Source organism: Microbacterium longlingense (genome assembly GCF_058349825.2).
Map to the genome: position 1 here is coordinate 1 of NZ_JBYRJA020000007.1, position 55,414 is coordinate 55,414.

Below are 55,414 nucleotides of genomic sequence, written 5' to 3' on the forward strand. Positions count from 1 at the left end.
CAAGACCCCAAGTCAGTCAGGCGCAGAGTCAGGACGACCGCTGCGGGACTCCCACCACCATCATCACTGTCAGGCGCGGAACCGCGCCCGCAGCGCTGTCAGCTCGTCCGCGGTCAGGCCATGCGCCAGCAGATACGCCCATGCACTGCCGTGGTCACGGCGGACAAGGGCCAGCACGTCCTCGATGAAGTGCGCCGGCGATGACAGCATGTGCTCCTCCATCTCGTGCGGGATGAGCGCACCGCCGAAGTGCGCGCGGACCTCGGCCGCGAACGGCTCGCCCAGCCGCTCCGCCGACTCGGCGAAGGTGCGCACCACGTCGTCATCGCACACCCCGACCGCCGACAGCACGAGCGCGACGAAGACGCCCGTGCGGTCCTTGCCTGCCGTGCAGTGCACCAGCACAGCACCATCCGGGGCCGCCAGGATCTCCCGGACGCCCGCAACGATCCGATCGCCCCGCTCTGTCACGATCTCGCGATACACCTCGGGCAGGGTCGGCACGGGGTCCCCGGTCTCCATCGCCGGCTCATGCAGCGGGAGGTGCACGAGCCGCGCACCGAAGTCGGGGTCTGGCGCCGCTGCCGCCTCCGCGCCACCGCGCAGATCGATCACCGTGCGCACGCCGTAGTCGACGAGCGCACGGCTGCCGTCCGCGGTGAGCCCGTGGAGTCCCGCAGAGCGCAGCAGCACGCCGTCGCGCACCACCCCGCCCTCGGTGAAGCGCAGGCCGCCGACCCCGCGCGCGTTGCGCACGCCGGCGACGTCGAGCCCGACGTGGTCTCCCGCCGCGGTCGGCTCCGGCTGAGGCGGCACCGTGTTGGTGGTGGTGAGCTCCCGGTACCACCCGAAGGAGTCCTTCGGCGTGCGCACGAGCGTGTCCTGGTCGACGTGGACGAGCCCGAAGCGGTGCGTGAAGCCGGCGCCCCACTGGAAGTTGTCGAGGCTCGACCACACGTGATAGCCGCGCACCCGCGCGCCGGCCTCGATGGCGTCGTGGAGCTCCGCGATCGCCCACGCCAGGTAAGCGATGCGCTCGGCGTCGTGCACCACGCCGTCGGCATCGGGGGTGTCATCCGAGCTGCCGACGCCGTTCTCGGTGATCACGATGTCGGGGTGGTCAGGGTACGTCTGAGCGAACCAGTCCAGCGCCCGGCGGAAACCCCCCGGCGTCAGCTGCCGGTGCGCACCGCCCCAGCGAGCTCCGGGGGTGGGCACGATCGCGAAGCCCAGCGGCGCGGTGGCCTCGGCGAGCCGCATGATCATCGCGCCGCGCTCGGGAACGCCCAGCCGGTGCGGATCGGCGCGCTCCGGGTCTGCCGCGCTGTACTGCGAGTACCAGTTGACACCGAGGACATCCATCGGCTGCCCGATGATCTCGGCGTCCCCGTCGCGCAGCGCATCCCCGAGCACGCCGGCGACCTCCGGCAGGTGCCCGCGCCCCAGCATCGGGTCGAGGAACAGCCGCCCCTCGAAGTACTCTGCACGCTCGGCGGCGCGCTGATCGTCGGGGTGGTCCGTGGCAGCGGAGACGCCGCCGATGCTGACGACCGTGCCGATCTCGCCGGTGACGCCCGCTGCGCGCAGCGCCTGGATCGACATGCCGTGGGCGAGGAGCAGGTGGTGTCCGGCGACGAGTCCGTCACGCACGCCGCCGCGATGGTAGGGCGGCAGCGCGCCGGCGAGGTAGCCGCCGAGGGTGGGGTTGACCGGCTCGTTGAGCGTGAACCATTGCGCCACCCGATCGCCCACCCGGCCGGCGAGGGCCGCCGCGTACTCGGCGAAGCGGGCAGCGAAGTCCCGGTTCAGCATGCCGCCGGCATCCTCGGCCCACTGCGGGGTGTCCCAGTGGAACAGGCACAGCGCCGGAGCGATGTCGCGGGCGAGGAGCGCGTCGACCACCCGCTCATAGTGGTCCAGTCCGGCGGGATTGATGGTCCCGGCGGCGTCGGTGACGATACGCGGCCACGACGTGGAGAAGCGGTGCGCGCCGCCGCCGTGCAGGTCGCGCAGCAGATCGAAGTCCTCCTCGTAGCGGTGGTACTGGTCGATCGCGGTGTCGCCGCTCGTACCGTCCGGTGTGCGTGCGGCGCCGGTGCGCGCGGCGGTGTCCCAGATCGACGGCACCTTGCCGTCGGCGTCCCACGCCCCTTCGACCTGGTAGGCGGAGGTGGCGGATCCCCAGACGAATCCGGGCGGGAAGGTACGGGTCATGATGGTCCTTTCACGGGGATGGCTCGTGCTGTGCCCGCACGCGGGCGGCACGCGCGGGGCGTCAGACGACGGGGAGCCGGGGAGCGGCGTCGAGCAGCTCCCTGGTGTACGGATGCTGCGGGTCGGCGATCACGGCCTCGGTCGGCCCGTGCTCGACGATGCGTCCGTCGTTGAGCACGCACACCTCGTCGGAGATCATGCGCACCACCGCGAGGTCGTGGGTGATGAAGAGCATGCTGAGGCCGACCTCGTCGCGCAGATCGGCGAACAGGTTGAGCACGCGCGCCTGCACGGACACGTCGAGCGAGGACACCGGCTCATCGCACAGGAGAAGCGCCGGCTCCGCCATGAGAGCGCGCGCGATCGCGACGCGCTGCGCCTGACCGCCGGAGAGAGTGCCCGGCTTGACCCCGCCGAAGCGGTGCGGGTCGAGGCCGACACGGTCGAGGAGATCGCGCGCGGCCGCGCGACGCTGGGCGGCGGTGCCGGTGCCGGTGATGGTGCGCGGCTCTGCGACGATGTCGACCACCTGACGGTGCGGGTTGAGCGAGGAGACCGGGTCCTGGAAGACCATCTGCACGGGGTGCACGACACCCTCTTCCGGGATGGCGACCGAGCCGGAACGCGGCTTCTGCAGGCCCATCACGGTACGTGCGAGGGTGGATTTGCCCGAGCCGGACTCGCCCACCAGTCCCACGCACCCGCCCCGGGGAACCGTGAGGTCGATGCCGTGCAGCACGATGCGGTCGCCGTAGCCGACGACGAGGTCGCGGACGACGAGCGCGGCGGGGCCGGCCTGGTGCGGGTCTGTCACGAGAGGGATCCTTCGGCGAGGGTGCGCAGGCGCCGCGGGCGCGGTCCGTCCAGGCGCGGGATGGCGTCGATGAGCGCCCGGGTGTAGGCATGGGCGGGGGCGGTGAGCAGCTGCCGCGCAGGCCCTGCTTCCACCACGCGACCGGCTCTCATCACGATGAGGTCGTCGCAGCGCTCTGCCGCGACGCCGAGGTCGTGCGTGACGAGGAGGAGACTGGCTCCGGTGCGCTCGCGCATGGCGTCCATGAGGTCGAGCACGCGTTTCTGCACCGTCACGTCGAGGGCCGTGGTCGGCTCGTCGCCGATGAGCAGTACGGGGTCGGTGAGCGTCGCCGCAGCGATGCCGATGCGCTGCCGCTGACCACCGGAGAGCTCGTGCGGGTATCGTCGCGCCTCCCGCTCCGGGTCGCGGAAGCCGACGTCGCTCATCGCCCCGACCGCACGTCTGCGCAGCGCGGCACGCGACGGCCGCCCCGATCCGAACGTGAGCACCTCGGTCAGCTGCGTCCCGACCCGGTAGACGGGGTTCAGCGAGCGCAGCGGATCCTGGTGGATCATGCCGACGTTCTCGGCGAGGATCCGGCGCCGGCGCGACCGGCTCGCCGAGACCATGTCCGCCCCGGCGAGGCGGACCGCACCCGTCACGCGCGCATCGACGCCGGGCGGGTGGATGCCGAGGAGCGAGCGGATGAGCATCGATTTGCCCGCGCCGGACTCCCCCACCACGGCCAGCGAGCGACCAGGGAGCAGGGTGAAGGAGACGTCGTCGACGACGGTCGTCTCGGTGTCACGACGGCGGATGCGGGTGGTCAGGCCGCGCACGTCCAGAACCGGCAGCCGCTCGGGCGCCTGCTGCGAGGGGGTCATCGTCGGGCCTCCCGGAAGTGCTCGCCGAGCACGTTGACGGACAGGATGGTCAGGCAGATCATGAGGGCGGGGAAGAGCGTCAGCCACGGCGCGGTGGTCAGCTCCGCCCGCCCCTGGGAGATCAGCGATCCCCAGGAGGGCTCCGGCGGGCGCAGGCCGAAGCCGAGGAAGCTCAGCGCGCCCTCCGCGACGATCGCCCCCGCGATGGTGGTCATGAGCACCGGCATCATCATCGGCAGGACCCCCGGCAGCACCTCGCGGGTGAGGATCCGCCATCCGCTCGCGCCCAGGGTGCGGGCGACGATGACGTGGTTCTCCGTGGCGACGGAGAGCGTGGCCGCGCGGGAGAGCCGGGCGAACACGGGGATCGTGAACAGCGAGATGATGAGCGCGATCGTGAGCAGGTTGGGTCCGGCCAGGGTGACGACGGTGGAGACGATGATCAGCGACGGGAGTGCGATCGTCACGTCGGTGAGGAAGCCGACAGCGGCCTCGACGACGCCGCGCACGAGCCCGGCGAGGACGCCGAGCAGGATGCCGACGCCGCCGCCGATGATCACGGTCATGAGCGCGACGAACCCGGAGGCGGCCGCGCCGTGCAGTGAGCGGGCGAGCACGTCGCGGCCCAGGCTGTCGGTGCCGAACGGATGGGAGAGGCTCGGGGCGGCGTTGATCGCGGCGTAGTCGTTGGCGAGCGGATCTGCGCCGGCGCCGAGCGCCGAGGCGATGGCGCAGACGGCGAGGAGTGCGAGCCAGGTGATCGCGAGCACGATGCCGATGCGCGGCAGGCGGCTGGCGGTGCGCCGCGGCGGGCGGGCGGGGGCGAGGGCCATCTCAGGCGCGGCCACGGGAGCTCCTTCGGTCGATGAGCGAGAGGGCGATGTCGGTGAGGATGCCCGCGATCACGACGATGATCGCGGCGAACAGCACGACACCCTGGATCAGGGGCAGGTCTCGGGCGCCCAGCGCGCCGACCGTGAGCCGGCCGAGCCCCGGCAGGGCGAACAGCTGCTCCACCAGGAGCGAGCCGCCCAGCGCCGTGGCGATGTTGATGCCGAGGAGCGCCACGAGCGTGGGCGAGGACGGGCGGAGGATGCGCCCCCACAAGAGCCTGCCGTCGCTCGCGCCGCGCACCATGGTGGCGTAGGCATAGGGTGAGCGGATCGCCTCGATCGCCGAGCCGCGCAGCGCCCGGGTGTAGACCGCCGCCTCGGCGATGCCCAGCGTGAGCACCGGCAGGATCATCCGCCGGAGGTTCTCGGCCGGGTTCTCCACGAACGGCACGTAGCCGGTGGCCGGCAGCCAGCCCAGCTGCACCGCGAAGACGTAGATGAGCAGCACCCCGACGACGAAGGACGGGATCGCCAGCGTCACGAACGTGGCCGTGGAGACCACGCGATCGACGGGGCCGTCCACGCGGCGGGCACTGTAGAGGGCGAGCGGGATGACCACGGCGAGCGCGACGACCTGGCTCAGCAGCACGAGCTCGAAGGTCACCGGGATGCGCTCGACGATCTCGGTGAGCACCGGGCGGCCCGAGGTGAACGAGGTGCCCCAGTCTCCAGTGAGCACCCCGCCGAGCCAGCCGAAGAACCGGCCGAAGAAGTCCTGATCCAGGCCCAGCGCGTGACGGAGCTCCGCGCGCTGGGCCGGGGTGGACTCCTCGCCGAGGAGGATGAGCGCCGGGTCGCCGGGCATCAGGAAGGCCAGCTGGCAGGTCAGCGCGGCGATGACGAGCAGCACCCCCACCGATCGTGCGGTGCGCGACAACCCGGCGCGGATCACTTCTGCGCCTCGCCCTGGCCGTCGGCCCAGCCGATCTGGGCCGGGTTGACCGAGACCAGCGTGATGCCGGTGAGGTCGGGCATGCCGGCCACGTCGGCGCCCGCGATGAAGCCCGCGTTGCTGGCGGTCAGCCACAGGATCGGCATGCCGGCGACGAGTTCCTCTGCGACGATCTTCAGCTCAGCGGAGCGCTGGGCCTGGTCGGTGGTCGCTGCTGCCGCGTCGAGGGCGGCGTCGGCGGCGTCGCTCGCGAACCCGGTGAAGTTGTAAGGCGATCCGGAGCGGGCCACCAGACGCCCCCCGGCGGGGTCGGCGAACAGCGAGGTGACGAAGTCGGCGGCCTCGAAGTCGCGGCTCGTGAGGATCGTGGTGTAGCTCGCCGGCTCGACCGGCTTGAGGGAGACCTCGACGCCGACCGTGGCGAGCATGTCCTTCAGGGCGGTGGCGCGCTGCACGGTGTCTGTGCGGTTGGTGACAGACAGCTCGAAGGACAGCCCGGCGTCCGCGAGGACCTTCTGGGCGGCCTCCGGGTCGTATGCCGGGTAGTCCACCGCGGGCGACAGGTCGCCCAGCAGCGCGTACGGGCTGTCGACGAGCGTGCCCTCACCGAGGTTGACCACGGCGTTGACGGCCTCCCGGTCGATCGCCTGCGCGAGGGCGGTGCGCACCTCGACGTCGGAGAACTTCGGGTTGTCCAGGTTCAGCACGATCGAGCTGACGGCGGCCGGGGCGGCGTGCACGGCGAGGTTCGCATCGGAGCGCGCCTGCTGGAACTGACTGGTGACCTCGGTCCACATCATGTCGATGTCGCCGGCCTGCAGGCTCTGCAGCCGGGTCTCGGCGTCCGGCATCATCGTGAAGACGATCTCGTCGAGGTAGGCCGGCTGCTCGCCGGTGTACTCGTCGTTGCGCACCACGGTGATCGCGTCGCCGCCGACGAACTTCTCGACGCGGTAGGCGCCGGCGCCGAGGGGGAAGCCGAACGCATCGGTCGCGGTGGTCGACGCGATCATGCCGAGGGCACGGGCGAACTGGGCGTCGAAGTCGGCATTGGGCGCGGCGAGGCTGATCACGAGGACGGTGTCGCTCTCGACGTCCATCGCGGCGATCTGCGACGCCTGGCCGACCGATGCGGACCCGGTCGTCGGGTCGGCGAGGTGCTCGATGTAGAGCTTCACGGACTCGGCGGTGAGGGGAGAGCCGTCGGAGAAGGTCAGCCCGGCGGGAAGGGTGAGGGTCCACTTCTGACCCGCCTCATCGGCGACGAGCGATTCGGCGAGCCCTGGCTCGACGGCGCCACCGGGCGCCGGCTTCATGAGGGGCTCGTAGACGGCGTTGGCGAAGACGAAGAGCGGCTGCTGGCCGATGGCGCCCACGGCGGGGTCGAGGCTCGGGACCTCGCGGTCCAGGCCGATGGTCAGGCTGCCTCCGGCGACGGGGGTCCCGGAGCTCGCACCGGTGTCGGGGGTCGAGGGGTCCTCACCGGCGGCGGGGGCGCCGCTGCATCCGGTGAGGGCGAGCGCGCCCGCGAGAGCGAGTGCGGCGAGGCCGCGAACGGGCCGGCTGTGAGACATGAGTCCTCCTGGTTCGGGTGGTGGCCCTGCGACGGCCACGTCAGGAAGCTACGGAGGATTCATGAATTGTGGCACCCGTGCCACTTTCCAGCTCGGGAACACCGGGTGAACAAAAGGTGGCACAGGTGCCAGATTTGCGGGTTTCTGTTGTTCCCGTGACAGGATCGAGGCCAGGCCGCGGGCGCGGATGCCGGCCGCCGGGGAGTCGACGAACATGACGGATGCCGCAGCGAACGGGGAGCGCCTGAGCCGCGAGGAGCAGAAGGCGCGCACCAGGGAGAACATCCGCGCGGTCGCGATCGACCTCTTCGAGCGACTCGGTTACGACGGCACCACCGTCGACGCCATCGCGGAGGCCGCCGGCATCGGGCGCCGCACGTTCTTCCGCTACTACCCGAGCAAGGAGGCCGTGCTGTTCGGCGAATGGCTCCTGCCCGGAGTCCCGGAGAACATCGACAGGGCGCTCGCAGACGGCATGCCCCCCCTCGACGCCGCCCTCTCACTGCTGCGCGACAGCGTGGCGTATCCCGACCCGCCCTCCGAGGTCGACATGCGACGCCGGCGCCTGCGCGCCGAGCTGCTCACCGAGCAGGCGGTGAGCGCTTACTACCGCAACAGCATCGCCGTCCTCGCCCGAACCATCTCCGCCGTCGTGCGAAGACACCCCGAGCACGCCGCCGTGCCGCTGCTGCCGGAGCTGGTCGGCGGCATCGTGCAGACCATCCTGCTCGAACACGTCGACAGCGGGGAGATCACCCACCTCAACGTCGACGCCGACGCCTGGCGGAACGCCCTGGAGACCCTGCTCGCTCGGTGACGAGCACGCAAACGCAACGCGCCCCCTCCGAGGCCGGAGAGGGCGCGTCGTGCTCAGCGGATCACTCGGTGATCAGCCAGTCGATCTTGTCGCCGTACTCGGCGATCCACGCGTCGACCGCTGCGGCCGGGTCGTCCTTGTACTCGTCGCCGGTCACCAGCGACTCGAGGGCGGCGTACTGCTCGTCGGTCAGCGTGACGTCGCCGATGAACGCGGCCGCCTCGGGGAACTCTTCCGCGAAGCCGAGCTTGCCCAGGAAGTGCAGCGACTCCGGCTCGCCCATCGCGCCCTTCGGGTCGGCGAGGTCCTTCATGTCCCACGAGCCGTAGGCCCAGAACGGACGCCACAGCGTCACGACGATGTCCTCCTTCGCCGCGTACGCCGTGTCGAGGGTCGCGAGCATGCCCGGCGTCGACGAGGTGGCCACGTCGTACTCGCCCTCCAGCTTGTAGGCCGGCAGCATCGCCTCGGTCGCCGTGGTCAGACCGGCGCCCGGCTCGATGCCGACGATCTGGCCGCCGAAGCGGTCGGCCTGGCCCTTGAGGTCCTCGATCGAGTCGATGCCCTCCACGTAGGTCGGCACGGCGATCGTGAGCACCGCCCCGCCGTAGTACGAGCCGAGGTCCTCGACGCTGTCGCCGAACTCGCGCATGTATTCGGCGTGGGTCACCTCGGACCACGCCGAGGGGTACATGTCGATGTCACCGCGCGAGAGCCCGCTGTAGAGCATGCCGGCGTCGACGACCTCTTCGAGATCGATGTCGTAACCGAGCTTCTCCAGCTGGTTCGCGAGCAGGTACGCCGTGCTCAGGCCGTCGGTCCACGCCGGGAGGAAACCCATCGTGATCGTCTGGCGGTCCTCGGCGGAGGAGCCCGCGGCTGGGCCCTCGGCGGCGTCGTCGTTGCTCGCGCAGCCGGCCAGCACCAGGGATGCCGCGGCGCCCAGGGCGATGAGGGCGGAGAGTCGCTTCGTGTTCATGATGTCCGTTCCTTTACTGATGTATTCGTGCGTTTCGTATGGGTCATGAGAGGGATTCCGCGGGGGCCGCGGCCGCCGCTCCCCCGGCGGGGGCTCCGGTGGCCGCCCGCTCCTGGGACGCGGCACGACGGGCCGCGGTCCGCCGCCGCCCGATCATGGCGATCAGCGACGAGCGGTGCTCATGCGGGTTGCCCATCGCTGCCGTCACCCTGTCGAGGAAGACCGCGATGAAGACCACGCCGAGACCGGCCTCGACGCCCTTGGCCACGTTGATGGTCGCCAGCGCCGAGACCACCTCCTTGCCGAGACCGGGTCCGTTGGCCATGCCGGCGATCACCGACATCGACAGCGCGAGCATGATCACCTGGTTGATGCCGGCCATGATCGTCGGCGTCGCCAGCGGCAGCTGGATGCCGAAGAGGATCTGCGCCGGCCGGGCGCCGAACGCCTGGCCCGCCTCGACCTTCTCCGGGTCGACGCCGCGGATGCCGAGCTCGGTGAAGCGCACGCCAGGGGGAAGGGCGAAGATCACCGTCGCGATCACGCCGGGGACGAATCCCAGGCCGAAGAAGACGATCACCGGGATGAGGTACACCAGCGACGGCATCGTCTGCATCAGGTCGAGGATCGGCTTGAGCACCGCGCTGACGGTGTCGTTGCGCGCCGCCCAGATGCCCAGCGGCACCGCGATCACGATCGTCACGACAGCAGCCAGCAGCACCAGCGCGAGGGTCTGCATGGCGTTGTCCCACTGCGCGACGCCCACGATCACGGTGAACATCGCGACCGTGCCGAGCGCGAGCTGCCACGATCGCACCAACCAGGCGATCAGCGCGAACAGGAGGATCATCACCGGCGCCGGCGCCGCCAGCAGGATGTCCGACAGCCCCTCTGCGAGGAAGCCGACGCCGTCCGAGATCGCCCCGGTGAGCCATTTGAGGTTGTCGCGGACCCAGTCGACGAGGAACTTCACCCAGGCCCCGATGGGAATGCGGAAGTCGTCCATCAGCGCGCCTCCTCCCCGGTGATGCCCGCGGTCGGTCCGGGGCCTTCCGCGGCGGAGGCCGGGAAGGCCTCCAGAACCGCATCCACCTCCGCCTGCGGCAGCGGCAGCACCGGCAGCGTGATCTCCTCCGTCGCGCCGGGCCCTGGGCCGAGAGCGGCGAGCAGGGTGATGCGCGGGATGACGCCGAGCAGCCGGTCCTCGGCATCGGTGACCGCCAGCGGCAGCGGCGACTCGACGGCCGGCACGAACAGGTTGATGAGCACGCTGTCGATGTCGACGACCTGCGGCGCGGGCCGCAGGATCGTCCGCAGGTCGGATTCTCCGCGCCTGAGCAGCTTCACGGCGTCGCGGTCGGTCACGATGCCCAGCAGACGCCGGTCGCGGTCGACGACATACGTGGCCGACATGAAGGCGTCCCGCATCTGGCGTAGCGCGGTGCGCGGGCCGGCCCCCACCGTGATCACCGGGCGGGGGCGCTCCATCACGTTGCCCGCGGTGAGCACGCGTGCGCGGTCGACGTCCTGCACGAACTGCTCGACATAGTCGTTGGCCGGGTCGGTGAGGATGTCCTCCGGCGTGCCGATCTGCACGATCCGGCCATCGCGCATGACCGCGATGCGGTCGCCGAGGAACATCGCCTCGTTCAGGTCGTGCGTGATGAAGACGATCGTCTTCTGCAGCTTCTGCTGCAGCTCGACCAGCTGTTCCTGCATCTCGCGGCGGATAAGCGGATCGAGCGCGCTGAAGGCCTCGTCCATGAGCAGGATCTCCGTGTCGGCGGCGAGCGCGCGGGCGATGCCCACACGCTGCTGCATGCCCCCGGACAGCTCGGCGGGGTACTTGCCGCCCCAGCCGTCCAGTCCCACCATCGCGAGGATCTCCTCGGCGCGCGCCCGGCGCTCCGCTGTGCCCACCCCGCGCAGCTCGAGCGGATAGGCGACGTTGTCCGCAACGGTGCGGTGCGGCAGCAGCGCGAAGTGCTGGAACACCATCGAGATGCGTTCCCGGCGGATCTCACGCAGTTCGGCGGGAGACGCCTGCGCGATATCGGCGCCGCCGACGATGACCGCGCCGTCCGTGATGTCGTGCAGGCCGTTGAGCATGCGGATGATGGTCGATTTGCCGGAGCCGGACAGGCCCATGATCACGAAGATCTCGCCGCGGTTGACGGCGAAGCTCGCGTCGATCACGGCGGCGGTCTCCGCGTCGGCCAGTGATTCGCGGGACTGCCCTGCCTTCAGCCGTCGCACCGCCTGCTGCGGATTGCGGCCGAAGACCTTGTACAAATGGCGCGCTTCGAGAGCGATGTCGGACACGTTTCCCCTGCCGCGTCTTCCGAGCTCGGGCTCGGCGGCGGCTTCGGTCACGTCCGGGTGATGATCGCACGGCCGCCTCGACAGGCCTGGCGCCTGCGGCACTGGCTCGGACATCGGAATCCGGGCAAGATCACCGACCGTACGCCCGCGTCCTCCTCTGGCGCTGTGTCGAAGGAGACGCGATCGCGGACTGGTCTTGAGGGCTTTTGACCCTCTTTCGACGCTAACGAATGCCTGCTCAAGAGCCAAACTGCCGTCGGCTGAACCGCTCCGCCCTGAGGTATCGGCGTGGGGGGTGACCTGGGGTTTTCACCGTTGCGGAACCGTTATGTTTCGTTCACACGAATGGGCTTCTGCGGGTCGCTCACGGCGCAGAGCTCGCCCGATTCAGCCGCGGCGGACGCTGCGCGTGACGGTGAACTTGGCGTTCCGGGCGACCTGCTCCGTCTCCCCGACCGCCGCGGTGAGGATGCGCCGGTGGTCGAGGTGGGAGTTGAAGACGGTCCACACCTCCCCGCCGGGCCTGACCAGACGGGCGGCGGCGCGGATGAGCCGGCGAGCCGCCTCGGAGTGCACGCTCGCCCCGAGGTGGAACGGCGGATTGAGCAGCACGAGGTCGGCCTGCCCTGTGACCAGCTCAGAGCCGGCATCGTCGAGGGCGACCTGGACCCGCCCCTGCAGTCCGTTCGCCGCGACGCTCGCCCGCGCAGACCGCACAGCAGCGGCAGACCGGTCCGTGGCCACCACGTGCGCCTGCTTGTGCCGCTTGGCATAGGCGATCGCCAGCACGCCGTTGCCGCACCCGAGGTCGATCACCGACGCCGCATCCGGCATCCGGTCGCGCTGGTCGAGCAGCGCGCGCGTGCCGATGTCCAGCCGTTCCCCGGCGAACACCCCGCCGTGTGCGCACAGCACCAGGTCGAGCTCGCTGTTGCGGGCGCACACCGGGAACGGGAGGGCTTCGGGAACCGGCCGCGGCTCGGCGGCGACGATCAGACGCGACTTCCTCTCCCCGCGCTGCGGCTGCACCACGGCGAAGCGCTCGGCCAGCACATCATTCATCGCGACCGTCATGTGCTTCACACGCCCGCCCGCGACCACCACGACGTCCGGCGCCGCCCACCGGGCGACCGCGTCCGCGATCTCGGCGAGCTCTGCGAGAGACCGCGGCAGCTGCAGCAGCACCAGCCCGGCATCGCGCAGCAGGTCGGCGTCCAGGCCGTGCGAGGAGAACGCCCCATCGGCTCCCAGCCGTCGCGCGTTGGCCGCCAGGGCACGGCGGCCCGTCACCAGGTCCTGGTGCACCCGGATGCCACGCCACCCCTCGGCGGCGAGACGCAGCGTCACCGCGCCGTAGCCGTCGCCGATCACCACCGTCCTGGTGGGATCGACATCCGCGCGGAGCGCATGCTCGGCGAGGAGGACATCGGTGGCGTCCCACGCGCGCAGGCCATCGGCCTCGACGTCGGGGAAGCGCCGCAGCGCCTCGTAGCGGAACTCCACCATCCTCCAACGGTAGCGGTCGCCGACGACACGACCGTCTGCCGACTCGCGCGTTCAGCGCCGCGGGAAGGGCAACGGGAGGTGCCAGATCGTCATCGTCGGCGTGGCGCCCTGCGTGCGCTCCCGGTAGAGAGCGACGGCCTCGGCCCGCGTGTCGACGCCCTCCGCCAGGCGGGCGATGATCGGGCGCAGCCACACCGCATCCGGCTCCCTGAGGCGGTCGTGCCATGCGAAGAGGAACTCGTCGGCGTGCCAGATGCCGGCCGCCCAGTCTCGGCCGTCGAACTCACCGGTCGCGACGAGGCCCTCGTCGAAGCTCACCGCGATGAACACCCGGGGCGGGAATCGCACCCTGGCCCACTCGGCGAGCTCGAAGAAGGCCACCGGCTCCGATGCGCCGCCGCCCGCCATCGCCGCGTCCTCCATCGTCCCATTGTGCGCACGGGCGTCCCGGTGCTGTCCACCCCCTGGCCGGCGCAGGGCTCGCGATCGGTGAGCCCCGAAGCCGCGCAACACCTACACCGCTCCGCGCACCAAGCGAACGACGAGTTCGTCATACGCCACCCCGGCGGCTCGAAGCATGCGGGGCGCCTGCGATGCGGCGGTCAGACCCGGCATCGTGTTGATCTCGTTGAACACCGGGCCGCTCGCGGTCAGGAAGAAGTCGATGCGCGCGAGACCCGCGCACCCGAACGCGTCGAACGCCGCGAGAGCCGCTCCCTCGATGGCTTGCGCAACATCGGGCGGGATGCGCGCCGGAACGGTGAACGTCGCCGACCCGTCGTACTTCGTCGCCGTGTCGAAGAGCCCGCGCGCGTGGATCTCGAGCGGAGGCGCGGCCCAGCGGGTGCCGTCTGGCTCGCGCAGCACCGCGACGTCGATCTCGCGGCCCCGGACGACGGGTTCGACGAGCGCCCGCCCGCCACCCACCGAGGCGTCGGCCGTCCAGGCGGCAGCCAGCGCGCCGGGCAGCTCCGCCGCCGTGCGCACGAGGCTCACGCCGTGGCTCGACCCGGCACACACGGGCTTGACCACCACCGGCGCGGCGAACCGCATCCGCTCGCCGCGCACGAGTACCCGCCCCGGAACGGTACGCAGACCCACAGCCCGGGCGACGAGCTTCGCGAGATGCTTGTCCATACTCACTGCCCCCGCACTCACCCCTGACCCGACCACGCGTACGCCCGCGAGCACGCACAGCGCGGCGAGCGCGCCGTCTTCGCCCGGCGCCCCGTGCACGGCGGGAAACACCACATCGACATCGGCCAGCGTCCGCAGCACCCCGGCGAGGCTGCTCGCGGGGGTCGTGCCCAGTGGCGCACCGGTACCGGAGCGCCACACCCCGTCCCGGCCGATCGTGAGCCGATCCACCACGTGTCCGCGGCGTTCGAGGGCATCGGCGACCCCGGCCGCAGACGCCAGCGACACGGCGTGCTCGACACCGGTGCCACCGCCGATCACCGCCACGCGCTCGGTCATGCGACGACCTGCCTGGCCACGCGTGCTCCCACCCGGGTGACGATCTCGTGCGGGATCGTTCCCGCCCACCACGCCCAATCGTGGATGGTCGGCGCCGAGGAACCGGCCGGCGCCCACACCGTCGCGAGCGCGCCGCGCGGCACGCGCCGGTCCCGCGTGTCGATCACGATCTGGTCCATCGAAACGCCGCCGACGATGCGGAACCGCTCGCCGGCCACCGCGACGGAGGCATCCGGGGCGATGCCACGGGGAATGCCGTCCGCATAGCCGATGCCCAGCACCGCGAGGCGCGTGGCCGTGCGGGTGACGTACGCGCCGCCGTAGCCGACCGTCGTTCCGGCCGGCACGCCGGCCGTGTGCACGACCGGCGCCGTCAGCCGCGACGCCCCCCGCAGCAGCACGCTGCCCGAGGGGTCAATGCCGAAGAGCCCCGCTCCGACGCGCACGATATCGCGATGGACAGCGGGGTCGGTCATCGTGGCGGCGGTCGCGGCGAGGTGCGACAGAAGTCCGTCGAGTCCCGCGTCGCGCGCCACCCGCACGGCGCGCTCGAGGGCGTCGGACCCGGCCCTGTTGCGCTCCGGAACGCCATCGGCGGCCAGCGGTAGATGCCCCATCACACCGACGACGCGCACCGCCGTCGCCGTCGCGACACGCACGAGAGCCGGCCAGTCGCTCTCCGGAGCTCCGCCGCGGGCCATCCCCGTATCGACATTCAGGTGCACGCGCAGCGGCCGGGCGTCCGTCGCCGCAGGCGGCAGCCCCGCCACAAGCTCGGCCAGCTCTGCGGACGACGAGACCGCGACGTCGATGCGTCCGCGCAGCGCCGCCGCAGCGTCGATCCCGCCCGGATGCAGCCACGCCAGGATCGGAACGGTCACCCCGGCGGCGCGCAGCCGCAATCCATCGGCGACATCGGTCACGCCGAGCCACGACGCGCCGGCCAGGATCGCGGTGCGCGCGACGTCGATCATGCCGTGCCCGAAGCCGTCCGCCTTCACCACGGCCATGACCGCGGCATTCGTCCGGCTCTGGATCGTACGGACGTTCGCCGCGACCGCAGCCAGGTCGACCTGCAGTGTCGGCCGCGTACGCACCGCGGACGTCCGCGGCATGAGGGGGAGCATCGCCGTCATCACTGCACCCCGTCGGCCTCGGTCGCGTCGGCCAGCAGTTCAGGGCAGCCGGCGCCGGCTGCATCGGGACGCAGCTCGAAGTGCCAGATCTCATTGGCGTAGATCTGGCACAGGCCGAAGGCGCTGCCGTGCTGCGACAGCCAGTCGGCGGCCCCGAGCGGACCGACATCGACCGCCTCGCCGGTCACGTGTTTCGAGGTCTCGGAGGTCAGCGCCCACCGCGCCGCCTCCTCGGCAGACCCGTGCGTACGCTCTGCCTCCGCGCGCAGCCACTCCTGGTAGTCCCGCGAGCGCCAACCGCCCGCGATCCGTAACGTCACGTCGTCGTCGCGGGCGGCGGATGCCACATCACGCAGCGCGTCGAGCAGGTCAGGGTCGAGACCGGTGACCGCGGCAGACGAGCCGTCGAAAAGGCCCACCGTGTCGCTGTCGGCGATGAATCCGTCACCATCTGACGGGAGGTATCCGCCGGCCGGTTGCGGCAGCTCGGCGTCACTGAGAGCAGCCGCCGGACGGAGGTCGTTGATGATGCCGACGGTCGCGACGACCGCACCCGAGAGGAGCAGGACGGCGATGAGGGATGCGACGGCGCGACGGCGTCGCATTCGTGCGGAGAAAGGGGAGGGGATGTGCGTTGCCATGTCACCAGCCCAGCGGGCAGGCCGTTGCCGGGCTGTATGCGATTTCCGATACACCGGCGATACATCCAGATGCCTAGGCTCATAGCCATGCGCGTGCTGATCGTGGAGGACGAACCGGCCCTGGCCGACGCCGTGCATCGCGGCCTCCGGCTTGCGGCCATCGCGGCCGATGTGGCTTTAGACGGACATGCCGCACTCGAACTGCTCGACCTCAATCCCTACGACGTCGCCGTGCTCGACCGCGACGTTCCCGGCCCGTCGGGCGACGAGGTCGCACAGGCGATCGTGGCCTCCGGCTCCGGCCTGCCGATCCTCATGCTCACCGCGGCCGACCGCATCGACGACAAGGCCACCGGGTTCGAACTCGGAGCAGACGACTACCTCACCAAGCCGTTCGACATGCGCGAGCTCGTGCTCCGCATCCGCGCCCTGGCTCGTCGTGGCACGCGGGCCGCTCCCCCTGTGCACGAGGTCGCCGGGATCCGCCTCGACCCCTTCCGTCGTGAGGTCTTCCGCGACGGGCGTTACGTGCCGCTCACCCGCAAGCAGTTCGCCGTGCTGCAGGTGCTCGTCGAGGCCGACGGCGGTGTCATCAGCGCCGAAGCCCTGCTCGAGCGCGCGTGGGACGAGAATGCCGACCCGTTCACCAACGCGGTGCGCATCACGGTGTCAGCGCTGCGGAAGAGACTCGGGGACCCGTGGGTGATCGCGACCGTGCCGGGCGTCGGCTATCGCATCGATGCGGGCGATGCGGCCGCAGAACAGCACGCGGGCCGAGTCTCGGATGCCTGAGCGGGGGAACCGGATGCCGGGGGCCGCCGGATCCCGGGGGCCGGACGAGCCGACGGCGTCGGCCCACCGCTCGCTCGCCCCGGGATCCTGGCGGCCGCGCGGCACGTCGCTGCGGATGCGGCTCACCCTCTCCTTCGCACTGCTCGTGCTGGTCGCCGGCGCGGTGCTGCTCGGCGCCGTGGCGCTGTTCCTCCTGCGGTACGTGCCGGAGGGCGCACTGTTCGCGAACGGCGGCGACGACTTCGCTCCCAACCGCTCTGACCTCATCCGCGCCTTCGTGCCGGCGGCGAGCTGGTCCCTCGTCGCTCTCCTCGCGATCGGCGTCGGCGGGGGATGGGTGCTGGCTGGCCGGATGCTGCGTCCCCTTGACGAGATCGGCGAAGCGGCCCGGCGTGCGGCCGCAGGCTCGCTGTCCCACCGAATCGCGATGACCGGCCCCGGCGATGAGCTGCGCGACCTGGCGGACGTCTTCGACACCATGCTTGCCCGCATCGAGGACGACCTCGAACGTCAGCGCCGCTTCGCGGCGAATGCCTCGCACGAGCTGCGCACCCCGCTGTCCATCACGCGCGCGGTGCTCGACGTGGCCGCCGCCGACCCCGATCGCGACGTCGACGAGGTCATCGCCCGGCTCCGCACCGCCAACGACCGCGCGGTCGACCTCACCGAGGCACTTCTCCTCCTCGCCCGCATCGAGGCCCGCCCGCCCCAGCGCGCGCCGGTCGACCTGTCGCTCGCCGTGGACGAGGCCGTCGAGCTGCTGCATCCACTCGCCGCGGCCCGCCGCGTGCGGATCACGGTGGCGACCGAGCCGGTGATCGTCTCTGGCGACGCGGCGCTGCTGCGCCAGCTCGCGCTGAACCTGCTGCAGAACGCCGTTGTGCACAACACCCCGGGCGGGGGCACGGCCCGGGTGCGCACCGTCTCTGTCGCAGATCGCGGCGCTCTGATCGTGGAGAACACCGGCCCCGTCGTCGACCCGGGCACCGTGGGTGCCCTCGCCGAACCGTTCCAACGCGGAAACGCACGCACGCGCGACACGTCCCACGTCGGCTCGGGCCTTGGCCTCGCGATCGCCGCCTCGATCACCGAGGCGCTCGACGGCACGCTCCGTCTCACCGCGCCGTCGGAGGGCGGTTTGCGCGTCGAGGCGGCATTCCTGTCAGCGCACTGACGTCCGTCACCCCGGCGCCGGCGTCTTGACGTCGCCGCGCCTCTGTGGTTACCTACTCAAGTAATGAACCAACATGCAAGGAGGCGGACGTGATCGAAGAGGGACGCGCACTGTTCCTGCAGATCGCCGAGGCGATCGAGGACTCGATCCTCGACGGCTCGCTCACGGAGGACACCCAGGCGCCCTCCACCAACGAGCTCGCCGCTTTCTACCGCATCAACCCCGCAACCGCCGCGAAGGGAGTGGCCATGCTCGTCGACAAGGGCGTGCTGAACAAGCGTCGCGGCATCGGGATGTTCGTCTCGCCCGGTGCCCGTGACCTCCTCCTCGGCGAACGTCGTGCCGCGTTCGCCGAGCGCTACATCGACCCGCTGCTCGCCGAGGCCCGCACCCTCGGCCTCGGCCCGGACGATCTCGCCGCCCTCCTGACGGAGCGCGCCGCGACCGGGACCGCAGCGCAGACCCGCACCGCAACCGACCAAGGGAGCCGCGCATGACCGCCGTCATCGAGGTGCACGACCTCACGAAGAAGTACAAGGACAAGCGCGCGCTCGACGCCGTGTCGCTCTCCCTCACCCCCGGGCGCATCTACGGCCTGCTCGGCCGCAACGGCGCCGGCAAGACCACGCTGATGTCGATCCTCACGGCGCAGAACTTCGCCACATCCGGCACGGTGCGCGTCTTCGGCGAGGACCCCTACGAGAACGAACGCGTCCTGTCACGGCTGTGCTTCGTCCGCGAGGGGCAGAAATACCCAGACGACGCCACAGCACAGCACGCATTCCGCATCGCACGACTGTTCTTCCCGCACTGGGACGAGGAGTTCGCCCAGCAGCTCATCGCCGACTTCGACCTGCCGCTCACCCGCACGATCAAGAAGCTCTCCCGCGGTCAGCTCTCCGCCGTCGGCGTCATCATCGGGCTCGCGTCGCGCGCCGAGGTGACCTTCTTCGACGAGCCCTACCTGGGCCTGGACGCCGTGGCCAGGCAGATCTTCTACGACCGGCTGATCGAGGACTATGCGGAGCACCCGCGCACGATCATCCTCTCCTCGCACCTGATCGACGAGGTCGCCAACCTCATCGAGCACGTCGTCGTGATCGATGACGGCCGCATCATCCTCGACGACGAGACCGACGCCGTACGCCAGCGAGCCGTGACCGTCGTCGGCCCTGCCGATCAGGTCGACGCGTGGGCGATGGGGCGTGAAGTCCTCCACCGCGAAGCACTCGGGCGCGTCGCCTCTGTGACGGTCTTCGGCGAGCTTCCCGACAGCGAGCGGACGGAGCTCACGGCATCGGGGCTCGACATCGCCCCGGTGTCACTGCAGCAGCTCATCGTGCGTCTCACCCTGCGAGGCACCGAGGCGCACCCGTCCGACAAGGAGAGCGTCCGATGAACACCGCACCGACGAACCGCGTCATCGCCGCGGCCCGTATGCAGCTGGTCAACACGCAGACCTACGTGTGGGTTCCGCTGATCGTGACCAGCGCCGCGTTCGCGATCGGCTGGCTGATCGCCGCCATCATCTCCAACGCGATGGGCTCACCGCTCGCGCGCGGGGAGGGTTTCAACGGCGCAGCCCAGGCGCCGCTGTGGTACTTCCTCGTGATCGGGATGCAGAGTCTCACACTCACCTTCCCGTTCTCGCAGGCGATGAGCATCTCGCGGCGCACCTTCTTCCTCGGCACCGCGCTGGTCACCGCCGGGGCGAGCGCCGTGCTTGCCACCGTCTATACGCTGCTGCGCATCCCGGAGCTCGCCACGAACGGCTGGGGCGTCGGCTCGTACATGTTCAACCTGGCCTGGGTCACCGACGGCCCCTGGTATGCGGGCTGGCTGTTCTTCTTCAGCCTGACGCTGTTGTTCTTCGTGCTCGGCTTCTGGTCGGCGACGATCTACAAGCGCTTCGGCACCGTCGTCACCACCACGGTCTTCGTCGGCCTCGGCCTGGCGGTGATCGGGCTCGTCGCCCTCATCACCTGGCAGCGCTGGTGGGGTCACGTCGGCGCGTGGTTCGCGACGCTCACGCCGCTGTCGACCGCGGTGGGCGTGCTGCTGGCGGCGATCGTGCTCGGCGCCGCGTCGTACGTCACCCTTCGCCGGGCGGTGCCGTAGGCCCCGCAGCGCGCCAGAACAGGCAGACAGCACCAGAACAGGCGGCTCGCTGAGGTTGCCGCCTGTTCTGGTGCTGTCTGCCTGTTCTGGCGCGGCCTGTTCTAGAGGGCGCCGACCAGGGCGGCGATGCCGGCAAGCACCGAAACCAGGGCCAGCACCAGGGCGATCGTGATCAGCACCACGTGCACGATGAGGAACTTCGTGGCCTTGCCGTTCGCGTCGCGGGCGCGCGGGTCAGCAGACACCCGGCGCAAGAACTGCGGCCAGACCACGGCGTTGAAGGCGGCATTGAGGAACAGGAGGATCGCGAGCGAGGTCACGCCACAACCCTAGCCGCGGTGGGATCGGGCGCGGCCCGTCGCCGGGGTGATCGTCGCCCGGCACGAGAGGTCAGCGCGACTCCGCCGCCTCGGTGTGGTGACGGATGACCTCGGCGACGACGAAGTTGAACCACTTCTCGGCGAACTCCGGGTCGAGGTGCGCCTCCTCCGCCAGCGCGCGCAGACGCGCGACCTGCTGCTCCTCGCGCGCAGGATCGGAGGCCGGCATCTCGTGGTCGGCCTTGAGCAGCCCCACCTGCTGAGTGCAGCGGAACCGCTCGGCGAGCATGAAGACCAGCGCCGCATCGATGTTGTCGATGCTCGCGCGCAGGCGCAGCAGCTCGGCCTGGGGGTCGTGCTCGTGTGCCATGGGTCCTCCTCGGGGTGGCTCGACCCTTCCGACGATAGCGCCGCGACGGCCGGCACGGGGAGCGCGCGGCTGATCCGGCCACCTCGTCTCCCCGTGCATCCGGATCGGCGGGGACGGCCGGCGCAACGATGCACGCAACGCGGGCCGGCCGAGATGACGATATCCGCGCGCAACCCGCCTAGGCTCATCTCCATGAGCACGGATACATCAGGTGACACCGCCCCGGACGCGGCCGCTCCCGCGACGACGGATGCCGCGCCGACCGACTCCTCCCCCGACGCGCCCGCCCCCGAGGCGTCCGCAGACTCCCCCGCCATCCCGCCCGCCCGCATCGAGCCGGAGCCGATGGCGCCGACGCGGTCTTTCTGGACCCGCATCGACCGACCGTTCGTCTTCGGCTTCCTGGTGACACTGGGCGCCCTGGCCGCCATCGTGCTGGGCATGGCCGTGTCGAACATCTCGACCGTGCTGATCTACGTCGCCCTGGCGCTGTTCGCCGCCCTCGGCCTCGACCCTGCCGTGCGGCAGCTCGAGAAATGGGGCATCAAGCGCGCCTGGGCGGTGGTGATCGTGATCCTGGGCCTGCTCCTGGTGGTCGCCGTGGTGATCTCCACGATCATCCCGACCGTCGTCGAGCAGGTCACCGCCTTCGCGCAGAGCGTGCCGGGCATGATCCGGGACTTCACCGCCAGCGACCTGTTCGCCCGACTCGAGGGTCAGTTCGGCGACAGCATCGAATCCCTCCTCGGCGACATGCAGTCCTTCCTCACCAACCCCGGCAACATCGCCGCGATCGGCGGCGGCGTGCTGCAGGTGGGCGCGTCGATCGCGACCGGCATCTCGGGGATCGTCATCGTGCTCGTCCTGACGCTGTACTTCGTGGCGACCCTGCCGACGATGAAGCAGGCGCTCCTCCAGCTCATCCCCGCCCGCGACCGCCGCCGCGCGGGAGGCATCACCGAGCAGATCACCGACTCGGTGGGCGGCTACGTGATGGGCATGGTCATGCTGGCGTTCCTCAACGCCCTCGTGGTGTTCATCGCCTACCTCGCACTCGGCCTGCCGTTCCCGCTGCTCCTGGCGACGGTGGCCTTCCTGATCACGCTGATCCCGCTGGTCGGTTCCGTGCTGTTCTGGGTGATCGGCACCGGCATGGCGCTGTTCACCAGCCCGGTGGCCGCGCTGATCTTCGGCATCATCTACGTGATCTACATGCAGATCGAGGCATATGTCGTCACGCCGCGCGTGATGAACCGGGCCATCTCCATTCCCGGGTCGCTCGTGGTGATCGGCGCCCTCGTGGGCGGCACGCTCCTCGGCCTGCTCGGAGCGCTGGTGGCGGTGCCCGTGACCGCGTCGATCCTCATCATCATCAAGCAGGTGTGGATCCCGCGGCAGGACTCTCGCGTCTAAGCGCCCCCGGCGCGCAGAGGGGGGCAGGATCGGGATCCCGGTCCTGCCCCCCTCTGCGTCCTGCTCCCGCCGATCGCGCCAGGGCGCGCGCGATGGGAGGCTCAGCGCATCGGCAGGATCGCGGACGGGCTCGGCGCTGCCGTCACGTGGCGGACCTCGCGCGGCGCGCCGGTGCGCTCATCGAGATCGAGCAGCGAGATCTGGTTCGACCGCTGACCCGCCACCAGCAGCGCGCCGTCGTGCACGAGATGGTGACGCGGCCCCCGCACACCCGCCTCCGCCACCGCCAGGGGCTCGACGATCTCGCCGGAGCCGCGCACGCGTAGCGCCGCGATCACATCGCTGCCGCGCAACGCGGTGTAGAGCGTCGCACCGTCGCGCGAGACCGCGAGCTCCGCTGCGGCGTCGTCCGGCCGGCGCATGTCGAAGGCCGGAACACCGGAGACGATCCGGAAGCGCCCGGCACCGTCCGGGGCAAGCGTGAACACCTCGCACGAGAACTCGGTGACCACGTGCAGGTGACCGCTGGGGTGGGCGACCATGTGACGCGGACCGACGCCGGGCGGCAGCACCACCTCGTGGTCGAGCACGAGACCGCCGCCCGCCGGGCGCCAGACGCGCACCAGGTCGAAGCCCAGATCGGTCGTGGCCACCCGGCCATCGGGCAAGAACACCGCGGCATGCGCGTGGGACGACCGTCCGTCCATGCCGAGATCGGCATAAGGATCGGACGCCGCGACCGCCGCCGGCGCGTCGAAATCGTCATCAGCGGGCGGCGCCTCGCCGCGGATCGCGGCGAGCACTGCGGCGGCGTGGGCCGCGGCATCGGCGGCCGGCCGCAGCTCGCCGGACGGCCCGAGGGGAATGCGCACCACTCGTCCATCGGCGTAGCAGCTCACGACGAGGGAGGAGCCGTCCGGTGCCACCGCGACGTGACATGGCCACCCGCCCACGCGGATCGGCCTGCCGAGCGGCGTGAGCACGCTCTCCCCCGTGCGTCGATAGGCGGCGACCTCACCGCGGCCCTCGAGCGCGGCATAGACCACGTCGAGCCGCGGGTGGGCCGCGATCCAAGACGGAGAGGCGGCCTCGACCGCCGTGCCCCGGTAGGTCAGGGTGGTCGGCTCACGCCCTGCCGTACCGGCGAGCACGCCGATGCCGTCGGCCTCGCCCTCCATGTCTGCGGTGTACGAGCCGACCCAGAATCGCGTCATGCGCCTAGCCTCGCATGCCCGCTGTCACGGTGCTTCCGCTCCCCCGCGGGACGGGGTCCGGGGAGAGCAGGAAGCGCCGGTGTCAGTCGAGCAGGTCGTGACGCACGATCGCCGCATCGCGGGCAGGGCCCACGCCGATCACCGAGATGCGGGTGTTGCTCATCCCCTCGAGCGCGAGCACGTAGTCCTGCGCGTTCTTCGGCAGATCCTCGAAGGAGCGCGCCTGCGAGATGTCCTCGCTCCACCCCGGGAAGTACTCCAGGATCGGCTTGGCGTGGTGGAAGTCGGTCTGGTTGACCGGCACCTCGTCGAAACGCTGGCCATCGACGTCATAGGCCACGCACACCGGGATCTGCTCGAGCCCCGTGAGGATGTCGAGCTTGGTGAGCACCAGGTCGGTGATGCCGTTGATGCGCGTCGCGTAGCGGGTGATCGGAGCGTCGTACCACCCCACCCGGCGGGGCCGGCCGGTGGTGGTGCCGAACTCGAAGCCTCGCGAGCGCAGCCAGTCGCCCTGCTCGTCGAACAGCTCGGTGGGGAACGGACCCGACCCCACGCGCGTCGTGTACGCCTTGACGATGCCGACCACGCGGTCCAGCGAGCCGGGGCCCACCCCCGACCCGGTCGCGGCACCGCCCGCCGTGGCCGAGGACGACGTGACGAACGGATAGGTGCCGTGATCGACGTCGAGCATCGTCGCTTGGCCGCCCTCGAACACCACGACCTCGCCGCGGTCGAGCGCACCGGCGAGCAGGTGGCCGGTGTCGGCGACCATCGGACGCAGCCGCTCTGCATAGGAGAGCAGGTCCTCGACGATCTCGTCCACGCCGATCGCGCGACGGTTGAAGACCTTCACCAGCAGGTGGTTCTTCTGGTCCAGCGCGCCCTCGACCTTCTGGCGCAGGATGTTCTCGTCGAAGAGGTCCTGCACGCGGATGCCGACACGATTGATCTTGTCGGCGTAGGCCGGTCCGATACCGCGACCGGTCGTGCCGATCTGACGCTTGCCGAGGAAGCGCTCTGTGACCTTGTCGAGCGTGCGGTGGTACTGGGTGATGATGTGCGCGTTGGCGCTCACCTTCAGGCGCGAGACGTCGACGCCGCGCGCCGAGAGCGCCTCGAGCTCGCTGAAGAGCACCTCGAGGTCGACCACGACGCCGTTGCCGATGACCGGGGTGACGCCGGGGGTGAGGATGCCGGAGGGCAGCAGGTGGAGGGCGTACTTCTCGTCGCCGACCACGACCGTGTGGCCGGCGTTGTTGCCGCCGTTGAACTTGACCACCCAGTCGGTGCGCTCACCGAGGAGGTCGGTGGCCTTCCCCTTGCCCTCATCGCCCCACTGGACGCCGACGATCACGATTCCTGGCATGGGAAGACCCCCTGGATTGCGCAGTTCGCCGGGTTTGCACCGGCAGATGAGCTGGCCCGAACGGGCTCTGCCATCCTATCGGAGCCGTCCCGGCGGCCGCCCCGGCCGGGGCGCCCGACCGGCCGAACCGAACTCAGGCAAGAACCCGCGAGACCCCCGATTCCGCGGCATCCGGCGCCAGCAACCCAGAATCTGCCTGAGTTGGGGAAAGCCGCGGACGGAGACGATGGCGGCGCGCCGCGCCCCGGGGCCGGCGCTCCCAGAAAGCGTGCCGGATGGTGCGATTACGCTGGGCGCAGGGGGCATCCAGCGCTGCCCCGTGAGGAGGCTCCCGCCGATGAACGACGCCACCGCCGGCATTCCCGGCGCCCAGCCGCCCGCGTTCGGCCAGCCCGCTGCTCCTCCGCCCCCGCCCGGCGGCGCGGGCTCCGCGGCGGCCCCGCCGGCGACACGCGCCGCCTCCGCCCACGCGCGGAGCGGCGGCACCGCGCCCACGGCACCGGCTAGCGGCGCGTCCGCCCTGAGCCCCGATGACATGAGCAGGGCCGGCGAGATCATCCGCAGCATCTCCGATGCCTACTCGGCGAAGGTCGTCGGCCAGCAGCAGCTGCGCACCAGCCTGCTCGTCGCGCTCATCTCCGGCGGCCACGTCCTGCTGGAGAGCGTTCCCGGCCTTGCCAAGACCACCGCGGCCAGCACGCTCGCCGACACGGTGGCCGCCGCGTTCAAGCGCATCCAGTGCACCCCCGACCTGCTGCCGGGCGACATCACCGGCACGCAGATCTACGACGCGTCGACCGGCTCGTTCCGCACGGTGCTCGGGCCGGTGCACGCCAACTTCGTGCTGCTCGACGAGATCAACCGGTCCAGCGCCAAGACCCAGAGCGCGATGCTCGAGGCGATGCAGGAGCGCCAGACCACGATCGGCGGCGAGATCCACCGACTCCCGGAGCCCTTCCTGGTGATCGCGACCCAGAACCCGATCGAGCAGGAGGGCACCTACGAGCTGCCGGAGGCGCAGATGGACCGCTTCCTGATCAAGGAGATCGTGGCGTACCCGAGCCCGGCGGAGGAGCTCGAGATCCTCGACCGCATCGACTCTGGCGCACTCGCGCCCGGCAGCCATATCGCCAGTCGCGCCAGCCTCGACGACATCCGCTTCCTGCAGGACGCCGCCAGCCGGGTCTACATCGACCCGGCGATCCGCAACTACATCGTGTCGCTCGTCTACGTCACCCGCAATCCCGCGCCGTATATCGGCGAGCAGCGCGCCCGACACATCAAGTACGGCGGGAGCCCCCGTGCCAGCATCGCCTTCCTCCAGGCGTCGCGTGCGCTGGCTCTGCTCAGCGGGCGCTCCCACGTCATCCCGGAGGACATCCGCGCGCTGCGCCATCTCGTGCTGCGTCACCGCGTGCTGCTGACCTTCGAGGCAGAGGCGGAGGACGTGCGCAGCGAGGACATCATCGACGCCATCTTCGCCGCCGTTCCCACCCCCTGATCCGCTCGCCCCGACGCCCGCCCCAGGAGAGAGAACGGATGCCGAGCCTCATCGCCCGCGTGAAGAGCAAGCTCTTCATCCCCTCGCGCCACCGCACGTCGCACGCCCTCGATGGTGCGTTCGCGTCGCTCCTGCGCGGCCGCAGCGATGACTTCGAAGACCTGCGCGAGTACGAGTACGGCGACGAGATGCGCGACATCGACTGGAAGGCGACGGCACGGCACACCACGCTGCTGGTCAAGCGCACGCGGGCGTTGCGTCGGCACACGGTGCTCTTCGTGGTGGACACCGGACGATCGATGCGGGCCCTCGCTCATGATGAGCGACCCAAGAAGGAGTTGGCGATCCTCGCCGTCGGCGCCCTGGGCATCCTGACGCTGCGGCACGGCGACGACGTGACGATGGTGTTCGGCGATGCGGCGGGCTCGCGACGCGTGCCGCCCGGCCGATCAGAGAGCGCGCTGGAGCACATGCTGCGCACGATCGACACGGCGATCGACGAGGCAGAGGCGCCCAGCGCCCGAGAGGAGCTGCTGGCATCGGTGGCCCGCACGATCACGCGACGAATGATCGTGGTGGTGGTCACCGACGAGGCCCCGGTGACCGATGAGACCGACCGCCTGCTGCGGCGGCTGGGCACCCAGCACGACGTGCTGTGGCTCACGTTGCGCGAGGCGGAGCCGGTGCTCGACCGGCCGGATCGACGCGGCCGGGCCGACGTGGGAACCGGGTGGCGGGTGCCGGACTTCGTGCACGGGGATGCCGAGATCCTCCGTCAGGAGCACGAGCGGGACGCCGCGGAGGCAGCGCGCGTCGCTGCCCTGCTCGACCACCGGGAGGTCGAGCACACCACGCTCGACACCCAGGACGACACCGTTGCGCAACTGCTGCGGATGCTGCACCGGAGGTCGCATGCCCGGACCTGACGACCTCTACCCGCCCGTACAGTACGGCGGCGGCTGGATCCTCCTGGTGCTCGCGATCATCGTCGGGCTGGCTCTGGCCGCCGGGCTGATCGTGCTGCTCACCCGCCCGCGCCGCGTTCCCCGGGCGCCGGCGCCGGATGCCCGCGCGACCGCTGCGCCGACGCACCCGGCGGCGGTGCTCGAGAATCTGCGCGCGGAGTACCTCGGGCACATCCAGACGATCGAGGGCGCCTACCGCGGCGGCGCGCTCGATGCCCGCGCTGCGAACCTCGAGCTGAGCCGCTGCGTCCGCGCGTTCGTCAACGAGTACAGCGGGCTCGAAGCTCCCGTGCTGTCCCTCGCCGAGCTGCGAGCGAGCGGAGCGCCGCCCGCGCTCATCGACGCGATGCAACGGTACTTCTATCCGGGGAGCTTCCGCGGCCAGACCGCAGCGGACCCGATCGCCGGCGCGGAGGCGGCCCGGGCTGTCGTGCGCACGTGGCAGGAGGTGATGGCGTGACCGCGCAGATGCCGTGGATGCTGCTGATCGCCGCGGTGGTCGTGGTGGCGGCGGTGGCCGTCGGCCTGGTGCTCGGGAGACGGGGCCGGCGTGGCGACGAACGCGACGCTGCGCCGGTCGCGCGGGCCGAGCGCGTGCGCGAGCTGCCCGCGTTCGCGCGTGCGGTGCGCCGCCGCACCGTCGCCCTGGCCGGGGTGCTGGCGGTCGGCGCCCTCGCCGCGGTGCTCGCCGGCGGTGTCGCTGCCCGGCCGCAGTCGCCGCAGACCATCCAGCCGATCAACACCAACCGCGACATCATGCTGTGCCTCGATGTCTCCGGCTCGATGACGGAGGTCGACGGTGAGGTGATCGACGTGTTCCTCGACCTGCTCGACGGCTTCGAAGGGGAGCGCATCGGGCTCACGATCTTCAACAGCTCCCCGGTGCAGGTGTTCCCCCTCACCGACGACTACGTCTTCGTCCGCGAGAACCTGCGGAGCGTGCGCGACAGCTTCGACTTCAGCGCGACCGAGATCCCGGAGCACTGGATCGGCACCATGAACGGGCCCGGGGCGTCCCTGATCGGCGACGGGCTGGCGGCGTGCGCGATGCGCTTCGACCACCTCGACGAGGAGCGCTCCCGCTCGATCATCCTCGCCACCGACAACGAGGTCAACGGTCAGCAGCTGCTCACACTCGACGAGGCGGCCGAGCTGGCCAGGAGCGGCGGCGTGCGGGTGTTCTCCCTGAACCCGGCCGACCGCATCGACACCACGCTGAGCGCCGAGCTCGACCACGCCGTGACGCGCACCGGCGGACAGGCATACGGCCTCCGCGGCGAGACGACCGTGGCAGACATCATCGACGAGGTGCAGAAGCAGGACGCCACGGCCCTGCAGGGCATGGCGCAGGTCGTGCTCGTCGACACCCCGAACGCGCTGATCGCGATGCTGCTCGTCGCGATCCTCGGCTTCCTCGTGCTGTTGTGGAGGGTGCGCCTATGATCTTCCAGCCTGTTCTCCACCCGGTCCTGCTGCTCGTGCTGTTCGTGCCGGTGGTGGTGATCGTCGTCCTGTCGATCGTGCGGGGCCCCGCACGGGCCCTCTGGGCCACCCGCCTCGTGCTGGCCCTCGCCTGCCTGCTCCTGCTGCTGCGTCCCGGCATCCCCGGTGGTTCTTCGCAGACCCTCGCCACCGACACGGACATCGTGCTCGTGGTCGACACGACCGCGAGCATCGTCGCCGAGGACTGGGACGGCGATCGCCCCCGCCTCGACGGGGTGCGGGAGGACATCGCGCAGATCGTGGCCGCGTATCCCGGCGCACGCTTCGCCCTCATCACCTTCGACGCCGCCGCGCAGCTGCGGCTGCCGTTGACGACGGACACCACCGCGCTGGCCTCCGCTCTCGCGGTCACCACCCCCGAGATCACGGCCTACTCGCGCGGCACATCGATCGGCATCGCCAGCCGGCTGCTGGAGCAGACCCTCCGCGCCGCCGCGGAGAACGGCGAGAGCCGGTCACGCATGGTGTTCTACTTCGGAGACGGCGAACAGACCGCGTCCTCGCAGCCCGAGACCTTCGCCCGCAGCGCGGAGCTCGTCGACGCCGGCCTGGTGCTCGGCTACGGCACCGCGGCGGGCGGCCCGATGCGCCTCACCACGCTGTATGCCGGCGCACCCCCCGAATACATCGAGTATCAGGGTCAGCCCGCGCTCTCCACGATCGATGAGGCGAACCTGGGCCGGATCGCCGAACAGCTCGGGGTCGAGTACCGGCAACGCGGCGCCGAGACCGAGCTCGTCCTGCCCGCTGCGCCGTCGAGCACCCGCGACTACTCGGCCTCGGGGGAGGTGGGCAACGTCACGGAGCTCTATGGGATCGTGGCCGTCGTGGTGCTCGGGCTGCTGGGCTTCGAGCTCGCCCGTGCCACCATGCTCATCGTCCGCACGCGCCTGATGGCCGGCCCGCGCCGACCGGAGACCGGGGCGGCACGATGAGCGCGCCCGCCCGCGAAGAGCGCACGGTCGACGAGCGCACGGTGCGGCAGCGTGTGCGCTTCTGGCTGCTGATCGCCCTGATCCCGATCGCCCTCGCCGGCGCGGTGCTGTCCGGGAAGCTGCTCAGCATGTACTTCTTCGCGCACCAGACGATCAGCGCGCACGCTGCCGGGGACCACGCCGGATCATCGACATGGGCGCGCGGGCTCGAGCCCGGGAACGCCTTCGAGCCGTACAAGGCGCCGTTCGACGTGGGCGTCGGGCTCGCCGCCGGCGGAGAGCTGGAGCAGGCGCGGTCGAAGTTCGAGGAGGCGCTGCCGCTCGCGACGGGCCTGGAGGTGTGCGGCGTGCGGGTGAACCTCGCGATCGTGATCGAGATGACCGGCGATCAGCTGCGCACCGCGGGAGATGAGGCGGCCGCACAGCAGCACTACGCCGAGGCGATGGAGATCGTCGCAGCCAATCCCCCCGGTTGCCATCAGCCCGAGGCTGACGATGCTTCGAGCGACCCTGCGCGCAGCATGGGGGGCGAGATCGACCGGACCATCGAACGTCTGCGCGAGAAGATGCAGCCGCCGCCCTCCGACGGGCGAGACGGCGACGACAAGGAACAGCCCTCCGACACGGAGGGTCCTGCCCAGCCGGACTCCGGTGCGCTCGACGAGCTCGAACAACGCATGCAGCAGGGCGCGGAGGAGCGCGAGCAGCAGCAGCGCAGCGACGAGAACGGCTCCGGAGGCGGAACGGACAAGCCATGGTGAACGCTGACGACGCCTCTCCTGAGGAGACCGCCGGCCCGGCGGGGCTCCCCGCCGGCGCCCCGCCGGTGCCGTCCCTGCCGGTCGAAGCGGACGGCACGGCTCCTCCGGGGGGCACGGCCCGCTACGTGGCCGACTCCACCGGCGCCCCGCCGCTGCCGCCGCCCGGTGGCTACCGTGGCGCCAGACGACTGCGCGACTGGGTCGCGCCGCTGCGCGGCGACCGGAACGCGGCCGATGACGCGCGCCCGCCGCAGACCCTCTCGTGGGTCGCGCTGAGCGCGGCTGTCCTGCTCACCCTCATCATGCTCGTGCAGTTGGCGGTCGGGGCGACAGATGCGATCTACGGGGTGACGATGCTCGTCATCCAGCTCCTCGTGATCGCCACCATCGCCGCCGCCCTGGTCGGCCGCCGGCGCGCGTGGCCGGCGGTCACCGCGCTCCTGCTGGTGCTCACGCTGAACATCGGCACCGTGGGCGCGATGAGCGCCGTGCGCACGGCGGCGACCGGCGACTACGACGGCGTGAAGTCGGACGAGCAACGGCTCCGCGAGGCCTATCCGGGTATCCGGGGCGTCTCGCCGAGCACCATCCTGCACAACCCGTCGCTCGAGCAGGTGCGTGCCGACGCCGATGCGGTGCTCGCCGCGATCCGCGAGCGGCTGACCGCCGAGTACGGCTACGCGTGGGTGCAGGCCGAGCCGGAGAACGTGCGCCCGCTCCGCAACGGCTACGGCGGGGAGTCGATGGCGGTGGCGTTCCGCTCCGGAAGCTGGATGACGACAGAGCCGATCCCCGACATCGAGCAGCGCTATCGCGTGATGGAGACCATCAACGACGTCATCGCGGGCTACGACTACCTGCGGATGCAGTCGCTCAACGACCCCGGCACGGGATTCGACCCGCAGGTGCTCGCGTCGCTCTACGGCAGCGCAGACCCCGCGACGCAGTCGGTGTGGGAGTGGGCGACCGCGACCTACGACTGGACGTCTCGTCTGTACGTGGACGTGCACGACCTCACCCACGACGCAGACGGGACCTTCCGCGGTGCGCGCGAGGCCGCGAACGCCCGCACCGGCGCACCGCTGGAGGGGGTCGAGCTCATCGTGATCTCCGACGAGCTGCTCCGTGAGGGCGACCGCGCCGAGTTCCAGGACCGGATCGACGAGTATCCGCCGACGTTCTGACGTTCCGCCGCAGGTCCCGGCCGCCGGTCTCGGCCGCCGCCCTTCCCCAACTCAGGCAGACTTTCCGCCCCGCCCCGCAACCGCGCCGTTTCGGCCCGGTTGGGCGCAGAACCGCCTGAGTTAGGGTGGGCACGTCCGGGCGAGTGGCGCGCGAGCGCCCGCCGCGGTGCCGCGTCCGCGCCGCCGCAGCCCGGGAGACACAGCGAAGGAGAGCCTGATGACGAGCCGATCCCAGCGCGATGTCGTGGTGCACGTATCGGATGCCCCCGCCGACCTCGCCCGCGCGCTCTCGACCGCGACGACGCTGCACGATGGCCTGCCCGACGCGACGGTGCGGGTGATCGTGAACGGCGCGGCGCTCACCGGGGTGCCGGAGCTGCGTGCGTCCACCCTCCCAGAAGGCGTCGCGGTGCAGGCGTGCGCGCTCGGAATGCGGCGCCACGGCATCGACCAGGCCGATCTCCCCGCCGGCGTCGAGGTGGTCCCGTCGGCCGCCGTGGCCATTGCCGAGGCACAGTTCGACGGGGCGGCCTACCTGCGCATCTGAGTGCGCCCGCGCATCGGCGTGCGTGCGCATCGACATCCCGGACGCTGCGTCGCCGCACACGCGGCGTCCGCGCGCGACGGCCGATTCACACGGTCGGCGTGAACCGGATCGGGTAGCGGATCGGACCGGTGTTGCCGGACACCGGCAGCCATTCCCCCGGACCGTCTGCAGTGGCATCCGGCATCCGGCGAGCCAGCAGCGGCAACGCGACAGACATGTCGGTGCGCGCCACGAAGTGACCGAGGCAGTGATGCACCCCGCCGCCGAAACCGGAGTGCAGCGGCCGATCGTCGTCGGTGATGTCGATCGTCACGCGCTCGCCCATCGCACGGGAATCGGTGCCGATCGCGTGCGAGAGCACCTGCACGATGCCTCCGCGGGGCACGTGCAGGCCGTTGAGATCGACGTCGGTGATCGCCTCGCGGGTGACCCAGGTGACCGTCGGGTTCACGCGCATGACCTCCTCCACCGCACGGGCGCCGAGCTCAGGGCGCTCGCCGAGCAGACGCCACTGGTCGGGGTGTGCGAGGAAGGTCTGCAGCGCCAGCCCCAGCTGGTTGCGGGTCGTCTCCATCCCGGCGAAAGCGAGGAACACCAGCGCGACGCTCAGCTCTCTCCTGCTGAGCGCATCGCCGTCGGCGTGCGCCTGCACGAGCGTGGTGACGAGGTCGTCCTGCGGGTGCGCCTGACGGGCGGCGATGACCTCCTCGATGTATCCGGTCAGCCCCGTGAGGGCGGCTTCGATGCGCGGCAGGTCCTGGCGCACATTGATGCCGAAGGGCTTTCCCAGGTCGTCGGCCCAGTGCGCGACCTGCGGCCATTCCTCGTCGGGGAGCCCGAGCAGCAGGCACAGGATGCGGGAGGCGTAGGGCTCGGCGAACTCCGAGACGAACTCGACCCTGCCGCGTGCGGCGAATCCGTCGATCAGCTCGTTCGCGAGCGCCTGAAAGCGCGGGCGCATGGCCTCGATGGTCTTGTTGCGGAACGCCGGACCCAGCAGGCGCCGCAGACGCAGATGGTCGTCGCCCTCGATGCTCAGCAGGGTCTCCTGCCACCACTCCCGCCAGGGCCCGTCATGGATACCGTTCTGATCCGGCCATTTCGCATTGCCCTGCTGGAAGCGGCGATCCTTGAGGATCGCCGTCCCCTCCTCGTAGCGCAGGATCGCCCAGCCGTAGGGCGTCTCGGCATACCAGCTGCGCTCCCGAGCCTCATGCACGGCATCCGATGTCACATCGAACGCGGGGTCGGCGAGGTCGAGAAAGGGGGCAGCGCTGCTCATGCCCGGATTCTAGTTCTCCCCCCTCCCCCGTTCTCTCCCCCCATCGTCGTCACCGGATCCATCCCGTTCGCGCCGAATCCACCCCGTTGGCGCGCCGGTACGGCATGGGCTCGGCACCCGGAGGTCGGATTCAGCCAAGACGGCGGACGGGGCAAGTCCGGCCGAAACGATTCGTAACCAGATTTCCTCTGCGCGTCCGCGATCGGTTGGATCAGACGAGTGATCTCCCTCGACCATGTCACCAAGCGCTACGGCGACTTCGCCGCCGTCGACGACGTCTCCCTGGAGATCCCCACCGGCGAGGTCTACGGCATCGTGGGTCAGAGCGGCGCCGGCAAGAGCACGCTCGCCCGCATCGTCAACCTCCTGGAACGCCCGGACGCCGGCACCGTCACGGTCGACGGCACCGAGCTGACCGCCCTCGCCGACACCGAGCTGCGCACCGCGCGCCGCCGCATCGGCATGGTGTTCCAGCGCTTCAACCTGCTCGGCAGCCGCACTGTCCGCGGCAACGTCGAGCTCGCCCTCGAACTCGACGGCACCGACCGCGGCGAGCGCCGCGCGCGCGCCCAGGAGATGCTCGATCTGGTGGGTCTGGGCGACCGCGGCGACGCGGGCGTGCACGAGCTCTCCGGCGGCCAGCAGCAGCGCGTGGGCATTGCCCGCGCCCTCGCCGCGCGCCCCACCGTGCTGCTCTCCGACGAGGCGACCAGCGCCCTCGACCCCGAGACCACCGCCGCCATCCTCGACCTCTACCGCCGCATCAACACCGAGCTGGGACTGACGGTTCTCCTGATCACGCACGAGATGGACGTCGTCAAGTCGATCTGCGACTCCGCCGCGCTCCTCGAGAACGGGCGCGTGGTGGAGAGCGGCCGCCTGGTCGACATCATTCAGACGCCCGGCTCGCGGCTCACCGCACAGCTCTTCCCGATCGGGCCGATCCCCGACACCGTGCCCGCCGACGCGACCGTGATCGACATCACCTTCGCCGGCGGCGCGGCCGACCGGCCCGTGATCGCCCAGCTCGCGCGCGACCACGGCGTCGATGTGTCGATCCTCGGCGCGCTGGTGGAACGGATCGGCGGGACACAGGCCGGACGCACCCGGCTCGAGGTCCCGGCAGCGGCGGCGGCCGCCGTGACAGCAGACCTGCGCAGCAAGGGCCTGCTCGTCGAGGTCCGCAAGGGGGTCGGAGCATGAACGAAGCACTCTTCCAGACGCTGCTGGTCGCCACCGGCCAGACCCTCTACATGGTCGGCGTCGCCCTGATCTTCACCGTGCTGATCGGCCTGCCGCTGGGCGTCGTGCTCGTCGGCACCGAGCCCGGCCGCTTCCTCGACCGCCCGTTCGGCTCCCGCACCGCAGGCATCGTGATCAACCGGGTGCTCGACATCATCGTCAACTTCGGCCGCAGCGTGCCCTTCATCATCCTGATGGTGGCGATCATCCCGTTCACCCGCTGGGTGGTGGGGACGTTCATCGGCCCGACCGCATCGATCGTTCCGCTCACCGTGGTGGCCATCCCCTTCTTCGCCCGCATGGTCGAGATCGCGATCAAGGAGGTCGATCCGGGCCTGCTCGAGGTCGCTTCGTCGCTCGGCGCCAGCCGCTGGCAGCTGGTGACCAAGGTGCTGCTGCCCGAGGCGGCGGCGCCCATGCTGCTCGGCCTGTCCACGACGGTCACCTCGATCATCAACTTCTCGGCGATGGTCGGCACCGTCGGCGGCGGCGGGCTCGGCGACGTGGCCATCCGTTACGGCTACCACCAGTACTCCACGATCCATATCGTGACCGTCGTCATCATCATCTTCGCGATCGTGATGGCCCTCCAGGGACTGGCCTCGTGGGGCGCACGACGCCTCGCCCGCCGCGGGTCGTCCCGACGTACGCCCGCGCGCAGCACCGCCTGACGCCGGACCCGCACCACCCAGACACAGCACAGCACCACCGAGAGGAACACCCCATGACCCGCGCCTCCCGCGCCGCCCTGCTCACCGCCACCGCGGCCATCGCAGCCCTCACCCTGACCGGCTGCACAAGCAGCGACGCCCCCGCCCCCGCCGCCAGCACCGAAGCGGGCGCAGAGACCCTGGGCACCATCAAGGTGGGCGCCCTGCAGACGCCGGCCGGCGACATCCTGAACCACATCGCCATCGCCGCTGCCGAAGAGGGGCTGACGGTCGAGTTCGTGCCGTTCACCGACTACAACACCCCGAACACAGCGCTCGCCGACGGGTCTATCGACGCGAACCTGTTCCAGAACACCACGTTCCTGGAGAACTTCAACGCCAATACCGGCAGCGACCTCATCAGCATCGGCGAGGTGTACCTGCCGAGCGCGGCGTTCTACTCGAACAAGATCACGAGCCTCGACGACCTCGCCGACGGCGCGAGCGTCGCCGTCCCGAACGACCCGACCAACGAGGGACGTGCGCTGAAGATGCTCGCCGCAGCCGGCATCATCGAGGTCGCCGACGACGTCGCCGACCTCAGCGGCATCACCAAGAACCCCAAGAACCTGCAGTTCAAGGAGATCGAGAACGCGACCCTGCCGCAGGCGCTTCCCGACGTGGACACCGCCTTCGTGACGATCGCTTTCGCCCTGCCTGCGGGACTCACCTCCGAGCAGGCCATCCTCATCGAGGGGGAGGACAGCGAGTACTACAACATCCTCGCCACGCGCCCCGACCTCGAGAACGACCCCCGCATCGTGGCGCTGTTCGAGCTGCTGACCGACGACGCGGCCGCCGGGTTCATGAACGACACCTGGGGCGGCCTGGTCGTGCCGGCCACGCGCTGACCCACCGCTCGGAAAGAGGGCGGGCGGGCATCGGCTCCGCCCGCCCTCCTTCCCTACTCAGGCACAATCCGCGCAGATGCCGCAGAACCGCCCGTTTCGGGCTGCACCGGCGGCTTCTGCCTGAGTAGGGAAAGCGCCGGGCGGCGGGGGCCGGCATCCGTTCTCACTAGACTGGAAATCATGTCGAAGGTCCTTCAGTCACTGCCCGTCGGCGAGCGCGTCGGCATCGCCTTCTCCGGGGGTCTGGACACCTCCGTCGCCGTCGCGTGGATGCGCGACAAGGGGGCGATCCCCTTCACCTACACCGGCGACCTCGGCCAGTACGACGAGGACGACATCGCGTCGATCCCGGGCCGAGCCCTGCAGTACGGCGCCGAGAAGTCGCGCCTCATCGACTGCAAGCCGCTCATGGTCGAGGAGGGACTGGTCGCCCTGGCGTGCGGCGCGTTCCACATCCGCAGCGGCGGACGCACCTACTTCAACACCACCCCGATCGGCCGGGCGGTCACCGGCACGCTGCTCGTGCGCGCGATGAAGGAGGACGGCGTCGACATCTGGGGCGACGGCTCCACCTACAAGGGCAACGACATCGAGCGCTTCTACCGCTACGGGCTGCTCGCCAACCCGGCCCTGCGCATCTACAAGCCGTGGCTCGACGCCGACTTCGTCACCGAGCTCGGCGGGCGCCAGGAGATGAGCGAGTGGCTCATCGCGCACGGCTTCCCCTACCGCGACAGCGCCGAGAAGGCCTACTCGACCGATGCGAACATCTGGGGCGCGACGCACGAGGCCAAGACTCTCGAGCACCTCGACGTCTCGCTCGAGGTCGTCGAGCCGATCATGGGCGTGCGGTTCTGGGACCCCTCGGTCGAGATCGCCACCGAGGACGTCACCGTCACGTTCGAGGCCGGACGGCCGGTCGCCATCAACGGCGTCGAGTTCTCCGACCCGGTCGCCCTCGTGCAGGAGGCCAACGCCATCGGCGGCCGCCACGGCCTCGGCATGAGCGACCAGATCGAGAACCGGATCATCGAGGCCAAGTCCCGCGGCATCTATGAGGCCCCCGGCATGGCGCTGCTGTTCATCGCCTACGAGCGCCTGGTCAACGGCATCCTCAACGAGGACACCCTGGCCACCTACCACGAGCAGGGCCGTCGCCTCGGACGCCTCATGTACGAGGGCCGCTGGCTCGAGCCGCAGTCGTTCATGCTGCGCGAGTCGATCCAGCGCTGGGTCGGGTCCGCGATCTCCGGCTCGGTGACCCTGCGCCTGCGTCGCGGCGAGGATTACACGATCCTCGACACCACGAGCCCCAACCTGTCGTATGCGGCGGAGAAGCTGTCGATGGAGCGCGTGGGGGACGCCGCTTTCGGCCCCACCGACCGGATCGGGCAGCTCACCATGCGCAACCTCGACATCGCCGACTCCCGTGCACGTCTCGAGCAGTACGCCGGCCTCGGCCTCATCGGCGGCGCGACGGCAGACCTCGTCGGCTCCCTCGAACAGGGCGATGCGACCGAGATCACCGAGCACGTCGAGCCCTACGATCGGGCGCGCGAAGAGCTCGCTGAGGCCGTCGACGCTGCGGGAGAGTCCGCGTCGTTCGACTTCGGCGCCGACTGACCGGAAGCACCCCCGCACCACGTCGCCGGGGTTCTGAGGCTCCAGGGGCCCAGAACCCCGGCGATGTCGCGTCTCCGGCCCGCGCGGCGCGGCCCGGAACATGACGTAACACGATGCGGGTGTTGCGACGATCCGTCGTAACCTGCTGACATGATCCTGACGTGTTGTTGTCGCTGAGCGTCTGAGCGCTTCTTCCGTCGACCCAACCCGCTGGCGCCCCTCCGCGGCGTCTCTCCCGTCAGGACACTCTCACCATGCGCTATGCGCTGCACGTCGCCGACCTCGTCGGCAAGACCCCGCTGGTCCGGCTCGGTCCGGTCGCCCGCGACGTCCCCGCCACGGTGCTCGTCAAGCTGGAGTACTTCAATCCCGGCGGATCGGCGAAGGACCGCATCGCGGCGTCCATCGTCGACGCCGCGGAGCGCGAGGGTCGCCTCCGCCCCGGCGGCACGATCGTGGAGGCCACCAGCGGAAACACCGGCGTGGGTCTCGCCCTGGTCGCCATCCAGCGCGGCTACCGGATGGTCTTCGTCGTGCCGGACAAGTTCGACGGCCCCAAGGTCGCCACCCTGCGCGCCCTCGGCGCAGAGGTCGTCATCACGCCGACCGCCGTGGAACCGGACGATCCGCGCTCGTATTATGAGGTCGCCGCGCGCCTCACCCGGGAGATCCCCGGTGCGTTCAACCCGAACCAGTTCGCGAACCAGAACGGTCCCCGCGCGCACCACGCCACCACCGGACCAGAGATCTGGGCGGATACCGACGGACGCGTGACCCACTTCGTCGCCGGCATCGGCACCGGCGGCACGATCAGCGGAACCGGACGATTCCTCAAGGAGCGCAGCGGCGGACGCGTGCAGGTGATCGGGGCGGACCCTGCGGGGTCGATCTATTCCGGCGGTCCGATCCATCCCTACCTCGTGGAGGGTGTCGGGGAGGACTTCCTCCCCGAGACGTTCGACCAGACGATCGTCGATGCGTATGAGCGCATCGACGACGCAGAGGCTTTCGCGATCACGCGCCGCCTCGCGCGGGAGGAGGGTCTGCTCGTTGGCGGATCGAGCGGCATGGCCGTCGCCGCCGCGCTGCGCCGCGCCGCGCACGCGACGGAGGACGACGTGTTCGTCGTCCTCCTGCCAGACCACGGGCGCGGATACCTCGACAAGATCCACGACGACACCTGGATGTCTGAGCACGGCTTCGACATCCAGACACCGACCGCAGACAGCACCCCCTCGGGCCGAAAGGACGCACCCGCATGAGCACTCTTCCCTCTCTCTCCGGCATCTCCAGCCTCGCGATCCACGCGGGCCAGGCGGCGGATGCCGAGACCGGCGCCGTCATCCCGCCCATCCACCTGTCGACGACGTTCGCGCAGGACGGCATCGGCAATCTCCGCGCCGGCTACGAGTACGGCCGCAGCGGAAACCCGACCCGCACCGCCCTGCAGGATCAGCTGGCCGCGCTCGAGGGCGGCGCCCACGCGTTCTCCTTCTCCTCCGGCCTGGCCGCCGAAGACGCGCTGCTGCGCGCGGTGCTCCGCCCCGGCGACGACGTCCTGCTCGGCAACGACGTGTACGGCGGCACCTTCCGCCTCATCTCCCGTGTGCTCGGCGCGTGGGGAGTGCGTGTGCGCCTCGTCGACATGAGCGATCTGGCCGCCGTGCGCGCGGAGGTCGACGCCGCAGCGCCGCGCATCCTGTGGGTCGAGACCCCGTCGAACCCGCTGCTTCGGGTGAGCGATATCCGCGAGCTCGCCGCCATCGGTCACGCCGCCGGTGCGCTGGTGGTGGTGGACAACACCTTCGCCACCCCGGCCCTGCAACGCCCGCTCTCCCTCGGCGCCGATGTCGTGGTGCACTCGACCACGAAGTACCTCGGGGGTCACTCTGATGTCGTGGGCGGCGCGGTCGTGCTCGACGACGACGCGCTGGCCGAGGAGATCGGCTTTCTGCAGTATGCCGTCGGCGCGGTGTCCTCCCCCTTCGACGCGTGGCTCACCAGCCGCGGCATCAAGACGCTCCCGGTGCGGATGCAGCGCCACGGTGAGAACGCGCAGGCTGTCGCGGAGTTCCTGGCGGCACAGCCGGGGGTCGCGCAGGTCTACTACCCTGGGCTCCCCACGCACCCGGGTCACGAGCTCGCGGCGTCGCAGATGTCCGGCTTCGGCGGCATCGTCTCCGTCGCGCTCGAGAGCGGCGAGGCCGCACGACGATTCGCGGAGTCGACGCGGGTCTTCCAGCTCGCCGAATCGCTGGGCGGCGTGGAGTCGCTGGTGAACTACCCCGACGCGATGACGCACGCCTCCGTGCGGGGAACGGACGCGGCCGTCCCTGTCGAGGTGGTACGACTGTCCGTCGGCCTGGAAGACGTGGACGACCTGCTCGCCGACCTTGCCCAGGCCCTCGAACGGGTCTGATCGACCCCCTCCGGCGTCGGTCGCCGACGACCGGGGCGCGCCCCTCGTCCGCGGCGGCGAGAATGTCCGGGAGAATTGAGTCATACGTGACCGTTCGACGGAGGGAAGACGATGGCAACCGTGCTCGGGCACCCAGAGGCGCGGGTGGACGCGTTCGAGTACCGTGGGGCGACGCTCATCCGCGAGCAGTTCGGCACGGGGCCGCGGGCCTACGTGCTGATCCACGGGATCGGGATGGGCCGGAGCGTCTTCATCGATCTCGTCGCGCACCTGCCGGGGCGCGTGATCGCCGTCGACCTGCCGGGCTTCGGTGAGGCCCCGGAGCCGGAGCGCACGCTCACGATGGAGCGGCACGCGGATCTGGTCGCCGCGGCGCTGCGCACCGACGGAGTGTCTGACGCCGTCGTGATCGGGCATTCGATGGGGAGTCAGGTCGCGGTCGAGATCGCGGCACGGCACCCCGATCTGGTGGCCGGTCTGGTGCTCGCAGCGCCGACCGTCGACGACCACGCGCGTAAGCCGCTGAGCCAGCTCGCCCGGCTCGCCCTCGACCTCATCGGCGAGAGCCCGCGCGTGATGATCCGCGGCGGACGGGAGTACCTGCGCAGCGGACCGCACCTGATCCGGAAGATCCGCGCGACGATCGTGCACCGCCCCGAGGAGGCGCTCGCCCGGGTGCAGTGCCCGGTTCTCGTGCTGCGCGGGGAACACGACCCGGTCTCCCCCGTGACGTGGTGCGACGAGGCGATCGCGCGGCTCCCGCGCGGAGCGGATCAGGGCGTGCTCACGGAGATCCCCGGCCACGGGCACGGCACGCTCATCGGTGACGCTGCTCCGGCCGCCGAGCGGATCCGCGCCTTCGCCCAGACGCTCTGACTGGCTGACCGGCTGACCGGCTGACCGTCGACCCGGGCTCAGGCAATACGCCGCGCAGCCGGCACCGGACGCCGGAAGGCCGGCTTCCGGCGCCCTGCTGCCTGAGTTGGGGACGGCTGTCCGCCGATCCGGTCGCCCAGCGCGGCGACGACGGCGGCGATATCGGCGCGCACGGCGTCGCCGCGGGCGAAGATGTCCTCGGCGATCGGCCGGATCGTCACATACCCCCGTCGTGCGGCGGCGATGTCACGAGCCCTGTCGGTCTTCTGCTTGGGCCACCCCTCGTGGAACTCGCGGCTGTCGCACTCGATGATCAGCCACCCTTCCACGAGGAAGTCCACCCGGCCGACGTCGGGAATGACGACCTGCGTCTCGTAGCGCAGCCCGAGCGAGCGCAGCAGAAGGCGGACGAAGGTCTCCGGGCCGGACTCCGCCGAACCGTCGACGAGGGGGATCAACACCCGGCATCGCCGCGGAGTGGCACGGAGGGCGGCGTGCAGCTCGGTCACCGTCATGAGCCGGTGGAACAGCACACTGTCGAGGGTCGCGATCGCGGCTCGCGGGGGTTGGCACGCGGCCGCCCGCCGCACCGCGTCTGCGAGGGAGACCGCGTGCGCGGGGCCGTGCGTGTCGCTTTCGTCACCCCAGTGCATGATGAGGCCATCACTCGCCCGATCGCGGAACCGTGACATGCTCCGCGGCATGTGCACGTGCACCGCGGTCGGGTCGATCACGAAGACCCCCAGCAGGCTCAGCAGCGACGTGCACGTGAGCTTGCCGCCCGCGCGCACCGCCACGGCGACCGCGGGGTCGATGGCCGGCCCCGCGTACCAGCCGCGTCGCAACCGGATGAGGCGCCCGGTGGCGACGGCACGGCGGATTCGCGCTTTCGTGAGACCGCTCCCGACCAGCTCTGCGGTTGGGAAGGCCTGCGGTCGGTAGACCAGGGACGCTCTGTCGTGCGCGCTCATGCCGCAAGGATCGTCGACCGCGACCCGGCGAGAGCACCCGCCGCCGGCAGCCGTGGACGCCTCCTCAGGCCGCGCTTGTGTGGACAACCGTCTGGCACACACCGAACTCAGGCAGAAACAGCCCCGGCATGCCGGAAACGGCGGATCCGGGGGCGGACGCGGGGGAATGCCTGAGTTGGGTCAGCCGCCGGCGCCCGGCGGCGTCTCGCGCGCCGAGGCGAGCTCGTCGACGACGAGCGAGCCGTGCTCGATACGTCCGTTGCGGTAGGCCTGCCGGCCCACCATATGCGCAGAGAGCGGAGCGGTGGCCAGCTGCATGAGCGCGACCGGCAGCACCATCACCACGCCGAGCAGGATGCCGACCACCGACCGCTGCGACAGGGCGATGGCGGCGAGGATCAGCAGCACGCCGAGCACCTGCGGCTTGGTCGCCGCGTGCAGTCGGGTGGGCACATCGCGGAAGCGGAGCAGGCCGATCGCCGCGGTGAGGCACAGCAGCGCCCCCGCCAGGATCAGCAGCAGCACGACGACCTCGACGATCGGCCCCGGCACCTCGATGTGGAACAGGTTCAGCACCGGCAGGTCGGCCCCGGCAGGGTCGGCCGTCACGGCATCGCTGAAGACGGGGAAGGCGTTCATGAGCTCGGGGTGTCCCTCCGTGCGACGAAGCGCGCGACCGAGATCGAGCCGAAGACCCCGACCGCGGCGACGATGAGCAGCACCGGCAGCGTGCGCGTGTGCTGATTGATCGCCATCTCCGCCCCCAGCACGCACATGACCTCGGTGAGCAGCACATCGGAGGCGACGGCGCGGTCGAGGATGGAGGGCCCGCGCACGATCCGCACCACGGTCAGGATCGCGGCGATCGCGAACACGGCGAAGATCACGCCCAGGAGGATGTTCATCGCCCACCTCCTTCCACGGCGGTCGCGCGCTGGGCCCGCTCGTCGGCCCGCAGCGCGCGGAACTGCTGCGGCGATCCGACCGCACGAACGATGCGACGCTCCCACCGCAGGATGCCGGCGCGCTGCTTCTCGACGTCGTCCATGTTCTTCACGCCGATCACGTGCAGGTAGAGGATGCGCCGGTCGCGGTCGGCTTCGAGCACCACGGACCCGGGGATCAGCGATGCGGTGACCGCGACGTGGGTCATCACGAGGTCGTCGGCGTAGCGCAGCGGGACGGCGATGATGGCGGTGCCGGCGTTCTGCCCGAACCGCAGCACCTGCCACGCCACCGACACGGCGCCCCAGACCACGGCGCCGAGGAACTGCACGGCGAACACGCCGATGGAGAAGAGGTTGAGCCGCCCGGACAGCTCGATGGTCGGCAGGCGGAAGACCCGCGTCACGAAGAACGCCACCAGGATGCCGGTCACCACCGAGAGCACGGTGAACTGCTGCCACAGCAGCATCCACAGCAGCGTCAGCCACAGCAGGAACGGCAGCTGGTGCCGGAAATCGGTGGCGAAGGCCCGCCAGCTCTCCTGCGGGCTCATGAGCCGTCCTCCTCGACCTGCACGAGGGTCACGGGTTCGAGGAGCCCCTGGCCGATCCGGTCGCACAGGGCGTAGATGGGCCCGGCGAAGATGGTCAGCACCAGGGTGACCCCGACCATGCCGGCGGTGGTGAAGGTCATCACGCGCGGGATGCGACGGCTCTCCTGCTGCTCATCGTCGGAGCCGGCCCGCGAGAGACGCGTGATGGTCTCCGATGCGTCGTCGTCCTCGCGCCAGAACGCCAGGTTCCACGCGCGCATGAGCGCATAGAGGGTGAGCAGCGAGGTGACGATGCCGCCGCCGATCAGCACGAGCATGATCGGGGTGCCGACCTCCGCGGCGGCGGCGAACAGCGCGAACTTGCCGATGAAGCCCGAGAACGGCGGGATCCCTCCCAGGTTGAACGCCGGAAGGAGGTAGAGCACCGCCAGCACCGGGGCGGCAGCCATCAGCCCCTTGATCTGGAACAGCGACGTGCTTCCGGCACGGCGTTCGATGAGCCCCACCGCGAGGAACAGCGTGGTCTGCACGACGATGTGGTGCACGATGTAGTACACCGTCGCCCCCATCGCCGCCGGGGTGGCGATGGCGAGGCCGAAGATCATGTAGCCGACATGGCTGACCAGCGTGAACGACAGGATCCTCTTCAGCTCGGCTTGCGCGACGGCGCCGAGCACGCCGACCACGAGCGTGGCGAGCGCGATGATCAGCAGGAGCATGTCGATGCTGTTGTCGGGGAACAGCTGCGTCTCGGTGCGGATCAGCGCGTAGACGCCGACTTTGGTCAGCAGGCCCGCGAAGACGGCGGTGACCGGCGCGGGGGCGGTCGGGTAGGAGTCTGGCAGCCAGAACGACACCGGGAAGATCGCGGCCTTGATGCCGAACGCGATCACCAGCATCAGGTGCAGGACGAGCTGGACCTCCTGCGGCAGCTCTCCCATCCGCTCGCCGATCTGCGCCATGTTGACGGTGCCGAGGGCGCCGTAGATCAGGGCGATCGCGGCGAGGAAGATGATCGACGACACGAGAGAGACGACGATGTAGACCACGCCGGTGCGGATGCGCGACTCTGTGCTGCCGAGCGTGATGAGCACATAGGACGCGACGAGCAGGATCTCGAAGCCCACATAGAGGTTGAACAGGTCTCCCGCGATGAAGGCGTTGAAGATGCCGGCGGCGAGGATCAGGTACGAGGGGTTGAAGATCGAGATCGGCGTGTCGTCGAGGCCGTCTGCGGCGCCCTGTCCGATCGAGTACAGGAGCACCGCCACCAGCACGATGCTCGAGACGAGCACGAGCAGCGCGGCGAACCGGTCGACGTAGAGCAGGATGCCGAAGGGCATCGGCCAACCGCCGACGGACACCGCGAGCGGCGTGCTGCCGTCGACCACCACGAGGAGCACGGTCGCGATCACGGCGACCAGCACGAGGGTGATGATCGACACCGCGGCCTGCAGCTTGGCGCGGCGGCCGAAGATGAGCGAGACCGCCGCGCCCAGCAGCGGCAGGGTGACGATCAGCGGCACGAGGGAGGCGTAGGTCATCTGCGCTCCCCCTCTCCGTCGGTGTCTGTGTCATCGGACGCGGGGGCCGCCCCCGGCCCCGATGGTTCGGTGTCGGCGGCGCGCGCCCGGTCGCCCGCGAGCCATTCCCGCGCGGCGGCCGTGGGCAGGTTCATGGGCGCGTCGTCGATGATGCCGAGGATGTCCTGCCCGTGCAGCACGCGGATCGGCAGGGTCTCCTCGACGAAGTCGGTGGTGGCGTCGTCGTCGGACTCGTCGCCGGAGTCCTCCATCGTCTCGTCCTCTTCGTCGGTGCGCTCGCGCAGGGCGATGTCGGCGTCGTCGTCCTCGACGGTGTCGGCGTCTCCGAGCTGCCAGGAGCGGTAGATGAGGGCGAGGAGGAACGCCGAGACGGCGAAGGTGATGACGATCGCGGTGAGGGTGAGCGCCTGGGGCAGCGGATCGGTCATGGCCTGCTCGTCTGCGTCGCCGAAGAACGGCGCGATCCCCGGCACGCCCATCACGATCATCAGCAGCAGATTCGTGGCGTTGCCGAGCAGCAGGAAGCCGATCAGCACGCGCGTGAGGCTGCGCTCCATGATCGCGTAGACGCCCGCCGCGAACAGCACGGCCATCACGATGACGAGGGTGAGCGAGATGTCCATCAGACGTTGACCCCCGATCGCTGGGCCGGGGTCATGCGGCGGCGGTCGTTGGCCAGCTGACGGTCGACCTCGGCGCCGAGGCTGCGGAGGACATCGAGCACCAGGCCGATGACGACCAGATAGACACCGATGTCGAAGATCGTCGAGCTGACGAACTCGATGTGCCCGAGACCCCAGACCTCCGCCTCCCAGACCGTGCTGGTGAGCGGGGCCTGCCCGAACAGCAATGGCACGACGGCTGTGCCCACCGCGAGCACCATGCCGACGCCGAGGAGGCGCCCGGCATCGGCGGGCGCTGCGGCGCCGAGCTCCCACCGCCCGCCGGCGATGTAGCGCATGACCAGTGCCATCCCGGCGACCAGGCCCCCGGCGAACCCGCCGCCGGGGAGGTTGTGCCCGGCGAAGAGCAGATAGATCGAGACGACGATCACGGTGTGGAACAGGATGCGGACGATCACCTCGAGCAGGATCGAGCGTTCGGCCTGGTCCATCCGCTGCCCGCCGACGAGCCACGCCCGCGGGGCGCTGCTGTTCTCGGCGGTCTGGAAGCGCACGCCGTCGTCGGTCTCGACGAGCGGACGCAGCCGGCCGCGGCGCCGCTTGGCGGCGGGCAGCGAACGCGCGCTGGAGAGCATATCGGCGCGATGCGTCACGAACACCAGCGACGCCACGCCCGTCGCCGCGAGCACGAGCACGGACAGCTCGCCCATGGTGTCCCAGCCGCGCAGGTCGACGAGGGCGACGTTGACGACGTTCTTGCCGTGGCCGAGGGTGTAGGCGAGGTCGGGGAAGGCCAGCGAGATGGGCTCGGCCACCCTGGCCTGGGTCGCCACGATCGCGACGACGGCCATCGTCGCCCCGACGGCGATCGCGAGGAAGGCACGCGGCAGACGCCCGACGGACGCGTTGTGCTGACCGAGCCGCGATGGCAGGCGCCGCAGCACGAGCGCGAAGGTCACCAGCGTGACGGTCTCGATGAGGATCTGCGTGAGCGCGAGGTCGGGAGCACCGCTCGTGGCGAACAGCGTGACCATGCCCAGTCCCGTCACCGAGACGAGCACGACACCGGTGTAGCGCTTGCGCGAGAGCACGGCGAGAATGCCGGCGACGATCATGATGGGACCGGCGGCGATCTGCGCAGGGGTGTGCCAGAGCGAAAGCTCCAGGCGCTGCTGGGGCGTGCCGAGCAGCGCGGTGAGCTCTGCGGCGACCAGCACGAGGAAGATCGTTCCGACGTACACCGGGAGCGAGCCGCGCTGGGTCACCGACGTCACCAGCACCGAGATCCGGTCGACGCCGCGCATCAGCAGCGAGTACACGTCGGAGGCGGTGAACGGCAGCAGACGTGGCTTGAGGTCCCAGCCGCTGCGGCGGGTCAGCAGGAACAGGCCGATGCCGAGCAGGATCGCCCCGATGGAGATGAACAGCGCCGGCTCGAAGCCGTGCCACAGCGCAAGGTGCCCCGTCTCGCCCGGCTCACCGCTGAGGCCGATCGGCGCGACGGTTGCGGCGTAGCCCTGCAGCGCGGTGTCGACCAGGGGCGCGGCAAGGCCCAGGCCGAGCGAGAGCGCGCCGAGCACGATGGGGGCGCCGAGGAAGCCCACCGGCGGATCCGGCCACTCGGTGTCCGGCAGGATCTGGCCGTTGCCGTCGCGCTTGCGCCAGAACGCGCCCCACAGGAACCGCGATCCGTATGCGGCGGTGAGGACGGCTCCGAGGATCACGCCGATGAGCGAGACCAGGCCCCACACCGAGCCCTCTGCGGCAGCCTCCAGGAGCGCGCCGAGCGTGGCCTCCTTCGCCACGAATCCCAGGGTGGGCGCGACGCCCATCATCGAACCCACCGCGATGAACGATGCCACGGCCATCGACGGCGCCTGACGCCCGACACCGGAGAGCTCGGTGATGTCACGCGTGGAGAGCTGACGGTCGATGACACCGACCACGAGGAACAGGGCTGCTTTGAAGAGCGCGTGCGAGATGACCAGCGCGAGTCCGGCGAGCGCCGCCGCGGGGGTGCCGATGCCGAGCACGACGACGAAGAAGCCGAGCTGGCTGACCGTGCCGAACGCGAGGATGCGCTTGAGGTCGGTCTCCCGGAGAGCCTGGAAGCCGCCGAGCAGCATCGTGAAGATCCCGAGCGGGATGACCACCGGATGCCAGGTCGCCGAGAGGGCGAACACCGGAGCCAGACGGGCAATGAGGTAGATCCCGGCCTTGACCATGGCCGCGGCGTGCAGGTACGCGCTCACCGGGGTGGGCGCTGCCATCGCGCCCGGCAGCCAGAAGTGGAACGGGAAGATCGCCGACTTGCTCAGCGCGCCCACGAGGATCATCACCAGCGCGGCGTCGACGATGGGCCCGGTGGGCGCAGCGGCGAGGATGCCGGAGATGCTCGTGGTGCCGGTGTCGACGCACAGCAGAACGACGCCGACGAACATCACCAGGCCGCCGAGCGTCGTCACGATCAGGGCCTGCAGTGCGGCGCGCCGGCTGGACTGGCGCGCGTGGTAGTGCCCGATCAGGAGGTACGACAGCGCGCTGGTGGTCTCCCAGAACATCACCAGGAGCACGAAGTCGTCGGTGAGGACGAGGCCGTACATCGCACCGGCGAAGGCGAGGAGGACGGGGGCGAAGACCATGAGCCCGTGGGCGTGGCCGCGGAAATACCAGCGGCAGTACAGCAGCACGAGCGCCCCGACGCCGGTGACGATGAGCGTCATCACCCAGCTGAGCGTGTCCATCCGCATCGAAAGGTTGACGCCGAGCTGCGGGATCCACGCCACCGACTCGTACGGGACAGCGGCGGGGTCGGCCCCCGCGGCGAGGACCTTCGGCGTCAGCACCAGGGCGTGAACGAATGCCGCCAGCGGAATGAGCGCGGCGACCGTGAAGGCGCGCTCCCCGATCCACCGGATCAGGAGCGGCAGAAGCAGGGCTCCCAGAGCGAACACAAGGAGGAGCGTCAGCATGTGGGCTCCTTCAGCTCGTCGGCCGCGTTACGGGCGCAGGCGGGCGGTTCAGAACCATTTTATGGGGTCAATGTGACCGGATGGTTTCAGTGACGGAGATTTTCCGGTGCGGAGGCGGTCGTCGACCCCGCCCGGAAGGCGCATTCCAGGCGCACCGTCGACGGCGCCTCGCCGCGCAGCATCCGTGCCACGGCCTCCCCCGCCGCGCGCCCCTTCTCCACCGCCGGCTGCACAGCCGTGGTCAGCTCACGACCGCCCAATCCGTCCACGGCGATCCCGTCGAAACCGGCGACGCTGAGCTCATCGGGAACCCGGATGCCGAGCTCCTCCGCGGCGCGGACGACACCGGCCGCCAGCAGATCGCTCTGGGCGAGGATCGCGCTCGGGCGCGTCGCGGGGTCTGCGAGCATCGCACGCCCGGCGAGAGCGCCCTCGTCGATCGAGCTGTTCTCGGAGATGTAGACCGGCGCGTCGGGAAACACCGCGCGGACCCCGGCGAGCCGTTCGCGGGTCACAGCGAGCCGGATCCGGTCGAGTTGCTCCGCGGCTGCCCAGCCGCGGGTGCCGTCGCGCCCCCGCGGCAGGGACAGCACAGCGACCCGCTCGTGCCCGAGGGCCTGGAGGTGCTCGGCGATGCGCGCGGAGGCCGCGCGGTCGTCAAGCTCGATCCGCGATATTCCCTCACAGGCATATGCCTCGACAGAGACCACGGGCAGCCCGCGCTCCTGCGCCTGGCGCACGAGCTCTGGACTGCTGCCCGCCAGCAGCACCACCGCGTCGACCGGGGCGGTGGCCAGCGTGGGGCCGTCACCGACCGCATCGCAGCGCAGCAGCAGCACCCCGGATCCGATCGACGCGAGAGCGTCGGTGATCCCGTCCATCGTGGCGATGTTGACCGGGTCGAGGAAGGCCCGCCGCAGCGGCCCCTCCATGATCACGGCGATGATGCCGCTGCTCCCCCGTCGCAGCGACGCTGCTCGCGGGTCTGGTCCGGTGTAGCCCAGCTCTGCGGCGGCGTCGAGTACCCGGCGGCGGGTGTCCTCGGACACCTTCGCCTTGCCGCTGAACACGACAGAGGCCGTCGACGCCGCGACGCCCGCGCGCCGGGCGACATCGGAGATGGTGGCGCGCGCCGGCTTGCGCTGGCGCGCCCCTGGCTCTGCGGCGCTGCGGCTCATGCTTCGAGGATAGCTCTCCCTCCATTGCCGTCTTTCGCGTGTTTCCTGACATCGAAACGATTCGGTAAGCTCTTCCGGTGAACACCGCACTGACCCACTCGCAGTACATCCGCTGGCGCACCGCGGTCTTCGCGATCTTCCTGCTCAGCGGGATGTCGGTGGCGACGTGGGCATCGCGCATCCCCGACATCCGCTCGGCGCTCGACATCGATCGGTCCCAGGTCGGCCTGCTGCTGCTCGGCTGCGGTGTCGCTGCCATCGTGGGACTCTCCGCCGGACCAGCCATGCTGGCGCGCTTCGGCGCCCGGCGCAGCATGCTCGTCGCGATCCTGACCTTCGGCACCGGCATCCTGCTGCTGGGCCTGGGCACCAACGTGATCGGCTCGATGGCGGTCGTGCTCATCGCCCTGCTGCTGTTCGGACTCGGCAACGGCGCCGTCGACGTGATGATGAACGTCGAGGCGGCCGCGATCGAGCAGCACGCGGGGAAGACGATCCTGCCGCTGTTCCACGCCTTCTTCAGCCTGGGAACGGTGCTCGGCGCGTCGCTCGGCGCCCTTGCCGCACGCTTCGGCATCGACGTCGCCGGCCACACCCTCGTGATCGCGGCCCTCATCTATGTGGTCGGCATCACCAGCATCGCCAACGTGCCCCGCCGCGCCGAGACCCTCGACGAGGCCGCGGAACAGGACGGCCCCGGCTGGCGCGACCGCCTCGGCGTCGCGCTGTCGGCATGGCGTGAGCCGCGCACCTACGCGCTCGGCATCGTGATGCTCGGGATGTCTTTCGCCGAGGGCGGCGCCAACGACTGGCTCGCGCTCGCCACCGCAGAAGACCACGGCGGCGGTCCGGCGGTCGGCGCGAGCGTGCTGGTGGTGTTCTCCATCGCGATGACGCTCGTGCGAGTGTTCGGCGGTCCGCTCGTGGACCGGTTCGGCCGCGTCGCGGTGCTGCGCGTGCTCGCCGTCGCCGCGACCGGCGGCATCCTGCTGTTCATCCTCGCCCCGTCCCTGCCGTTCGTCTTCCTCGGCGCCGCGCTGTGGGGCATCGGCGCGTCGCTCGGCTTCCCGCTCGGCATGTCGGCCGCCTCGGACGACCCGGCTCGCGCCGCGGCCCGCGTGAGCGCGGCGGCCACGATCGGCTACGTGGCCCTTCTCGCCGGCCCCCCGGTGCTCGGGGTCATCAGCGACCACATCGGCCTGCTCAACACGCTCTACATCCTCGTCGTGCTCGTGGCGCTCTCCGGCCTCGCCTCCGGGGCCGCCCGGCCGCTGCGCGACGACGAGAAGGAGCATCCGTCGGCCGAGCGCGCGTGACGGCCGCGGCGGGGGATTAGGCTCGACGGGTGCGCCTCGTCATCGCCCGCTGCTGCGTGGACTACACCGGCCGTCTCAACGCCCATCTGCCGATGGCCACGCGCCTGCTCGTGCACAAGGGCGACGGCAGCCTGCTGGTGCACTCCGACGGCGGCAGCTACAAGCCGCTCAACTGGATGAGCCCGCCGTGCCGGCTCGACGCCGAGACGCCCCGCGAGGATGAGACGGAGGCCGGCGTCACCGAGGTGTGGCGCGTGGTGCACCAGAAGACCGGCGACGCCCTGCGGGTGCAGATCTTCGAGATCCTGCACGACAGCAACCACGATCTGGGAATCGATCCCGGTCTGCAGAAGGACGGCGTCGAAGCCGACCTGCAGCGTCTCCTCGCCGAACAGGTCGACCTCATCGCGGACGGCGCGACGCTGGTGCGCCGCGAGTACCCGACCGCGATCGGGCCTGTCGACCTCCTGGTCCGCGATGCCGACGGGGTCGCCATCGCCGTCGAGGTCAAGCGGCGCGGCGACATCGACGGCGTCGAGCAGCTCACCCGCTACCTCGAGCTGCTCGGCCGCGACCCGCGTCTGGCCCCCGTGCAGGGAGTGTTCGCCGCGCAGGAGATCAAGCCGCAGGCGCGCGTGCTCGCCACCGATCGCGGAATCCGCTGCCTCGTGCTCGACTACGCCGCGATGAAGGGCATCGACTCGGGAGTGCCCACGCTGTTCTGACCCCGCCGCGATCACCGTCCCGGCCGGTCGACGATCGAGATCGGCAGCACCGCGCGATGCTGCTCTGCATCCACCTCGACGGAGGCGATCTCCACCCGCACCCCGAACGATGCGGCCAGCCGCTCCGGCGTGACCACATCGCGGGCCGCGCCGAAGACGGGACGGGCACCCGGTGCCAGCAGCAACGCGGCGTCCGCGACCCGCAGCGCATGGGTGGGGTAATGGGTGTTCATCACGATCGCCAGCCCCTCCTCCCGGACCAGTCGTTCCAGGAGGTCGAGCACGACCAGCTGGTTGCGGAAGTCCAGACCGGTCTCCGGCTCGTCCAGCACCAGCACCCGCGGCTCGCCCACGAGGGCGCGCGCGATCAGCACCATCTGGAACTGGCCGCCGCTCATCTGACCGCACGGCACATCACGCAGGTGCGCGATGTCGATGCGCTCCATCACCGCCGAAGCCCGGTCGGCATCCGCAGCGGACGGCTGCGCGAACGTGCCCATCCGCGACGCACGGCCGATCGTCACCATGTCCAGGCCGGTGATCTCCAGCGACGCGGCGTTGCGCGCCTGCGGCACGAAGGCGAACGTCTGCCACCGCGTGCGGTCGCTCATCGCGGCGATGTCGACACCGTCGAAGGTCGTGCGTCCCGCCCGCCAGCGCAGCAGCCCCAGCATGCACCGCAGCATCGTCGTCTTGCCCACCCCGTTGGGGCCGAGCACCGCCAGCAGCCGCCCCGCGGGCAGCTCGAACGAGAGGTCGTCGACCACCGCCGCCCGCCGCCCGTACCCGAAGGTGGCCTTCTCCACACGCAGCGTCATGCGGCAGAACCTCCGGTCCGGCGCAGCAGGACGATGAAAATCGGCCACCGACGAACGCGGTGATCACCGAGATCGGGATCTCCGATGCGGTCAGCGTCCGGGCGATGACGTCGATCACGACGAGGAAGATCGCCCCCAATCCGATGCTCATCGGGATGACGACACGGTTGTTGCTGCCGACGAGCATCCGTGCGATGTGCGGAACCAGCAGGCCGACCCAGCCGACCTGACCGCACATCGACACGGCGGACGCCGTGATCAGCGTGGCCGCGATGATAACAGCGATCCGGATCACCCGCACGTTCGAGCCCGTCGCCCGCGCCTCGTCCTCCCCCAGGGCGAGGATGTTCAGGCGCCACCGCAGCGCGAAGATGACCCCCACGCCGATCAGGATCGTCGGCGCGCCCCGGGCGATGGTTCCCATGTCGGCGGCCGCCAGCGAGCCCATCAGCCAATACGTGATCTGCGGCAGCTTGTCGTTCGGGTCTGCGACGAGCTTGAGCAGCGACAGCACAGCGCTGGCGATCGCCGACACCACGACACCGGCGAGCACGAGCATGACGATGCTGCTGCGGCCGCGGTGCCGCGAGATGGCCAGGGTGAGCCCCACCGCCGCGATGCCGAAGACGAGGGACAGCCCCTGCACGGCGATCAGCGGAAGGCTCCAGAGCATCGCGATGACCGCCCCCACCGACGCCCCGGACGTGACCCCGAGGGTGTCCGGGGTCGCGAGGGGGTTGGAGAACAGGCTCTGGAAGGCCGCGCCCGCCGTGGCGAGCCCCGCACCAACGACCACCGCCAACAGCGTGCGGGGCACGCGGAGGCCGAAGACCACCGCGTCCAGGCGAGGCGGGATCGGCTCCCCGCCCACGCGCGACGCGAGCGCCGCCGCCACCTCGTCGATGCCGAGCGGGTAGCGTCCGAGCAGGAGCGAGGCGACGAAGACGCCGCAGAGGAGCGCGAGGAGCGCCCCCACGGCTGTGCCGCGGAGACGCCCCTCGGTGACCAGGAGAGATCTCATCCAGCGAACGAGTTCGCGAAGATCCCGTCCAGCTGCGCATCGCTGAGCTCGTAGCCGTACGCGAGCCGGTAGTAGTCGCGCGTCATCGTCTTCAGCTCGTCAGCGGCATAGAGACCGGGGTAGATGGCTGCGCCGATCCAGTTGGCGATCAGGGGCGCATCCGGGTTCGGGGTGAACCAGCTCCACATGCCGAGCTGCGTCGAGTACACGTCGCCCCGCTGCACCGCACCCAGCGCGCTGAGGTCGAGGCCCTCTGCCTGCCCGGCGATGAGCTGCTCCGGCGTGAGCTGCGCCTGCCCGGCGCCGCCGATGAGGACGACATCCGGGTCCCAGGTGAGCACCTGCTCCGCGCCCACGGGGCTCAGCCCCTGCTCCGCGCCGACCGCGGCGTTGTCTGCGTTGGCGGTGGCGAGCCAGAACGAGCCGAAGAACGGCGCCTCACCGGCGACCATCAGCGTGGGCGCGGCATAGCGGAACACGATCATCGCGTTCTTGCGGTCGGCGTCGGCGATCGAGGCGTTCTTCGTCCGCGCCGAGGCGACCAGATCCTCGCCGTAGGCGATGAGCTCGTCCATCTTGCCGTCTTCGTCGAAGACATCCTCGAGCAGCCGCAGCCAGTCGGCGTAGACCGTGGCAGGATCGCCGCTGGTGACGAAGCCCACCGCCGGGATGCCCGCCGCCGCGAACTGCGCCGCGTGCTCGGTGTTGCTCGCGTTGTAGAGCACGACATCCGGCTCCAGGGTGAGCAGGGTCTCGACGTTGAGCTCGCCGTTGTCGAAGTAGCTGGTGTCGACGTCGAGGATCTCGGGAGCGATGTCGGCGGCCACGGTGTTCTCCAGGGCGCTGACCACGCCACCGGACATGCCGACCAGGTGCGGGGCCTCGCCACCGAAGTAGGCGAGGTAAGTGGAGGCGATGGGGATCTCGTCGACAGCCACGCGGGTGATGCTCGCCGGGATCGTGACCTCCTCGCCGGTGTGGTCGATGATCACGCGGGTGCCGGTGTCCGCGGCGCTGTCCGCTGTCGTGTCCGCCGTTGCCGCCGGGGTCTCCGGCGTCGTGTTCGCCGCGCATCCGCCCAGCAGCAGGGCGCTGGCCGCGACGAGGGCGACCAGCGGGAGGGCTCTGATTCTCATGTGATGTTTCGGTCTTTCTCTGGGATGAGTGCACCCGGTCCGGTGCACACGGGGTTCTGTCGATGCGGGGCCCGCGCGACGCGGACTCAGCCGATGAGCGTGAGCTGCAGGCGAGACGGCTCGTGCGCCGTCACCTCGTGGGGGACGTCACGGTCGGCGTAGATGGTCGCGCCGCGCGGCAGATCGACGTCGATGCCGTCGATCGTGAAGGTGACGTGGCCGTCGAGCACCGTAATGACCACCGGCGCCGGAGCCACGTGCGATGGCAGCACCGCTCCGGCGTCGAAGGCGAGGTGCCGCACGCGGAATCCCT

54 protein-coding genes and 1 pseudogene (1 of these 55 cut by a window edge) are annotated in these 55,414 nt (G+C 70.6%); 24 read left to right on the top strand and 31 right to left on the bottom strand.

Annotation, left to right across the window (positions count from 1 at the left end; genetic code table 11):
• Positions 1-69 precede the first annotated feature (69 nt).
• From AC3RXY_RS11060 to AC3RXY_RS11085, 6 genes are all read right to left on the bottom strand, one after another.
• Complete coding sequence (locus AC3RXY_RS11060; protein ID WP_491510979.1) at positions 70-2,214, bottom strand: family 1 glycosylhydrolase; 2,145 nt, start codon at positions 2,212-2,214, stop codon at positions 70-72.
• 61 nt (positions 2,215-2,275) lie between these two features.
• Entirely contained in the window at positions 2,276-3,028 is a 753-nt protein-coding gene (locus tag AC3RXY_RS11065; protein ID WP_491510980.1) for an ABC transporter ATP-binding protein, read from the bottom strand.
• Entirely contained in the window at positions 3,025-3,894 is an 870-nt protein-coding gene (locus tag AC3RXY_RS11070) for an ABC transporter ATP-binding protein (RefSeq protein ID WP_491510981.1), read from the bottom strand. The genes AC3RXY_RS11065 and AC3RXY_RS11070 overlap by 4 nt, the downstream gene beginning before the upstream one ends.
• The gene (locus AC3RXY_RS11075; RefSeq protein ID WP_491510982.1) at positions 3,891-4,742 is read right to left on the bottom strand and encodes an ABC transporter permease; all 852 of its coding nucleotides are present in this window, start codon (positions 4,740-4,742) and stop codon (positions 3,891-3,893) included. The genes AC3RXY_RS11070 and AC3RXY_RS11075 overlap by 4 nt, the downstream gene beginning before the upstream one ends.
• The gene (locus tag AC3RXY_RS11080; protein ID WP_491510983.1) at positions 4,729-5,679 is read right to left on the bottom strand and encodes an ABC transporter permease; all 951 of its coding nucleotides are present in this window, start codon (positions 5,677-5,679) and stop codon (positions 4,729-4,731) included. The genes AC3RXY_RS11075 and AC3RXY_RS11080 overlap by 14 nt, the downstream gene beginning before the upstream one ends.
• Positions 5,676-7,253: an ABC transporter substrate-binding protein gene (locus AC3RXY_RS11085; RefSeq protein WP_491510984.1), complete on the bottom strand. Its 1,578-nt coding sequence runs from the start codon at positions 7,251-7,253 to the stop codon at positions 5,676-5,678. The genes AC3RXY_RS11080 and AC3RXY_RS11085 overlap by 4 nt, the downstream gene beginning before the upstream one ends.
• Positions 7,254-7,467: 214 nt before the next feature.
• On the opposite strand from AC3RXY_RS11085, the gene AC3RXY_RS11090 reads away from it, so the two are divergent.
• Positions 7,468-8,070 (top strand): TetR/AcrR family transcriptional regulator, encoded by a 603-nt coding sequence (locus tag AC3RXY_RS11090; RefSeq protein ID WP_491510985.1) that lies wholly within the window; start codon positions 7,468-7,470, stop codon positions 8,068-8,070.
• Positions 8,071-8,131: 61 nt separating this feature from the next.
• On the opposite strand, the gene AC3RXY_RS11095 is transcribed toward AC3RXY_RS11090, so the two are convergent.
• From AC3RXY_RS11095 to AC3RXY_RS11130, 8 genes are all read right to left on the bottom strand, one after another.
• A complete protein-coding gene (locus AC3RXY_RS11095; protein WP_491510986.1) occupies positions 8,132-9,049 on the bottom strand; it encodes a glycine betaine ABC transporter substrate-binding protein in 918 nt (305 codons plus the stop codon).
• A 43-nt stretch (positions 9,050-9,092) separates the two neighbouring features.
• Positions 9,093-10,055: an ABC transporter permease gene (locus AC3RXY_RS11100; RefSeq protein ID WP_491510987.1), complete on the bottom strand. Its 963-nt coding sequence runs from the start codon at positions 10,053-10,055 to the stop codon at positions 9,093-9,095.
• On the bottom strand, positions 10,055-11,371 hold the full coding sequence (locus tag AC3RXY_RS11105) for a quaternary amine ABC transporter ATP-binding protein (protein ID WP_491511158.1): 1,317 nt from the start codon (positions 11,369-11,371) through the stop codon (positions 10,055-10,057). Before AC3RXY_RS11105 ends, AC3RXY_RS11100 begins: the two co-directional genes overlap by 1 nt.
• 387 nt (positions 11,372-11,758) lie before the next feature.
• Entirely contained in the window at positions 11,759-12,877 is a 1,119-nt protein-coding gene (locus AC3RXY_RS11110; RefSeq protein WP_491510988.1) for a class I SAM-dependent methyltransferase, read from the bottom strand.
• Positions 12,878-12,928: 51 nt separating this feature from the next.
• Positions 12,929-13,300 (bottom strand): hypothetical protein, encoded by a 372-nt coding sequence (locus AC3RXY_RS11115; RefSeq protein WP_491510989.1) that lies wholly within the window; start codon positions 13,298-13,300, stop codon positions 12,929-12,931.
• A gap of 90 nt (positions 13,301-13,390) precedes the next feature.
• Positions 13,391-14,353, bottom strand: a complete 963-nt coding sequence (locus tag AC3RXY_RS11120; RefSeq protein ID WP_491510990.1) for a D-alanine--D-alanine ligase family protein — start codon at positions 14,351-14,353, stop codon at positions 13,391-13,393.
• Positions 14,350-15,468, bottom strand: a complete 1,119-nt coding sequence (gene alr, locus AC3RXY_RS11125) for an alanine racemase (RefSeq protein ID WP_491510991.1) — start codon at positions 15,466-15,468, stop codon at positions 14,350-14,352. The genes AC3RXY_RS11120 and alr overlap by 4 nt, the downstream gene beginning before the upstream one ends.
• Positions 15,469-15,488: 20 nt before the next feature.
• Entirely contained in the window at positions 15,489-16,130 is a 642-nt protein-coding gene (locus AC3RXY_RS11130; protein WP_491510992.1) for a M15 family metallopeptidase, read from the bottom strand.
• 87 nt (positions 16,131-16,217) lie between these two features.
• Between AC3RXY_RS11130 and AC3RXY_RS11135 the strand changes: the two genes are divergently transcribed.
• From AC3RXY_RS11135 to AC3RXY_RS11155, 5 genes are all read left to right on the top strand, one after another.
• Entirely contained in the window at positions 16,218-16,922 is a 705-nt protein-coding gene (locus tag AC3RXY_RS11135; RefSeq protein WP_491510993.1) for a response regulator transcription factor, read from the top strand.
• On the top strand, positions 16,915-18,096 hold the full coding sequence (locus tag AC3RXY_RS11140; RefSeq protein WP_491510994.1) for a sensor histidine kinase: 1,182 nt from the start codon (positions 16,915-16,917) through the stop codon (positions 18,094-18,096). The genes AC3RXY_RS11135 and AC3RXY_RS11140 overlap by 8 nt, the downstream gene beginning before the upstream one ends.
• A gap of 89 nt (positions 18,097-18,185) precedes the next feature.
• The gene (locus tag AC3RXY_RS11145) at positions 18,186-18,593 is read left to right on the top strand and encodes a GntR family transcriptional regulator (RefSeq protein WP_491510995.1); all 408 of its coding nucleotides are present in this window, start codon (positions 18,186-18,188) and stop codon (positions 18,591-18,593) included.
• Positions 18,590-19,495, top strand: coding sequence for an ABC transporter ATP-binding protein (locus AC3RXY_RS11150; RefSeq protein WP_491510996.1), 906 nt, complete (start codon positions 18,590-18,592; stop codon positions 19,493-19,495). The genes AC3RXY_RS11145 and AC3RXY_RS11150 overlap by 4 nt, the downstream gene beginning before the upstream one ends.
• Entirely contained in the window at positions 19,492-20,214 is a 723-nt protein-coding gene (locus tag AC3RXY_RS11155) for a hypothetical protein (protein WP_491510997.1), read from the top strand. The genes AC3RXY_RS11150 and AC3RXY_RS11155 overlap by 4 nt, the downstream gene beginning before the upstream one ends.
• A 101-nt stretch (positions 20,215-20,315) precedes the next feature.
• Here the strand turns inward: AC3RXY_RS11155 and AC3RXY_RS11160 are convergent, their stop codons facing one another.
• Both AC3RXY_RS11160 and AC3RXY_RS11165 read right to left on the bottom strand, forming a co-directional pair.
• A complete protein-coding gene (locus tag AC3RXY_RS11160; RefSeq protein ID WP_491510998.1) occupies positions 20,316-20,534 on the bottom strand; it encodes an SCO4848 family membrane protein in 219 nt (72 codons plus the stop codon).
• A 70-nt stretch (positions 20,535-20,604) separates the two neighbouring features.
• Positions 20,605-20,904 carry a chorismate mutase gene (locus tag AC3RXY_RS11165; RefSeq protein WP_491510999.1) on the bottom strand — a complete coding sequence of 100 codons (300 nt, stop codon included), beginning with the start codon at positions 20,902-20,904 and terminating at the stop codon, positions 20,605-20,607.
• A gap of 192 nt (positions 20,905-21,096) precedes the next feature.
• On the opposite strand from AC3RXY_RS11165, the gene AC3RXY_RS11170 reads away from it, so the two are divergent.
• Positions 21,097-22,317 carry an AI-2E family transporter gene (locus tag AC3RXY_RS11170; RefSeq protein ID WP_491511000.1) on the top strand — a complete coding sequence of 407 codons (1,221 nt, stop codon included), beginning with the start codon at positions 21,097-21,099 and terminating at the stop codon, positions 22,315-22,317.
• Between the two features lie 101 nt (positions 22,318-22,418).
• Here AC3RXY_RS11170 and AC3RXY_RS11175 read toward each other — a convergent pair whose 3' ends face one another.
• Together AC3RXY_RS11175 and AC3RXY_RS11180 are read right to left on the bottom strand one after the other, a co-directional pair.
• A complete protein-coding gene (locus tag AC3RXY_RS11175; RefSeq protein WP_491511001.1) occupies positions 22,419-23,531 on the bottom strand; it encodes a lactonase family protein in 1,113 nt (370 codons plus the stop codon).
• A gap of 82 nt (positions 23,532-23,613) precedes the next feature.
• Positions 23,614-24,900, bottom strand: coding sequence for an adenylosuccinate synthase (locus AC3RXY_RS11180; protein ID WP_491511002.1), 1,287 nt, complete (start codon positions 24,898-24,900; stop codon positions 23,614-23,616).
• A gap of 337 nt (positions 24,901-25,237) precedes the next feature.
• On the opposite strand from AC3RXY_RS11180, the gene AC3RXY_RS11185 reads away from it, so the two are divergent.
• From AC3RXY_RS11185 to AC3RXY_RS11220, 8 genes are all read left to right on the top strand, one after another.
• Positions 25,238-26,401 (top strand): AAA family ATPase, encoded by a 1,164-nt coding sequence (locus AC3RXY_RS11185; RefSeq protein WP_491511003.1) that lies wholly within the window; start codon positions 25,238-25,240, stop codon positions 26,399-26,401.
• A gap of 38 nt (positions 26,402-26,439) precedes the next feature.
• Complete coding sequence (locus tag AC3RXY_RS11190; RefSeq protein WP_491511004.1) at positions 26,440-27,327, top strand: DUF58 domain-containing protein; 888 nt, start codon at positions 26,440-26,442, stop codon at positions 27,325-27,327.
• Positions 27,314-27,826 (top strand): hypothetical protein, encoded by a 513-nt coding sequence (locus tag AC3RXY_RS11195; RefSeq protein ID WP_491511005.1) that lies wholly within the window; start codon positions 27,314-27,316, stop codon positions 27,824-27,826. The genes AC3RXY_RS11190 and AC3RXY_RS11195 overlap by 14 nt, the downstream gene beginning before the upstream one ends.
• Positions 27,823-28,809: a VWA domain-containing protein gene (locus AC3RXY_RS11200; protein ID WP_491511006.1), complete on the top strand. Its 987-nt coding sequence runs from the start codon at positions 27,823-27,825 to the stop codon at positions 28,807-28,809. The genes AC3RXY_RS11195 and AC3RXY_RS11200 overlap by 4 nt, the downstream gene beginning before the upstream one ends.
• Positions 28,806-29,804, top strand: coding sequence for a VWA domain-containing protein (locus tag AC3RXY_RS11205; RefSeq protein WP_491511007.1), 999 nt, complete (start codon positions 28,806-28,808; stop codon positions 29,802-29,804). The genes AC3RXY_RS11200 and AC3RXY_RS11205 overlap by 4 nt, the downstream gene beginning before the upstream one ends.
• Positions 29,801-30,565, top strand: a complete 765-nt coding sequence (locus tag AC3RXY_RS11210; protein WP_491511008.1) for a hypothetical protein — start codon at positions 29,801-29,803, stop codon at positions 30,563-30,565. The genes AC3RXY_RS11205 and AC3RXY_RS11210 overlap by 4 nt, the downstream gene beginning before the upstream one ends.
• Positions 30,559-31,749 (top strand): hypothetical protein, encoded by a 1,191-nt coding sequence (locus AC3RXY_RS11215; protein ID WP_491511009.1) that lies wholly within the window; start codon positions 30,559-30,561, stop codon positions 31,747-31,749. Before AC3RXY_RS11210 ends, AC3RXY_RS11215 begins: the two co-directional genes overlap by 7 nt.
• 217 nt (positions 31,750-31,966) lie before the next feature.
• On the top strand, positions 31,967-32,296 hold the full coding sequence (locus AC3RXY_RS11220; RefSeq protein WP_491511010.1) for a DsrE family protein: 330 nt from the start codon (positions 31,967-31,969) through the stop codon (positions 32,294-32,296).
• Positions 32,297-32,381: 85 nt separating this feature from the next.
• Here the strand turns inward: AC3RXY_RS11220 and AC3RXY_RS11225 are convergent, their stop codons facing one another.
• Entirely contained in the window at positions 32,382-33,578 is a 1,197-nt protein-coding gene (locus AC3RXY_RS11225; RefSeq protein ID WP_491511011.1) for a cytochrome P450, read from the bottom strand.
• 219 nt (positions 33,579-33,797) lie between these two features.
• Between AC3RXY_RS11225 and AC3RXY_RS11230 the strand changes: the two genes are divergently transcribed.
• The 7 genes from AC3RXY_RS11230 (at position 33,798) to AC3RXY_RS11260 (ending at position 41,299) form a co-directional block, all read left to right on the top strand.
• On the top strand, positions 33,798-34,781 hold the full coding sequence (locus AC3RXY_RS11230) for a methionine ABC transporter ATP-binding protein (protein WP_491511012.1): 984 nt from the start codon (positions 33,798-33,800) through the stop codon (positions 34,779-34,781).
• Positions 34,778-35,491: a methionine ABC transporter permease gene (locus tag AC3RXY_RS11235; protein ID WP_491511013.1), complete on the top strand. Its 714-nt coding sequence runs from the start codon at positions 34,778-34,780 to the stop codon at positions 35,489-35,491. Before AC3RXY_RS11230 ends, AC3RXY_RS11235 begins: the two co-directional genes overlap by 4 nt.
• A 53-nt stretch (positions 35,492-35,544) precedes the next feature.
• Positions 35,545-36,381, top strand: a complete 837-nt coding sequence (locus tag AC3RXY_RS11240; RefSeq protein WP_491511014.1) for a MetQ/NlpA family ABC transporter substrate-binding protein — start codon at positions 35,545-35,547, stop codon at positions 36,379-36,381.
• Between the two features lie 180 nt (positions 36,382-36,561).
• Positions 36,562-38,004, top strand: a complete 1,443-nt coding sequence (gene argG / locus AC3RXY_RS11245) for an argininosuccinate synthase (protein WP_491511015.1) — start codon at positions 36,562-36,564, stop codon at positions 38,002-38,004.
• A gap of 254 nt (positions 38,005-38,258) precedes the next feature.
• Positions 38,259-39,266 (top strand): pyridoxal-phosphate dependent enzyme, encoded by a 1,008-nt coding sequence (locus tag AC3RXY_RS11250; protein WP_491511016.1) that lies wholly within the window; start codon positions 38,259-38,261, stop codon positions 39,264-39,266.
• The gene (locus tag AC3RXY_RS11255) at positions 39,263-40,423 is read left to right on the top strand and encodes a cystathionine gamma-synthase (protein WP_491511017.1); all 1,161 of its coding nucleotides are present in this window, start codon (positions 39,263-39,265) and stop codon (positions 40,421-40,423) included. Before AC3RXY_RS11250 ends, AC3RXY_RS11255 begins: the two co-directional genes overlap by 4 nt.
• Positions 40,424-40,534: 111 nt before the next feature.
• Positions 40,535-41,299, top strand: a complete 765-nt coding sequence (locus tag AC3RXY_RS11260; RefSeq protein ID WP_491511018.1) for an alpha/beta fold hydrolase — start codon at positions 40,535-40,537, stop codon at positions 41,297-41,299.
• 38 nt (positions 41,300-41,337) lie between these two features.
• Here the strand turns inward: AC3RXY_RS11260 and AC3RXY_RS11265 are convergent, their stop codons facing one another.
• From AC3RXY_RS11265 to AC3RXY_RS11300, 8 genes are all read right to left on the bottom strand, one after another.
• Entirely contained in the window at positions 41,338-42,270 is a 933-nt protein-coding gene (locus AC3RXY_RS11265; RefSeq protein ID WP_491511019.1) for a type IV toxin-antitoxin system AbiEi family antitoxin domain-containing protein, read from the bottom strand.
• A gap of 180 nt (positions 42,271-42,450) precedes the next feature.
• Positions 42,451-42,909 (bottom strand): monovalent cation/H(+) antiporter subunit G, encoded by a 459-nt coding sequence (gene mnhG, locus AC3RXY_RS11270; protein ID WP_491511020.1) that lies wholly within the window; start codon positions 42,907-42,909, stop codon positions 42,451-42,453.
• Positions 42,906-43,175 (bottom strand): MrpF/PhaF family protein, encoded by a 270-nt coding sequence (locus AC3RXY_RS11275; RefSeq protein ID WP_491511021.1) that lies wholly within the window; start codon positions 43,173-43,175, stop codon positions 42,906-42,908. The genes mnhG and AC3RXY_RS11275 overlap by 4 nt, the downstream gene beginning before the upstream one ends.
• Positions 43,172-43,768 carry a Na+/H+ antiporter subunit E gene (locus AC3RXY_RS11280; protein ID WP_491511022.1) on the bottom strand — a complete coding sequence of 199 codons (597 nt, stop codon included), beginning with the start codon at positions 43,766-43,768 and terminating at the stop codon, positions 43,172-43,174. The genes AC3RXY_RS11275 and AC3RXY_RS11280 overlap by 4 nt, the downstream gene beginning before the upstream one ends.
• Entirely contained in the window at positions 43,765-45,312 is a 1,548-nt protein-coding gene (locus AC3RXY_RS11285) for a Na+/H+ antiporter subunit D (protein WP_491511023.1), read from the bottom strand. The genes AC3RXY_RS11280 and AC3RXY_RS11285 overlap by 4 nt, the downstream gene beginning before the upstream one ends.
• Entirely contained in the window at positions 45,309-45,935 is a 627-nt protein-coding gene (locus tag AC3RXY_RS11290) for a Na(+)/H(+) antiporter subunit C (protein WP_491511024.1), read from the bottom strand. The genes AC3RXY_RS11285 and AC3RXY_RS11290 overlap by 4 nt, the downstream gene beginning before the upstream one ends.
• A complete protein-coding gene (locus AC3RXY_RS11295) occupies positions 45,935-48,907 on the bottom strand; it encodes a Na+/H+ antiporter subunit A (RefSeq protein WP_491511025.1) in 2,973 nt (990 codons plus the stop codon). The genes AC3RXY_RS11290 and AC3RXY_RS11295 overlap by 1 nt, the downstream gene beginning before the upstream one ends.
• Positions 48,908-48,993: 86 nt before the next feature.
• Positions 48,994-50,085 (bottom strand): LacI family DNA-binding transcriptional regulator, encoded by a 1,092-nt coding sequence (locus AC3RXY_RS11300; protein ID WP_491511026.1) that lies wholly within the window; start codon positions 50,083-50,085, stop codon positions 48,994-48,996.
• Between the two features lie 77 nt (positions 50,086-50,162).
• On the opposite strand from AC3RXY_RS11300, the gene AC3RXY_RS11305 reads away from it, so the two are divergent.
• Positions 50,163-51,401, top strand: coding sequence for an MFS transporter (locus AC3RXY_RS11305; RefSeq protein ID WP_491511027.1), 1,239 nt, complete (start codon positions 50,163-50,165; stop codon positions 51,399-51,401).
• Positions 51,402-51,430: 29 nt separating this feature from the next.
• Positions 51,431-52,126 carry an endonuclease NucS gene (nucS, locus tag AC3RXY_RS11310; protein WP_491511028.1) on the top strand — a complete coding sequence of 232 codons (696 nt, stop codon included), beginning with the start codon at positions 51,431-51,433 and terminating at the stop codon, positions 52,124-52,126.
• A gap of 11 nt (positions 52,127-52,137) precedes the next feature.
• On the opposite strand, the gene AC3RXY_RS11315 is transcribed toward nucS, so the two are convergent.
• The 4 genes and pseudogenes from AC3RXY_RS11315 to AC3RXY_RS11330 all read right to left on the bottom strand — a co-directional run.
• Entirely contained in the window at positions 52,138-52,944 is an 807-nt protein-coding gene (locus AC3RXY_RS11315; protein WP_491511029.1) for an ABC transporter ATP-binding protein, read from the bottom strand.
• A gap of 55 nt (positions 52,945-52,999) precedes the next feature.
• A pseudogene (locus AC3RXY_RS11320) lies at positions 53,000-53,965 on the bottom strand (FecCD family ABC transporter permease); the annotation flags it as partial.
• Positions 53,962-55,101 carry an ABC transporter substrate-binding protein gene (locus tag AC3RXY_RS11325; protein ID WP_491511030.1) on the bottom strand — a complete coding sequence of 380 codons (1,140 nt, stop codon included), beginning with the start codon at positions 55,099-55,101 and terminating at the stop codon, positions 53,962-53,964. The gene AC3RXY_RS11325 and the pseudogene AC3RXY_RS11320, both read right to left, overlap by 4 nt.
• An 86-nt stretch (positions 55,102-55,187) precedes the next feature.
• Positions 55,188-55,414, bottom strand: the 3' portion of a protein-coding gene (locus tag AC3RXY_RS11330; protein ID WP_491511031.1) for a cupin domain-containing protein. Its footprint extends 115 nt past the window's final position; 227 of the gene's 342 nt are visible here — the last part of the coding sequence; the start codon falls outside the window, past its right edge; it ends in the stop codon at positions 55,188-55,190.

What these genes read in the sequence shown, in the direction of transcription:
- AC3RXY_RS11070 (WP_491510981.1), bottom strand. Translation starts at nt 3,894, where the DNA reads ATGACCCCCTCGCAGCAGGCGCCCGAGCGGCTGCCGGTTCTGGACGTG.
- AC3RXY_RS11205 (WP_491511007.1), top strand. Translation starts at nt 28,806, where the DNA reads ATGATCTTCCAGCCTGTTCTCCACCCGGTCCTGCTGCTCGTGCTGTTC.
- AC3RXY_RS11300 (WP_491511026.1), bottom strand. Translation starts at nt 50,085, where the DNA reads ATGAGCCGCAGCGCCGCAGAGCCAGGGGCGCGCCAGCGCAAGCCGGCG.
- argG (WP_491511015.1), top strand. Translation starts at nt 36,562, where the DNA reads ATGTCGAAGGTCCTTCAGTCACTGCCCGTCGGCGAGCGCGTCGGCATC.
- AC3RXY_RS11275 (WP_491511021.1), bottom strand. Translation starts at nt 43,175, where the DNA reads ATGAACATCCTCCTGGGCGTGATCTTCGCCGTGTTCGCGATCGCCGCG.
- AC3RXY_RS11190 (WP_491511004.1), top strand. Translation starts at nt 26,440, where the DNA reads ATGCCGAGCCTCATCGCCCGCGTGAAGAGCAAGCTCTTCATCCCCTCG.
- AC3RXY_RS11260 (WP_491511018.1), top strand. Translation starts at nt 40,535, where the DNA reads ATGGCAACCGTGCTCGGGCACCCAGAGGCGCGGGTGGACGCGTTCGAG.
- AC3RXY_RS11085 (WP_491510984.1), bottom strand. Translation starts at nt 7,253, where the DNA reads ATGTCTCACAGCCGGCCCGTTCGCGGCCTCGCCGCACTCGCTCTCGCG.
- AC3RXY_RS11095 (WP_491510986.1), bottom strand. Translation starts at nt 9,049, where the DNA reads ATGAACACGAAGCGACTCTCCGCCCTCATCGCCCTGGGCGCCGCGGCA.
- AC3RXY_RS11110 (WP_491510988.1), bottom strand. Translation starts at nt 12,877, where the DNA reads ATGGTGGAGTTCCGCTACGAGGCGCTGCGGCGCTTCCCCGACGTCGAG.
- AC3RXY_RS11130 (WP_491510992.1), bottom strand. Translation starts at nt 16,130, where the DNA reads ATGGCAACGCACATCCCCTCCCCTTTCTCCGCACGAATGCGACGCCGT.
- AC3RXY_RS11240 (WP_491511014.1), top strand. Translation starts at nt 35,545, where the DNA reads ATGACCCGCGCCTCCCGCGCCGCCCTGCTCACCGCCACCGCGGCCATC.
- AC3RXY_RS11155 (WP_491510997.1), top strand. Translation starts at nt 19,492, where the DNA reads ATGAACACCGCACCGACGAACCGCGTCATCGCCGCGGCCCGTATGCAG.
- AC3RXY_RS11220 (WP_491511010.1), top strand. Translation starts at nt 31,967, where the DNA reads ATGACGAGCCGATCCCAGCGCGATGTCGTGGTGCACGTATCGGATGCC.
- AC3RXY_RS11325 (WP_491511030.1), bottom strand. Translation starts at nt 55,101, where the DNA reads ATGAGAATCAGAGCCCTCCCGCTGGTCGCCCTCGTCGCGGCCAGCGCC.
- AC3RXY_RS11215 (WP_491511009.1), top strand. Translation starts at nt 30,559, where the DNA reads ATGGTGAACGCTGACGACGCCTCTCCTGAGGAGACCGCCGGCCCGGCG.
- AC3RXY_RS11225 (WP_491511011.1), bottom strand. Translation starts at nt 33,578, where the DNA reads ATGAGCAGCGCTGCCCCCTTTCTCGACCTCGCCGACCCCGCGTTCGAT.
- AC3RXY_RS11100 (WP_491510987.1), bottom strand. Translation starts at nt 10,055, where the DNA reads ATGGACGACTTCCGCATTCCCATCGGGGCCTGGGTGAAGTTCCTCGTC.
- AC3RXY_RS11285 (WP_491511023.1), bottom strand. Translation starts at nt 45,312, where the DNA reads ATGACCTACGCCTCCCTCGTGCCGCTGATCGTCACCCTGCCGCTGCTG.
- alr (WP_491510991.1), bottom strand. Translation starts at nt 15,468, where the DNA reads ATGCCGCGGACGTCCGCGGTGCGTACGCGGCCGACACTGCAGGTCGAC.
- AC3RXY_RS11280 (WP_491511022.1), bottom strand. Translation starts at nt 43,768, where the DNA reads ATGAGCCCGCAGGAGAGCTGGCGGGCCTTCGCCACCGATTTCCGGCAC.
- AC3RXY_RS11255 (WP_491511017.1), top strand. Translation starts at nt 39,263, where the DNA reads ATGAGCACTCTTCCCTCTCTCTCCGGCATCTCCAGCCTCGCGATCCAC.
- AC3RXY_RS11120 (WP_491510990.1), bottom strand. Translation starts at nt 14,353, where the DNA reads ATGACCGAGCGCGTGGCGGTGATCGGCGGTGGCACCGGTGTCGAGCAC.
- AC3RXY_RS11290 (WP_491511024.1), bottom strand. Translation starts at nt 45,935, where the DNA reads ATGGACATCTCGCTCACCCTCGTCATCGTGATGGCCGTGCTGTTCGCG.
- AC3RXY_RS11235 (WP_491511013.1), top strand. Translation starts at nt 34,778, where the DNA reads ATGAACGAAGCACTCTTCCAGACGCTGCTGGTCGCCACCGGCCAGACC.
- AC3RXY_RS11165 (WP_491510999.1), bottom strand. Translation starts at nt 20,904, where the DNA reads ATGGCACACGAGCACGACCCCCAGGCCGAGCTGCTGCGCCTGCGCGCG.
- AC3RXY_RS11170 (WP_491511000.1), top strand. Translation starts at nt 21,097, where the DNA reads ATGAGCACGGATACATCAGGTGACACCGCCCCGGACGCGGCCGCTCCC.
- AC3RXY_RS11060 (WP_491510979.1), bottom strand. Translation starts at nt 2,214, where the DNA reads ATGACCCGTACCTTCCCGCCCGGATTCGTCTGGGGATCCGCCACCTCC.
- AC3RXY_RS11115 (WP_491510989.1), bottom strand. Translation starts at nt 13,300, where the DNA reads ATGGAGGACGCGGCGATGGCGGGCGGCGGCGCATCGGAGCCGGTGGCC.
- mnhG (WP_491511020.1), bottom strand. Translation starts at nt 42,909, where the DNA reads ATGAACGCCTTCCCCGTCTTCAGCGATGCCGTGACGGCCGACCCTGCC.
- AC3RXY_RS11195 (WP_491511005.1), top strand. Translation starts at nt 27,314, where the DNA reads ATGCCCGGACCTGACGACCTCTACCCGCCCGTACAGTACGGCGGCGGC.
- AC3RXY_RS11185 (WP_491511003.1), top strand. Translation starts at nt 25,238, where the DNA reads ATGAACGACGCCACCGCCGGCATTCCCGGCGCCCAGCCGCCCGCGTTC.
- AC3RXY_RS11250 (WP_491511016.1), top strand. Translation starts at nt 38,259, where the DNA reads ATGCGCTATGCGCTGCACGTCGCCGACCTCGTCGGCAAGACCCCGCTG.
- AC3RXY_RS11150 (WP_491510996.1), top strand. Translation starts at nt 18,590, where the DNA reads ATGACCGCCGTCATCGAGGTGCACGACCTCACGAAGAAGTACAAGGAC.
- AC3RXY_RS11210 (WP_491511008.1), top strand. Translation starts at nt 29,801, where the DNA reads ATGAGCGCGCCCGCCCGCGAAGAGCGCACGGTCGACGAGCGCACGGTG.
- AC3RXY_RS11265 (WP_491511019.1), bottom strand. Translation starts at nt 42,270, where the DNA reads ATGAGCGCGCACGACAGAGCGTCCCTGGTCTACCGACCGCAGGCCTTC.
- AC3RXY_RS11135 (WP_491510993.1), top strand. Translation starts at nt 16,218, where the DNA reads ATGCGCGTGCTGATCGTGGAGGACGAACCGGCCCTGGCCGACGCCGTG.
- AC3RXY_RS11315 (WP_491511029.1), bottom strand. Translation starts at nt 52,944, where the DNA reads ATGACGCTGCGTGTGGAGAAGGCCACCTTCGGGTACGGGCGGCGGGCG.
- AC3RXY_RS11295 (WP_491511025.1), bottom strand. Translation starts at nt 48,907, where the DNA reads ATGCTGACGCTCCTCCTTGTGTTCGCTCTGGGAGCCCTGCTTCTGCCG.
- AC3RXY_RS11175 (WP_491511001.1), bottom strand. Translation starts at nt 23,531, where the DNA reads ATGACGCGATTCTGGGTCGGCTCGTACACCGCAGACATGGAGGGCGAG.
- AC3RXY_RS11140 (WP_491510994.1), top strand. Translation starts at nt 16,915, where the DNA reads ATGCCTGAGCGGGGGAACCGGATGCCGGGGGCCGCCGGATCCCGGGGG.
- AC3RXY_RS11090 (WP_491510985.1), top strand. Translation starts at nt 7,468, where the DNA reads ATGACGGATGCCGCAGCGAACGGGGAGCGCCTGAGCCGCGAGGAGCAG.
- AC3RXY_RS11180 (WP_491511002.1), bottom strand. Translation starts at nt 24,900, where the DNA reads ATGCCAGGAATCGTGATCGTCGGCGTCCAGTGGGGCGATGAGGGCAAG.